Source organism: Streptococcus sp. NLN64 (genome assembly GCF_015831295.1).
Taxonomy (GTDB): Bacteria; Bacillota; Bacilli; order Lactobacillales; family Streptococcaceae; genus Streptococcus.
This window is the reverse complement of record NZ_JADXDQ010000003.1, coordinates 1-57,671: the sequence shown is the minus strand read 5'-3', so window position 1 is coordinate 57,671 and position 57,671 is coordinate 1. Positions and strand designations below refer to the sequence as shown.

The window sequence follows — 57,671 nt, the reverse complement described above, 5'->3', positions numbered from 1 at the left end:
TTGGTTACTACGATCAGAATCAGGAGACCTTAAGTACCCGCAATACTGTTTTAGAGGAACTTTGGAATGATTTTCCGCAGAGTCCTGAGCTGGAGATTCGCAACCGTCTTGGTTCCTTCCTCTTTTCCGGTGATGATGTTCAAAAAACGGTAGGCATGCTTTCAGGTGGAGAACGCTCACGTCTGCTGTTGGCTAAACTCTCCATGGAAAAAAATAATTTCCTAGTCCTGGATGAACCGACCAACCATTTGGACATCGAGAGCAAAGAAGCTTTAGAACAGGCATTGATTGATTTTGAGGGAACCTTGCTCTTCGTGAGTCATGACCGTTACTTCATCAATCGCATTGCTGACCAAGTGCTGGAGTTAAGTCCGGAAGGTTCCCGACTTTTCCTTGGAGATTATGATTACTATCTTGAAAAGAAAAAGGAATTGGAGGAGCTAGCACAAGAAGCGGAGCCGGAATTTGTTGAGGCTAAGGAGGCCAACAATCTCTCCTATGAGGAGCAAAAAGAGAGTCAAAAGGAGATTCGCCGACGCCAGCGGCGCATTGAAGAATTGGAGCGGCGAATGGAAGAGCTGAGCCGTATCCAAGCGGAGATTCAAGCAAGCATGCTGGAGAGCAATGACCCGGACCAGCTCATTCAATTGCAGGCCGAATTAGAACAAGCCCAGGCCGAGGAAGAAGCGGCATTGGAAGAGTGGGCAGAGTTGGGAGAATAAAATGTCAACATCAGAATAGAGCTGATGAATCTATACTCGAAACAGTTCGAAATTTGAAACGGATTGTACTCCAGGAATTGGATTACAATTTATAGGTAATGAAGAGAGTGAGACAGAACGATTTTTACAAATTGGGAAATAAAATCGTTCGTTACAAGTCTTTGTTTCAAGTTGTAAACTGAAACGGTTTCTCCCCAAACCGACCTCGCTCTTTTATTGTTAGGCTCGGGTTCAAACAGTCTCTTCCCAGACTGTTTGAATCCCACCTCCGGTCTAAAGGCATGTTGAATACCTTTAGAGTTTCTAAATGAAATGAACGAAGTTCATGTCAATGTTGATTCGGTTACTTTCGGAGGTCAAAGAGTCAGGAATTGACTCTTTGAGTATCTGGATAAGAGAACATGAAATATTCTCTCAATAAAAGCGAACAATTGGTATTTGCTTCGCTCTCCTATCTGCTACCTCAAACAGCCTTTTAGCTGTTTGACCAATCAACCACCGCGTCAAAGTGAATTCACTAAGTAAAATAGGAAGGTTGAGACTTTTGTCCCAACCTCCATCAATCCGATGAAGATCATTCAATAGGTCTGGGAGACCTGTTGAATATGATCAATAAGGTGTGCAAGGTCTGCGATCAATCAGTTCGGCGAAGAGGCTTGACAAAGTCGGATTTTAGTATAAAGATAAGAAATAAGCCAGTCAATGCGACTGGCTTATTTCTTATCTTCGATTTTTGGAGTTTCTTCTCTGTTTTTCTTCATTTCTTTGGCCGTTTTTTTACTTGGGCGGCTATAAAGCAGGGTGACGAGAGCACCGAGGATGAAGGAGAAGAGGATCACCAAAATCAAGGGGAGTTGGACTTTCGTGATGAGGAAGGAAACTTCCACCTCTTGAATATTACTGATGGAGAGCAGGGCAATCAAGAGGACGGAAAGTAGGGATAGATAGTAACGAAATTTCTGATTCATAAAATCTCCTAGTTGCTAAATTCAGCTTTGGATTTGGTATCGCTGAATTCTTGCGAGACTTCAAGGCCGAGAATGTCTTCAAAGTCGGCCAGTTGAATGTCGGGGTATTTCTGTTTGAGGGCCGTTGTAATCATACGATAAGCTAGATTAGCATTCCGAGAGAGGATAGGGCCATGGAAATAAGAACCGTAGACATTTCGATAGTGGACGCCTTCGCCTTCCTTGGTTTCATTATTGCCATTTCCATAAATGACCTTGCCTAGTGGCTTTTCATCATCTGCCAAGAAGGTTCGTCCCTGATGGTTTTCAAATCCGTAATAGGTTTCATTAAATTCCTCGTTATGGATTTTGATATCTCCGATAAAGCGATTGTTTTCTTGGTTCAAAGTATAATGGCCCATAACTCCGATCCCTTCGATCCGCCGCCCAGAGGCTTCAATGTAATATTGGCCGAGGAGTTGGAAACCGCCACAGATAGCTAAGACCACTCCGTCTTTGTCGTGGATGAAACGGTCAATACCATCTCTCTTGAGGGGGAGATCCTTGGATACAATCGCTTGTTCATAGTCCTGACCGCCTCCAAAGAAGACGATATCGTAGTCTTCAGGATTAAAGGGATCATCCAATGAAACAATTTCTACGGTTGCGGCAGCACCTAATTTTTCTGCCACATACTTAAGCATGAGAACATTGCCGTTATCCCCATAGGTATTCATCAAGTCTCCATAGAGGTGAGCGATGCGAATTTGGTAGGGATAGTCTTGGGGATTGGCACTTTGCAAAGAAACATAGGTCATTAGTTCATCTCCTTGGAAACAAGATGTTGGCTAGCCAAAAGTTCACGCATTTCTAGCATAGCGGTATAGGTTGCAAGAATATAGGCGCGTGGGGCTTCTTGTTGTTTGATAGCTTCTACTAAATCTTTGAGTTGGTCTAGCTCTGTCATCTGACTTTCAGGATAGCCAGCAACCCGAATACGGCGGCTAATCTCAGCGTGGCGGACACCACCCGTGAAGACATGTGGAACATCCATCTCTTGAATCCGTTCGAACTCGGCATCCCAGATCCAGCTAGTATCAATGCCATCAGCGTAGTTGGCATTGAGTAGGAAGGACATGGTGAAGGGCCCCGGTGCTAATTGAATCATTTCCAGAGCTTGTGTCGCACCAACAGGGTTTTTAATCAGCACAAGCGTACATTCCTTGTCCCCAATCTTAAAGGTTTCCTGCCGGCCAAAAACAGCTTTACTCTTGTCGAAACCTGCACGAATGGTGTCTGCAGGAATTTTGTAAAACTCCGCAACGGCTACGGCAGCTAAGGCATTATAAATATTGTAGAGACCACCAATGTTGATGCTGTACTCCTGGTCATCAATTTTAAAGCGGGAAGATTTCTCGCTTAGCTCCACCAACTCTGTCAAACGATAGTCTAAAGGCTTACGCGCAAAGGAACAGTTGGGACAGAAATAGTTACCCAAGTTGGCGTAGGTAATCATCTTGTACTGTAAGATGTGCTGACACTTGGGACAGAGAATTCCTTCCGTATTGTAGTGAGCCAGATGAGCCTCTTCTTCCAAGTGGTCAAAACCAAAAGAGAGAATCGGGTTTGGCAAGTCCACAGATTGAAAAATAGGGCTATCTCCGTTGACTAAGACAGTAGCCTCAGGCGCTTTTTTGATACCATCTAAAATGAATTGGTAAGTGGTGTAGATTTCTCCAAACCGGTCCATCTGATCTCGAAAAATATTACTGAGGACAAACAGGGTCGGTTGGATATAATCACAGATTTTCGGAACACTGGCTTCATCAACTTCCAAAACAGCAATTTTCTTTCCATTTTTCTTAGGACTTTTGAGGAAAGTTGTGGTAATCCCGGTAATCATATTGGCTCCACTGGTGTTGGTCAGCACTTGGCCAAAGGCTTCTGATAGGATTCCAACAATCAGCGAAGTGGTTAGTGTTTTTCCGTTGGTTCCGGTTACCAAGACAATCTCATAGTCCTTGGCTAGTTGGTCCAAAATATGGGGATCAAATTTAAGGGCAAGTTTTCCTGGCAGAGTGGAACCCCGACCAAGCATTTTTAAGGCAGTCGCACTCGTTTTTCCTGCTGCCATTCCAAGTAGTGTATTTAGTTTCATGAGATTATTTTATCATAAAAATCAGGAGATGAAGCGGCTTGCGGTCTTGGTTCGCATGGCAAATCATGGTATAATTGTAAAGTTAATGTCGATCGATGAAAGGGAATGGAGGCTCAGGGCATGAATTTTAGGTATTTGGTAGATCCCCAATATTGGCAAAGCTTTTTCTCCAGCCCGTGGACCATTTTTGTACAACTTCTGGATATTGCTCTGGTGGCAGTGGCTCTCTATTTTGCCATTAAAGCTTTAGCAGGAACCAAAATCATGACCTTGGTTCGGGGGGTGCTTCTCTTTGTGGCCTTGCAGGTCCTAGCCAATTTGGTTGGTTTGACAACAGTTGCTTGGTTGATGAATCAGGTCGTCACTTATGGAGTTATTGCTGCTGTCGTTATTTTTGTTCCTGAAATCCGGACAGGTTTGGAACGTCTAGGGCGCACCTTGGATTTATTCAACATGCGGACCCATACATCGGAGGAAAAAGCGATTGATGCCTTGATGAAGGCGGTAACCTATATGTGCCCTCGGAAGATTGGGGCTTTAATTGCCCTAGAAGGGGCTCAAACCCTACAGGCTTACACGGCAACCGGAATTCCATTGGGGTCGGAAATCAGTGGGGAGCTCCTGATTAACATCTTTATCCCCAATACCCCTTTGCATGATGGAGCCGTTATTATCTCGGAAAATAAAATTGCAGCGGCTTCTGCCTATTTACCTTTGTCCGAATCAGGCAAAATTCCAAAGAACTTTGGAACCCGACATCGGGCAGCCGTGGGGCTTTCAGAGGTAAGCGACGCCTTAACAGTGATTGTATCGGAAGAAACGGGGGAAATTTCTTATACACGGAATGGAACCTTGGTTCATGATGTTAGTCCAGCAGAATTACGAGCGGTCCTGGAAGATTTTTACACTGTAGAGGAAGAAGGGAAGGATGGCCTGTCACAATGGTTAGGGAGGAAAAAAAGATGAAGCTTAATCGATCTTTCTTATATGCCTTACTTGCGACGTTCTTGTCATTGATTCTCTTTTTTTACGCGTCGTCCAGTCAGTATCAGACCCAGGCTAAAACCAGCGGAGATATTGCGACAGAGACCTATACCAATACCATCAAAGGGGTGCCCTTGGTCCTTCGCTATGACTCGGACAAGTACTTTGTATCTGGCTTTGCATCTGAGGTTACAGTGGACTTATCGTCCTCTAACCGGGTGCTCTTATCGACAGAAACACAAGAATCCTCGCGGACCTTCCGGGTAGTGGCTGATCTAACCAATGAGTCGCCTGGTTTGGTTGAAGTCCCTGTTACGATTGAGCACCTGACCAGTGGAGTGACTGCAAAGGTTGAACCAGAATCCATCAGCGGGACTATCGGTTTAAAAAAATCCAAGACTTTTAAGGTGGATTTAGCTAGCTTCTTAAGTCAAATTCCAGGTGGTGCTAGCTTGATGGTTGCAGATGATGACAAAGAAGTATCTGTGACAAGTAATGAAGAGCTATTAGCTCAAATTTCCGCTGTTCAAATGGTATTACCAGAAGACTGGGATCAAACCAAGAACTATAATGGTGAAGTGAGTTTACAAGCGGTAGATGCCAATGGGGAAGTTGTCCCAAGTGTGATTGAGCCAGAGACAATTTCCATTCGCATTCAATTAAAAACTGAGGAGAAAAAATAAATCATGGGAAAATACTTTGGAACAGATGGTGTTCGTGGAGAAGCCAATATTGAACTAACGCCTGAATTAGCCTTTCGCTTAGGCCGCTTTGGTGGTTATGTTTTGAGCCAGCATGAAGAAGCGATCCCTCGTGTCTTTGTGGGACGGGATACTCGCATCTCTGGTGAAATGTTAGAGAATGCTTTAATTGCAGGGCTTCTCTCAGTTGGCATCCAAGTTTATAAACTCGGTGTGATTGCTACACCTGGGATTGCCTACTTGGTTCGGACAGAGAAGGCAAGTGCCGGAGTTATGATTTCTGCTAGCCACAACCCTGCCCAAGACAACGGAATTAAATTCTTTGGGGGCGATGGCTTTAAGTTGGATGATGAACGAGAATTGGAAATCGAGGCTCTCTTGGATGCTCCAGAAGATAAACTTCCACGACCAAGTGCCCAAGGTTTGGGACATGTGATGGATTACCCAGAAGGTCTCCGGAAATACCAAGAGTTTCTCGTTTCCACAGGAACTCAATTGGAGGGTCTGCATGTAGCCTTGGATACCGCTAATGGAGCTGCTTCTACTAGTGCTCGTCAAGTCTTTGCAGATCTTGGAGCCCAACTAAGTGTGATCGGCGAAAAACCAGATGGTCTGAATATCAATGACCAAATTGGTTCTACCCATCCTGAAAAACTGCAAGAACTGGTTGTGGAAAAAGGAGCCGATCTTGGTCTGGCCTTTGATGGTGACTCCGATCGTCTGATTGCCGTTGATGAAAAAGGTCAAATTGTGGATGGTGATAAAATCATGTTTATCCTTGGTCAAGCTCTAGCTCAAGAAGGCAAGTTGGCTAAGAATAACATTGTGACCACTGTTATGTCTAATCTTGGCTTCCACAAGGCTCTTGAAGCCCATGGAATTGACAAGGCTGTGACCGCTGTAGGGGACCGCTATGTCGTTGAAGAAATGCGCCGCTCCGGCTTTAACCTTGGTGGGGAGCAATCAGGGCATGTCATTTTGATGGACTATAACACGACAGGTGATGGCCAATTGACAGGGGTACAATTAACTAAGATTCTCAAAGAATCCGGTAAGACCTTGTCCGAATTAGCTGAACAAGTAACAATCTATCCACAAAAACTAGTGAACATTCGTGTGGATAACAAAATGAAAGATCAGGCTATGGAAGTTCCTGCTATTGCGGCCATTATTGCGAAGATGGAAGAGGAAATGGCTGGCAATGGTCGCATCTTGGTTCGCCCAAGTGGAACAGAGCCACTTCTTCGGGTTATGGCAGAAGCGCCAACGGATGCAGAGGTTGACTATTACGTGGATACCATTGCAGCGGTTGTGCAAGAGGAAATTGGTATAGAAGCCTAGTTTCTCCTTGTTTTGCTAGGGGAAGCGTGATAGAATGAAACTAATAATACTCATTAAATTTTAAATTTTGACGTTGTCGAGCCTCCTTGATGAACTTATTGATTGCGTACTTTGCATGCTTTATCAATAATGTTCAACAGGTCTCCCAGACCTGTTGAACAACCTTCATCGGCTTTCCTAGTCATTTCTTTGAAATTTTTCGAGTATTCTGATTTTGAAGATAGATAAGCAAGTATTTAAGTAGAAGAAGGAGTTATCATGGCGTTTGGTGACACAGGGAAACGGAAAAAATCAGCCTTTGAAAAATTAACCATGCTGGTTGTGATTATTATGGTTCTCGTAACAGTTGGAGCTATATTCATGACGGCTATCTCTGCAATTATCTAGGAGTCAAAGACCGTGGAAGCCTAGGGGCAACCGTGGTCTTTTTTACCATGTAGGAGGAATTGGAAGATGAGTATGTTTTTAGATACTGCCAAAATTAAGGTGAAGGCAGGAAAAGGTGGCGATGGCATGGTAGCCTTCCGTCGCGAAAAATATGTCCCTAATGGAGGTCCTTGGGGCGGCGATGGAGGTCGCGGTGGCGATGTCATCTTTAAAGTAGATGAGGGTCTGCGGACCTTGATGGACTTCCGCTACAATCGTCATTTCAAAGCCCAAGCGGGTGAGAAAGGGATGAACAAAGGGATGCACGGTCGTGGAGCCGAGGACTTGTATGTTGCAGTACCTCCAGGGACAACTGTGCGAGATTTGGAATCTGGAAAGGTTTTGGCGGATTTGATTGAACAAGACCAAGTGTTCATCGTGGCGAAAGGTGGTCGCGGTGGTCGAGGGAATATCCGTTTTGCGACCCCTCGGAATCCAGCTCCAGAAATTTCTGAGAACGGGGAGCCTGGCCAAGAGCGAGAGTTATTGCTGGAATTGAAAATTTTGGCAGATGTCGGTTTGGTCGGTTTTCCATCTGTAGGAAAATCCACCTTGCTCTCAGTCATTACTGCTGCCAAACCTAAGATTGGTGCCTATCACTTTACGACCATTGTTCCAAATCTAGGGATGGTTCAGACCCCAAGTGGGGATTCTTATGCAGTAGCGGATCTTCCTGGATTGATTGAAGGGGCTAGTCAAGGAGTTGGGCTCGGAACCCAGTTCCTGCGTCACATTGAACGGACGCGCGTGATTTGGCATGTCATTGACATGAGTGCGAGCGAAGGACGAGACCCTTACGAAGACTATTTGGCTATCAACAAGGAGTTGGAGTCTTACAATCTTCGTCTGATGGAACGGCCTCAGATTATTGTTGCTAATAAGATGGATATGCCGGACAGTGAGGGAAACCTTAGAGCCTTTAAGAAAAAATTGGCGGCCAACTATGATGAATTTGATGAATTACTAATGATTTTCCCCATTTCCGGAATTAGTAAAAAAGGATTAGGTCCACTATTGGATGCCAGTGCAGATCTCTTGGCTAAAACTCCAGAGTTTCTTCTATATGATAGTAATGACATGTATCAAGAAGAAGCTTATTATGGATTTGACCAAGAAGAAGCGGCCTTTGAAATTTCACGGGATGATGATGCCACATGGGTCTTGTCTGGAGCTAAGTTAGAAAAACTCTTTACCATGACTAACTTTGATCGAGACGAAGCGGTTATGAAGTTTGCTCGTCAATTGCGTGGTATGGGTGTTGATGAGGCCCTTCGCGAACGCGGGGCCCGCGATGGTGACTTGGTCCGCATCGGGAATTTTGAGTTCGAGTTTGTGGACTAGGAGGTACTTGTGGGAGATAAGCCGATATCTTTTAAGGACGCTGATGGGAACTTTGTTTCAGCAGCAGATGTCTGGAACGAAGAGAAGTTGGAAGCTCTTTTTAATACGCTGAATCCCAATCGGAAACTCCGATTGGAGCGACAAGAGAAGAATGAATAATCATTTTGAGACCCGAAAGGGTCTTTTTTTTGAAAAAATATTTCAAAAAACACATAATTAGGTGACAAAATTGTAAAACTTTGTTACAATTAACATACAAGGTAACAAAAATGTAATATTTGTTACAAAAAAAGATTCCTTGAGATCAAGCGGGAGGTTCATAATGAAAGCCAAAGATTTGTGGAACCCAGTTCAACGTTATTCTATTCGTAAATACAGTGTCGGTGTTGCTTCGATTGCGATTGGGACTGTGCTTTTAGGAGCGAGTTCTACAGTCGCGGCTGACCAAGTTTCTGTGGAAGCACCTCTCGCTGTCACTCAGCAAGAGGTAGAGGGGGAACAAACTCAATCTCCAGTAGATGCGGTCTATGCTGCACCAGCTCAGCTTCAACCTCGTGCTATGCTTTTGACTGCGGACCAGGTGCAGGAATTTCCTGAACAGCCAGCTCAAGACTTGGCACCAAGTGGTTCCTATACCTTTGCGGAAACTGTTGGGGTAAAGAATGAATTGTCCGCTAAAGCTGAGACAGAATTTTACTTCCAAGCGGGAGACCAGGTTCGCTATGACCAGTTGCATAACCAAGAAGGCTATCAATGGTTGTCCTATAAATCCTTTAGTGGACAACGGCGCTATGCTCCGATTGGTGTTCTCAATGCAGCACCTGTTACTCCTCAAGTGGAAGAAAAACCACAAGTAGAGGCGACTGCACCTTTGGCTGCTTCTGGTACTTATAAATTTGATGACCGCTATGGTATCAAAAAAGAAGCACGAGTAGCCAGCCCGGATGTTGCCTACTACGACAAAGGTGGCTCAGTAAACTACGACAAGGTCTTGGAAGCGGATGGCCATCGTTGGCTTAGCTATCTCAGCTACAGCGGCAACCGCTATTACATCGCGATTGAAAAGCTAGCGGCAGCACCAAAGGCCGACGTCAAACCAGAAACCAAACCAGAAGAACCAAGCACATCTGCAGTGGGGATCCCCTCTTCTGGAACTTTCCGTTTTGATGGCCGCTATGGTATCAAAAAAGAAGCACGAGTAGCAAGTCCTGATGTTGCCTACTATGACAAAGGTAGCTCAGTAAACTACGACAAGGTCTTAGAAGCAGATGGCCATCGTTGGCTTAGCTACCTCAGCTACAGTGGCAACCGCCATTACATCGCGATTGAAAAGCTAGCTGCAGCACCAAAGGCGGAAGTAAAACCAGAAACCAAGCTAGAAGTACCAAGCACATCTGCAGTGGGTATCCCCTCTTCTGGAACTTTCCGATTCGATGGTCGCTTCGGCATCAAAAAAGAAGCACGAGTAGCGAGCCCGGATGTTGCCTACTACGACAAAGGTGGCTCGGTAAACTATGATAAGGTCTTAGAAGCGGATGGTTACCGTTGGCTCAGCTACCTCAGCTATAGCGGCAATCGCCATTACATCGCAATTGAAAAACTAGCTGCAGCACCAAAAGTAGAAGCTAAACCTCAAGCGAAGCCAGAAGTACCAAGCACATCTGCAGTGGGTATCCCCTCTTCTGGAACTTTCCGTTTTGATGGCCGCTATAGTATCAAAAAAGAAGCACGAGTAGCAAGTCCGGATGTTGCCTACTACGACACAGGTAGCTCGGTAAACTATGACAAGGTCTTAGAAGCGGATGGCCATCGTTGGCTTAGCTATCTCAGCTACAGCGGCAACCGCCATTACATCGCGATTGAAAAGCTAGCGGCTGCACCAAAGGCTGAAGTCAAACCAGAAACCAAACCAGAAGAACCAAGCACATCTCCAGCGGGTATCCCCTCTTCTGGGACTTTCCGTTTCGATGGTCGCTTCGGCATCAAAAAAGAAGCACGAGTAGCCAGCCCGGATGTTGCCTACTACGACAAAGGTAGCTCTGTAAACTACGATAAAGTCTTGGAAGCAGATGGTCACCGTTGGCTTAGCTACCTCAGCTACAGCGGCAACCGCCATTACATCGCGATTGAAAAGCTAGCGGCAGCACCAAAGGCTGAAGTCAAACCAACCCTGCATCAAGGTCTTCCATCAGCCGGTACTTATACCTTTGGAGCAGAAGCATTGGTTAAAAATCAAGCTCAAATGTCTGCCCCAGCCGTAGCTCTTTATGAAAAAGGGATGTCTGTGAACTATGACAAGATTATTCAAGCTGAAGGCCGCAACTGGATCAGCTATATCTCAGGCTCAGGCATTCGTCGCTATGTTGCCCTTCCTTAGTAAAAATTTGATATGCCAAAACCCCCATGGAATTACCGATTCCATGGGGGTTTTGGCATTAATATACTTTGAAAATCAATCTTAAACTCATTACATTTCAAAATCTGAATGTGTTAATCTTCTTCGCCGAACTATAGTTCAGCCTTCATCAGATTGATGGCAAGCGATGCTTGCTTCATTACCTATAAATTTTAATCCAATTCCTGGATTAAAATTCGTTTCAGATTTCGAACTGTTTCGAGTATTAAACGTTCAAGACTTTATCAAGGAAGTCTTTCAAACGTGGGTGTTGTGGGTTATCAAAGATTTCGTCTGGTCGTCCATCTTCGAGGAATTCACCGTCAGCGGTGAAGATAACCCGGTTGGCAACTTGGCGGGCAAATCCCATCTCGTGGGTAACAATGATCATGGTCATTCCTTGCTCTGCCAGGTCTTTCATAACATTCAATACGTCTCCGACCATTTCTGGGTCAAGAGCGGAGGTTGGTTCGTCAAAGAGCATGATTTCTGGTTTCATAGCCAAACCACGCGCAATGGCCACCCGTTGTTTCTGCCCTCCGGAAAGGCTATCTGGCATGGCATCAGCTTTTTCAGCCAAACCAACTTTTTCCAAGAGTTCCATTCCCAAGCTTTTTGCTTCTTCAAGAGACATGCGATTGTGCTCAACAGGTGCAAAGGTAATATTTTCAAGAACAGTCATATGTGGGAAGAGGTTGAAGTGCTGGAAGACCATACCGATGTCTTCCCGGACCTTATCCACATCTGTTGTCGGAAGCGTGAGGTCTTCACCGTTAACAGTGATGTGCCCACTGGTTGCTTCCTCCAGCAGGTTGAGGCTGCGGAGGAAGGTAGACTTACCAGAACCAGAAGGGCCGATGATGCAGACTACATCTCCTTCATAGAATTGAGTGGTGATGCCTTTTAGAACCTCATTTTTTCCGTAGTACTTGTGAAGATCATTTACATCAATTTTCAATTGTTTACTCATTTACTGGTCCTCTTTTCTAGATGTTTCGCTAGGCGAGTGAGAGAAGTAATCAAGATGAGGTAAATCACAGCTAGGATTGCATACATCCGGAAGCTTTGGTAGTTCCGCGCGATGATAATTTTACCTGTTTGGAAGAGCTCAACCAATCCGATTGCGGATACGATGGTTGTATCTTTTAGGGCAATAACAAACTGGTTGATGAAGTTTGGAAGCATAATCTTAGCAGCTTGGGGAAGGATGATTTTCCGCATAGTCTTGCTGTAAGAGATACCCAAACTGCGGCTGGCTTCCATCTGGCCGGCAGGAACGGCTTGAATACCACCCCGTACAATCTCGGCGATATAAGCACCAGAGTTTAGTGACAAAGCAATCACACCGGCTACAAAGTCATTGATGGGTGACTGTTGCCCCGTCATGCTTTCAATCAAGTTGGGGATACCCCAGAAGATGAAAGCAGCAAGGATCATCAATGGAATTCCACGAATCACATCGACAAAAATTGTAGCGGCAGTGCGCAAAGCAGGAACTGGGCTAACACTAAACATTCCGAAGATGATTCCGATGACCATGGCAATGGCAAAGGAAATCAAGGTCAAGGAAATGGTAATCCATAGACCGTTTAGCAATTGCTTGTAGTTGTTTTGAAGCAAGCCCCAGATAGATGTTTCATCAACTGTAGAAGCTTGATTGCTGCTTGCAGTTGACTCACCTAGGTATTTATCGAGGAGTTTTTCATATTCCCCATTTGCTTTCAAGTTGGCCAAACCATTGTTGAACATCTCGATCAATTCAGGGTTGGTTCCTTTTTTAACGGCGAAGCCGTATTGACCAACTGGGATTCCAGCGATTGGAGTAGCCAAGTCTTGGCCTTGGTTGATCGCATATTTGATGATGGGTTCATCATCCATGATGGCATCTACGGAGCCAGCATTTAAACTATCGTACATAGATGCAGCTTCTGAGAAGACTTTAATGTCGTAGTTGTATTTATCTTTGTTTTCGGTCAAGAAGTCGTGAGAAGCGGTACCGTTTTTCACCCCAACGGTTTTTCCTTTGAGGTCTTCATAGGAAGCGATGTCGCTGTTTTTCTTAACCCCGATAATGGCATTGGCAATGTAGTAAGGGTCGGAGAAGTCAAAAGTCTTCTTCCGTTCATCCGTAATGGACATTCCAGCTTCGATTCCGTCTGCTTGTCCTGCTTGAACTGCGTTTACCGCTGCATCAAATCCAGGGTTGGTGACAGAAATAGTGAAGCCTTGATCTTTAGCGATTGCTTGAATCAACTCCATATCGATTCCAGTGTACTCGTTGGAATCATTTTGGAAAACAAATGGCGCGAAGGAAGAGTCGCTGACAATCTTGTATTCGCTCTTGACCGGAGTTGCAGTTTGGCCGGCAGGTGTAGAGGTTTCAGGGATGTTGGCAGCTACAGAGTTGTTTGAACCACCAGTCCATGTGTTGATGATTTGTTCTAGGCTACCATCTTCTTTCATTTCAGCTAGCGCTTCATTGAATTCCTCAACAAGGTATTCCTTATCGCTGCCTTTTTTAACACCGAAGGCAAAGCTTCCAACGGGTTCTCCGTCCATTAGAATTTCCAAGTTTTGACCTTGGTCGATGGCGTATTGGAGAACAGGTTTGTCATCCATGATGGCGTCAACAGCACCAGCCTGGAGGCTGTTGTTCATCAAATCTCCAGTGTCGAAGGTTTTGATTTCGTAGCCATACTTGTCTTTGTTGTCCTCAAGGAAGCGTTGAGCGGCGGTACCGTTTTTGACTCCAACGGTTTTGCCTTTGAGTTGGTTATAGTCTGAAATTCCTTTTCCTTTTAGGGTTGCGATAACCACCTTGGTATCGTAATAGGTGTCAGACATGGTGAACACTTTTTTACGTTCTTCGGTTGCGGTCATCCCTGCCATGATGGCATCGGCTTGACCGGCTTGAACCGCATTAACAGCCGCATCGAAGCCAGGATAACTTTGTTCGTAGTTCCATCCCTTTTTCTCTGCGACTGCCTTGATGATATCGACGTCGATTCCTTTATAGACTTGATCTGAATCTTTAAATTCAAATGGTGCATAAGCGGTATCTGATACAATCTTAATGGTATCAGCTGCCTGCACGCCGCTTGTTACAAATAGTGGAAACAGAAGTAACAAGAGACTTAGAAGTTTTTTCTTCATTTCGGCATCTCCTTTTAGAATATTTTCAAATTATACCAAAAAGGACCAGAGGATGCAAATTGAGCGCGTTTTATGTCAGAAGTTCTGACATATCAAACTCGAGATTTCCCTGCCGAAAGATGGTAAAATAGGAGCTGAGGTGTACTATGATTGAAAGAATAGAAGATAATCAATTTAAGCTGGTATCTAAGTACCAACCGTCTGGGGATCAACCCCAGGCGATCGAAGAACTTGTTGACAACATTGAAGGTGGAGAGAAGGCCCAAATCCTAATGGGAGCCACTGGTACGGGGAAAACCTACACCATGAGTCAGGTAATTGCCAAGGTCAATAAACCGACTCTGGTGATCGCCCACAATAAAACCTTGGCCGGTCAGCTTTATGGGGAGTTCAAGGAATTCTTCCCAGAGAATGCAGTCGAGTACTTTGTTTCTTACTATGATTACTACCAACCTGAAGCCTATGTGCCATCCAGCGATACCTATATCGAGAAAGATAGTTCCGTCAATGATGAGATTGACAAGCTTCGCCACTCAGCTACTTCGGCTCTATTGGAGCGGAACGATGTCATTGTCGTAGCCTCTGTTTCCTGTATCTATGGTTTGGGTTCACCCAAAGAATATGCGGACAAGGTTGTCAGTTTACGGCCAGGTCAACTCATTTCACGAGATCAACTTCTCAATGATTTGGTAGAGATTCAGTTTGAACGCAATGACATTGATTTTCAACGGGGCCGTTTCCGGGTACGGGGGGACGTGGTTGAAGTCTTCCCTGCCAGTCGAGACGAGCATGCCTTTCGGATTGAATTTTTTGGCGATGAAATCGACCGGATTCGTGAAATTGAAGCTCTTACCGGTCAGGTTTTGGGGGAGGTTGAACATCTAGCCATTTATCCCGCGACTCACTTCGTGACCAACGACCAGCATTTGGAGATGGCTATCGCCAAGATTCAGGCAGAGTTAGAAGAGCAGCTAGCCCTATTTGAGAAGGAAGGTAAGCTTCTTGAAGCGCAGCGTTTGAAACAAAGAACGGATTATGACATTGAAATGTTGCGTGAAATGGGCTACACCAATGGGGTGGAGAACTATTCGCGGCATATGGATGGTCGTTCGGAAGGGGAGCCGCCTTATACCCTCTTGGATTTCTTCCCGGAAGACTTCCTGATCATGATTGATGAGTCGCACATGACCATGGGGCAAATTAAGGGGATGTACAATGGGGACCGCTCACGCAAGGAGATGTTGGTGAACCATGGCTTCCGTCTGCCAAGTGCCCTTGATAACCGTCCGCTGCGACGGGAAGAATTTGAGCAGCACGTTCATCAAATTGTCTATGTCTCTGCAACCCCGGGAGATTACGAGATGGAGGAGACTGAAACAATTGTCGAGCAAATCATTCGGCCAACGGGACTATTGGACCCAGAAGTTGAGATGCGTCCAACTCATGGGCAAATGGAGGATCTCCTAGGAGAAATTCATGAACGCGTTGCTAAGAACGAACGGGTCTTCATTACCACACTTACCAAGAAAATGGCGGAAGATTTGACGGACTACCTCAAGGAAATGGGAGTCAAAGTCAAGTATATGCACTCGGATATCAAGACTTTGGAACGGACGGAGATTATCCGCGACCTGCGATTGGGAGTGTTTGATGTTCTGATAGGAATCAACTTGCTTCGGGAAGGGATTGACGTTCCGGAGGTTAGCTTGGTGGCTATTTTGGATGCCGACAAAGAAGGGTTTCTTCGCAATGAACGGGGGCTTATCCAGACTATCGGTCGGGCTGCTCGTAATAGCGAGGGACACGTGATTATGTATGCCGACACCGAAACGGAATCCATGAAAAAAGCCATGAAAGAAACCGCTCGCCGTCGGGCCATCCAGATGGAATACAATGAAAAACATGGCATTGTTCCACAAACCATCAAGAAAGAAATTCGCGATCTGATCAGTGTCACCAGGGCCGCTCTACCAGAGCAAGAGGAGACACCAGATTTCGAAAGCATGAACAAAAAAGAACGCAAAGAAGCGATCAAGAAATTGGAAGAACAGATGCAGGAAGCAGCTGGTATTCTTGATTTCGAGTTGGCGGCACAAATTCGTGATATGATTCTGGAAATCAAGGCTCTGGATTAAGCCGAGTGAAATCTAAGTGTGATAAAACTAGGGATTGTCAATTTTGGAAGATTAGCAGTATCTGAGCTTATTAAATAGGAAGAAAAAGAAAGGGAGGAAGCCGGTGTACCAAGCCCTCTATCGTAAATATCGTAGCCAGACTTTCTCAGAAATGGTGGGACAACCTGTTGTCTCTCAAAGCTTACGGCAGGCAGTGGCAACAGGGAAAATCAGCCATGCCTATCTGTTTTCAGGTCCCAGAGGAACGGGGAAAACCTCTGCTGCCAAGATTTTTGCCAAGGCCATGAATTGTCCCAATCAAACCGATGGGGAACCCTGTAACCATTGTGACATGTGTCAGGCAATTACCCAGGGCAGCTTAGAGGATGTCATTGAAATTGACGCGGCCAGTAATAACGGGGTAGATGAGATTCGGGATATTCGAGACAAGTCTACCTATGCGGCTAGTCTAGCTCAATATAAGGTTTACATTATTGATGAGGTCCACATGCTGTCGACCGGAGCTTTTAATGCTCTCCTCAAGACCTTGGAAGAGCCCAGTCCTGGCTTGGTCTTTATCCTTGCGACGACAGAATTGCATAAAATCCCAGCGACTATCCTCTCTCGGGTTCAGCGTTTTGAATTCAAGGCCATCAAAGAAGCTGATATCGTGGGACACCTTGATTGGATTCTCGATCAAGAAGGTATTGGCGCCGAACAAGGAGCCCTTAGCCTCATTGCGCGCCGAGCTGAGGGAGGAATGCGGGATGCCCTTTCATTATTGGATCAAGCCTTGAGTCTTCTGGATGGTTCGGTCTTGAGTTTAGACTTGGTTGAAGAAGTCACGGGCTCCGTCAGTCTCCGGGCTCTGGATTCTTATGTAGCAGCTCTCCGCCTCCAAAGCCTGGAAGAGGCTATGGATCATTTGAATACCATCCTTGATAGTGGGAAACAGCCAGCTCGCTTCCTCGATGACCTCTTAGCGTATCTGCGCGACCTTCTTTTAAGTCAATCAGGCCTTAGCTTTGCGGATCGCTCTCCCCTGTTTTTGGACAATCAAGAGTTGGAGCGCCCCCGCCTTTTGGATATGCTGGGGACCCTTCTCCAGGCAAACCAGACCTTGCGTCAGCTGAGCCAAGCTCGCTTAGCCCTGGAGATGATCACCGTTCAGTTGATTGACGGTCCAGCGGAAGAAAAGGAAGCCGGTCCCCAAGTGGCTCGGCTCCAAGCAGAGCTCGTGACCCTAAAAGAAGAAGTGATCCAGCTCAAAAGGATGGGAATCAGTCAATCTCAACCAGCAAAGGTTCCTCAAAGCGCGGCCCGCCCAGAAGCCAAGGTGAAAATTGATAAGACTCGCTTCACGAAAATTCTGGAAGAGGCTGTCGAAAATCCAGTTTTGGCTCGTGCCAATCTGACCAAATTGCAAGAGGCCTGGGGAGAAATCATCGAACGTCTATCAGGGGCTGACAAGGCCTTGTTAGAAGGTTCACAGCCTGTGGCAGCCAATGAACATCATGCCATCCTGGCCTTTGAATCGGCCTTCAATGCTGAACAGACCATGAAACGGGATAATCTCAATGTGACCTTCGGCAATATTCTCAGTCAGGCTGCTGGCTTCTCACCAGAAATTCTAGCGATTTCAATGGAAGATTGGCAGCAGCTCCGGCAGGATTTTGCAGCGAAGAACCGCCAACAAAAGCAAGAAGAGAAGGAAGAATCTCCAATTCCGGAACAATTTTCTTTTCTAGCGTCACAAGTTGTGATTAAAGATGATTAATACTCGAAATAGTTCGAAATCTGAAATGAATATTAGACTTCCTGCAAAACAGTGACGGAACTTGAGATTCATCGAAATTATCACTTGAAAAAAGACTGAGTCGCAAGATATTTCAGTGTGGTTATGCGATATTTCCTGCTATGAAATTGGATCAAATACATTAGTTCCGCAAGAAGTCTATGAATCCAGGAATTGGATTCATATTTATAGGGAATAAAGCAAACATCGCTTGCCTTTAATCCGATGAAGATTGTCCAACAGGTCTGGGAGACCTGTTGAATCTTATCAATATAGTCTTTTAGTTTACTTTTAGTACAAGGCAGCGAGTCGTAGACAGTACTGAAGTACGGCAAGACGAGCTAACACAGTAATAAAAGATAAACTAAAAGAGTATAAGGCGAGCAAGGTAGGCAATCAATTAGTTCTCAGTTAATAGAGTCTGAAAGAATAGGTATAAAAATCAAGATAGGCTGGAGCAAAAGTCTCAACCTTTCTATTTTAGTTAGTGGAGTCACTTTGACGCAGTGGAGCATAAATGAGAAAGAAAGCTCCGATGAGCTTGGTCAGTTCTCGGTTTTTGAAGAGTATGCATGGAGGAGTCTATGATCCAGTTAGATACACGATCCGTATATAGTTTTTTAGAAAGTAATCTGACCTTGAGCTCCTATGTAGCCAGAGCTAGGGATTTGGGGTACCAGAGTCTTGGTTTAATGGATCAGGACAATCTGTATGGGGCGTATGCCTTTTTAGAAATTGCTGAGCAAGCTGGCCTTCAAGCCTTAATAGGGATGAGTCTGACGACGCGTGTGACTGAGCAAATGGTAGACTTGCGCCTACTGGCTCTTTCTACACAGGGCTATCAGAATTTGCTCAAATTAGCGACTCAACGGAATCTAGGAAAAACAGCTTGGGAAGACTTGGTGGAGTATACCCAAGATCTTGCCATCATTCGTCCCTACCAGCCAGGTCAAGAGGACCTAGACCTTGGTCTTCCTTACTTTTTAGGTCTAGCTTTGGATAGTCCCCTTCCTGAAAGTGACCGCCCCTTGCTTCCGCTTCCTACCGTTCGGTATTTGGACTCTCAGGATTTGGAAGTTTTGCAGGTTATGGAGGCTATCAAGGCCAATCAAACATTGGTGAGTACCCCAGTTCCCTATCGCGGTCAAGGGTTGCTTCCAGCTCGCGAAGTTAAAGAAGCCTTCCAAACACGTTTTCCTGGTGCCTGGGAGAATCTAGAGCAGCTGGTTGATGGAATCCACTATGATTTGGATCGGAGTCTGAAATTGCCTCGCTTTAATACTCAAAGACCTGCTGTGGAGGAATTGCGAGAGCGAGCGATGGCAGGTTTAGACGCTAAGGGATTAGTGGAAACAGCCTATTTACAACGCTTGGATGAAGAATTAGCCGTTATCCATGAAATGGGCTTTGACGATTATTTCTTGATCGTCTGGGATCTGTTGGCTTTTGGCCGACGGCAAGGCTATTACATGGGGATGGGGCGTGGATCCGCAGTAGGAAGTTTAGTTGCCTATGCCTTGGACATCACGGGAATTGATCCGGTTGCCAAAAACTTGATCTTCGAGCGTTTTTTGAACCGAGAACGTTTCAGTATGCCGGATATTGATATTGATATCCCCGATATTCACCGCCCGGATTTTCTTCGCTATGTGCGGGATCGATACGGAAGCATGCACGCGGCGCAGATTGTGACCTATTCTACCTTCGGAGCCAAGCAGGCCTTACGGGATGTCTTGAAACGAATTGGTGTGCCAGAGTTTGAGATTTCGGGCCTGACCAAGCAAATTCGTTTTGGAGAAAGTTTGCGCCAGGTGTCAGAACGGAGTCTGTCTTTCCGTAGACAATTTCAGGAACGGCTAGAGTTGGGCCGAGCGCTGCAACTGGCTATGCGACTAGAAGGTTTACCTCGGCAGACTTCAGTTCATGCAGCTGGGGTGGTAATGAGTGACGCAGATTTGACGGATTTTATCCCCCTAAAATTTGCGGAGGATATCTACATTACCCAGTATGATGCGGGAGCCATTGAGGATAATGGCTTGCTCAAGATGGATTTCTTGGGTCTACGAAATCTTACTTATGTCGAACGCATGCGGGATTTACTACTCAAGCTAGAGGGAATTGCATTAGAGCCAGCTCAGATTCCACTGGAGGATCCGGAAACCCTCAACTTGTTTGCGGCTGGGCGTACCAAGGGGATTTTCCAGTTTGAACAACCAGGTGCGATAAATCTTTTACGCCGGGTGCAACCTCAATCCTTTGAAGAAGTGGTTGCGACCACCAGCCTGAACCGACCGGGTGCCAGTGATTATATTGATAATTTTGTGGCTCGGAAACATGGTCGGGAAGCGGTGGCCTCGGTGGATCCAGCAGTGGCGGATATTCTGGCCCCGACCTACGGTATTATGCTTTACCAGGAACAGGTGATGCAGGTGGCCCAACGCTTTGCGGGTTTTAGTCTCGGGAAAGCCGATTTGTTGCGGCGGGCCATGGGGAAAAAGAAACCGGAAGAAATGCACGCCATGGAGGCTGATTTTGTTGAAGGCGCCCTGCAGCAAGGCTATGACCGGGAGCGGGCTAAAGCTCTATTTGCGGTTATGGAGAAGTTTGCCGGTTATGGCTTTAACCGCAGTCACGCCTATGCCTACTCCGCCCTGGCCTTTCAGTTGGCCTATTTTAAAACCCATTATCCCCATATCTTTTTCCAGGTTCTTTTAAGTTCTGGCAACCAAACCTATCTGGAGGATGCTTTGGATGCTGGCTTCCAGATGCAGCCCTTAACCATCAATAGCATTTCACGCCGAGATCGGTTCCAGCATGGAGCTATTTACTTGGGGTTGGACCGCATCAAGGGTCTTCCAAGAGATTTCCAGAATTGGATTTTGGAGCAACAACCTTTTGCCGATTTGGAGGACTTCTTCCTTCGTATGCCCCACAATTACCAGAAAACCGATTTTCTCAAGCCTTTAATCCAGATTGGCCTTTTTGATCAGATGGCTCCCAACCGGGCCACCCTCTTGACCAACCTGGATCGCCTACTTTTCTTCTACCAAGAGTTGGGTAGCCTTTTTGCAGATTCTAGCTATTCTTGGGAGGAAGTTGCTGATTTTTCTTCTTTAGAAAAATATCGAATGGAAGTGGAACTGTTAGGCGTGGGTCTGAGCCCTCATCCCTTAAAGGACTATCTTCAGGAAGCGGGGGCCGGGATAGATCGCATCGCCGACCTGCAAGTTGGGCGTACGGTAGAAATTCTGGCGGAGGTTTTGAATATCAGAGTTATTCGCACCAAAAAAGGCGAGCAGATGGCCTTTGTCCAAGTCACTGATACCCGCAATAAAATAGAAGTCATTGTCTTCCCAGAGGCTTTTCGAAAATTCAAGGACCTCTTACAAGAAGGAAACTTGCTAAGGATTCGCGGGAAAGTGCAGGATAAGGATGGACGGAAGCAGATTCTCCTAAATCAGGCTGAAATACTGACCAAGGAGCAATTCTGGATCCTACTCCAAGATCATGAGCTGGATCAAGAAGTTGCCCAAATTTTGAAGGGACACCCAGGACCCATACCGGTTATTTTACGTTATCAGCAAGGGAAGGAAACCTTGCAATTGGAAGGAGGCGTTTCCAAATCAGATCAACTGGTAAATGCCCTCGCTCCCTATGCTCTGAAAACGGTTTTTCTAGAAAAACGCTAGAATTTTAAAGTCCCCTGTGCTATAATGCTTACGAATGTAAATATAAGAGAAGGAGCTCAAGCAGAATGAAACGTATTGCTGTTTTGACCAGTGGTGGTGACGCCCCTGGTATGAATGCTGCTATTCGTGCAGTGGTTCGTCAAGCAATCTCTGAAGGAATGGAAGTTTACGGTATCCAGGAAGGTTATGCTGGAATGGTTGCTGGAAAATTCATCGAATTGGATGCAGCTTCTGTAGGAAACATTGTTGGTCGTGGTGGTACCTTCCTAGGATCAGCTCGTTACCCAGAATTTGCTCAGGTTGAAGGGCAACTAAAAGGAATTGAGCAATTGAAAGCTCATGGAATTGAAGGGGTTGTTGTTATCGGTGGTGACGGTTCCTATCACGGTGCCATGCGTTTGACAGAACATGGCTTCCCAGCTGTTGGTGTACCTGGAACAATCGATAACGATATCGTTGGTACAGATTTCACGATTGGATTTGACACCGCTGTTACAACTGCCATGGATGCGATTGATAAAATCCGTGATACTTCAGCCAGTCACCGTCGTACCTTTGTTGTTGAGGTTATGGGACGAAATGCCGGAGATATCGCTCTTTGGGCTGGTATCGCTTCAGGTGCGGACAACATCGTGATCCCAGAAGAAGATTTTGATATGAAGGCTGTCGCAGCAACAATCAAAGAAAGCTACGAAAGTGGCAAGAAGCACAACATCATTATCCTTGCTGAAGGTGTGATGTCAGCGGATGAGTTTGGTGCTAAATTGCGTGAAGCAGCTGATGAGAAAGACCTGCGTGACCTTCGTGTGACTGAATTGGGACACATTCAACGGGGTGGTGCTCCAACTGCGCGTGACCGTGTCTTAGCTTCTCGTATGGGAGCACACGCGGTGAAACTTCTGAAAGAAGGCCGTGGTGGGCTTGCGGTTGGTATCCGCAATGAACAAATGGTTGAAAGTCCAATCCTTGGAACTGCAGAAGAAGGAGCCCTCTTCAGTCTTGCTGCAGATGGAAAAATCATTGTTAATAATCCACACAAAGCTGACCTTGAGTTGGCAGAATTGAACCGTCATTTGGCGACTTTCTAAGATATTAGCTTTATAAAATAAAAAGGAGTTCACAGATAAAATGAACAAACGTGTTAAAATTGTTGCAACCTTAGGACCAGCGGTTGAAATCCGTGGTGGAAAACGTTTTGGTGAAGATGGCTACTGGGGTGAAAAACTTGACGTTGAAGCATCTGCACAAAACATTGCGAAATTGATCGAAGCTGGAGCAAACACTTTCCGTTTCAACTTCTCACACGGTGACCACCAAGAGCAAGGTGAGCGTATGGCAACTGTTAAACGTGCCGAAGAAATCGCTGGCCAACGTGTTGGTTTCCTTTTGGATACCAAAGGTCCTGAAATCCGTACTGAATTGTTCGAAGGCGATGCTAAAGAATATTCATACGTAACAGGTGAAAAAATCCGTGTTGCAACAAAACAAGGAATCCAATCTACTCGTGAAGTGATTGCCTTGAACGTTGCTGGTGGTTTGGACATTTACGATGACGTTGAAGTTGGTCGCCAAGTCTTGGTTGATGATGGTAAATTGGGACTTCGCGTTGTTGGTAAAGATGACGCTACTCGTGAATTCGAAGTTGAAGTTGAAAACGATGGTATCATCGCTAAACAAAAAGGTGTAAACATCCCTAATACCAAGATTCCTTTCCCTGCCCTAGCAGACCGTGATAACGCAGACATCCGTTTTGGTCTTGAACAAGGAATTAACTTCATCGCTATTTCTTTCGTTCGTACAGCTAAAGACGTGAACGAAGTTCGCGCAATCTGTGAAGAAACTGGAAATAGCCATGTGAAGTTGTTTGCTAAAATCGAAAACCAACAAGGTATCGACAACCTTGATGAAATCATCGAAGCAGCAGACGGTATCATGATTGCTCGTGGTGACATGGGTATCGAAGTACCATTCGAAATGGTTCCAGTTTATCAAAAAATGATCATCACTAAAGTGAACGCTGCTGGTAAAGTGGTTATCACTGCTACAAACATGTTGGAAACCATGACTGAAAAACCACGTGCAACTCGTTCAGAAGTATCTGACGTCTTCAACGCGGTTATCGATGGTACTGACGCAACAATGCTTTCAGGTGAGTCTGCAAACGGTAAATACCCACTTGAGTCTGTAACAGCCATGGCAACAATTGATAAAAACGCTCAAACTCTCTTGAACGAGTATGGTCGTTTGTCAACTGTAAACTTCAGCCGTACTTCTAAGACTGAAGTTGTGGCTTCAGCCGTTAAAGATGCAACCAACTCAATGGACATCAAATTGGTTGTTGCTCTTACTGAATCAGGTAACACAGCTCGTTTGATTTCTAAATACCGTCCAGATGCTGACATCTTGGCTGTTACTTTCGATGAGTTGACACAACGTTCCTTGACCTTGAACTGGGGTGTTATCCCAGTGGTTACTGAAAAACCAGCTTCTACAGACGATATGTTTGAAATTGCTGAAAAAGTTGCCCTTTCAACAGGACTTGTTGAATCAGGCGACAACATCATCATCGTTGCAGGTGTTCCAGTCGGAACAGGTGGAACCAACACTATGCGCATCCGTACTGTACGTTAATCAATTCAATCAAGTCCTTTCCCGGTTGGGAAGGGGCTTTTTTAGAACTTTTTGGTAAAATAAAAAGAAAGGATTTCTAAAGAGGAATCTGTTTTAATAAAGGAGAAAACGATGATTGTTACAACAACCAATGCTATTGAAGGGAAAACGATTCAGGAATACAAAGGAATCGTCTTTGGGGAAGTAATTACGGGTGTCAATATGTTTAAAGATATTGGTGCAGGCTTGCGAAATGTCTTCGGTGGTCGTTCTAAAGGGTATGAAGATGAGCTCAAGTCTGCCCGAGAAGAGGCTATTGAAGAAATGAAGGAACGAGCAGCGCAAATTGGTGCCAATGCCATCATCGGTATGAAAATGGATTATGAAATCCTGGGTGCCGACAATGGAATGATGATGGTAACTTGTTCAGGAACAGCCGTTGTTACTCATTAATGGAATTGAAACAAAAGTCTACAATCAAGTGTGTCAAAAATACTCGGTTGTAGACTTTTTGATTTCCAAGCTGTAATAAGCAACAACAAATATAAAAGGAACATTTGAGGACAGATTGTCTAAAATGTTCGGAGATTACTGGTAAATTCTTGAATTGTGACGCTATATTGTTTATAATATTCAAGAATCGAACAGTTTTAGGAGGTTATCATGGTTCATTCATATTTGAAAAAGTCTGCGATGCTGTTAAGCTTGGCCGCAGCAGTGGCAGTTGCGGAAGAGGTTCAGGCGGATCAAGCAACGAATCCCCAACCTGCAGCAGGGCAAGAAACGGCTAGTCCAGCCTTGCCGCAAGCGGAGACGCCTGTGAGTCCCGATCCACTCTTGCAAGCCCCTGCGGAAGCAGCTCAAGGGCAGGATAATGGTGGATTGACAATCGAGGAGAAAGCCCCTGAGGCTACAGTCTTGTCCAATACTGTTCAGGAAGAACCAGTCAAACCACCCGTGGAAGGTCAACGCGTGGATATGAGGATTTTGGCAACGACGGACCTTCATACCAACTTGGTGAACTATGATTACTACCAAGATATGCAGGTTGAGACACTTGGATTGGCTAAGACAGCTGTCTTGATGGAAGAAGCGATTGCAGAGAATTCCAATGTAGTTATCGTTGATAGTGGGGATACGATTCAAGGAACACCTCTTGGAACTTACAAGGCTATTGTGGATCCGGTTAAAGAAGGTGAAGAGCATCCCATGTTTGCGGCCTTTAAGGAATTGAATTATGATGGAGCCGCATTGGGGAACCATGAATTTAACTATGGACTTGACTACCTACGTCGGGTTGTGGCCTCTTCCAAAGTTCCGCTTTTGAATGCCAATGTGTTGGATGCCCAAACCAAGGAGCATCTCTTTACTCCTTATGTGATTGTCCCTAAAACTTTCAAGGATTCTGAAGGACAGTTGGTAACAGTTCAAGTAGGGCTCACAGGAATTGTACCACCTCAAATTATGAACTGGGATCGTGGTCACCTTGAAGGAAAAGTGATTGCTCTGGATGCCGTTCAAGCTGTAACCGATTTGGTTCCACAAATGCGGAAGGCTGGAGCAGATGTGGTTGTGGTCATGTCTCACTCTGGTATCGGAGATGATACCTATCTTGTTGGGGAAGAGAACATTGGCTACCAACTTGCAGGTATTCCTGGAGTGGATGCCGTTGCGACCGGGCATTCACACGCTAATTTCCCATCTGGAACTGGGACAGGGTTCTACTCAAAAATTAAGGGTGTGGATGATACCAATGGTAAAATCAATGGAATCCCAGTAACCATGGCAGGTAAATACGGGGACCACTTGGGAATCATGGACTTGAAATTGCACTACACGAATGGTGCTTGGCAGGTTGAGGAATCTGGGTCAGTCCTTCGTAAAATTGATACCAAATCCAGCAAGGCAGACGAACGGGTCTTGAATTTGGCCAAAGAAGTACACGAAGCCACCATTCGCTATGTCCGTCAAGAGGTTGGACAGACTCCAAGTCCTATCCATTCTTACTTCTCTCTCGTTCAGGATGATCCTTCTGTTCAAATTGTGAATCAGGCACAACTCTGGTATGCCAAACAGGTTCTTGCGGGGACAGAAGAGGCTAACCTGCCCTTGCTTTCAGCAGCGGCACCTTTTAAAGCTGGGGCACGTAACGATCCTAACTCCTATACCGATATTAAGGCAGGGCCTTTAGCCATTAAAAACGTGGCGGATCTATATGTTTATGACAATGTTGTGGCCTTGCTTAAAATTAATGGTGCTCAGCTGAAGGAGTGGTTGGAAATGGCGGCTGGTCAATTTAATCAAGTTGATCCGACAAAAAAAGAACCACAAAATATGATTAACACCTCCTTTAGAACCTATAACTTTGATGTAATTGACGGTGTTACTTACGAATTGGATATTACCCAACCCAATAAATATTCTATTGGTGCGGAATTGGTCAATCCAACTGCTAGCCGGGTTCGCAACCTTCGCTACCAAGGAAAAGAAGTGACAGATGACCAAATCTTCATGGTTGTTACCAATAACTACCGAGCAAGCGGTCCTTTCCCAGGAGTGAAAGATGCCCAAGAAAGCCGCCTGCTCAACTTGCAAAATCGTCAAGCTTTGATTGATTACATTGTGTCTGAAAAAACGATTGATGCTCGTCCAAATCATAACTGGAGCTTTGCGGATACCATTAAGGATTTAGATCTTCGTTTCTTGACTTCCTTGAAAGCTCAAGAACATTTAGCGAGCAATCCGGCCATTTCTTTTGTGGGAATTTCAGAGACAGTCGAAGGATTTGGTGAATTCCGCTACCAATACAGACCGCTTGCGGAACCAGAGCAACCGGTTCAACCGGAACACCCCACAAAACCAGAACAGCCTAGTCAACCAACTAATCCGGCTAGCCCTAATCAGCCTGCAACTTCGGTTCAACCACTGACTCCAACAAAACCCAATAGGAGTCTAGATAGTCAAGAATCTCAAGTTCTAGCTAATCAACCAAGCTGGGCTTCAAAAGTTCAAGAATCAAACTTGCTTGCAGCTCAAAGTCCGTCTTCGGAAGCGACTCTTCCAAATACTGGAACCAAAGACTCTATCTGGATGAGCTTCGGTTTGGGGCTCCTTGCTTTACTGCCAGCAGGATTTGGGAAACGCAAACAAAAATGAGGAAATTATTGGGTAATTGACAATAAAAGTTCGTTAATTCCGAATAAGAAAGTGCTTATTTCCTGAAAAAAGAGGAGGTTTCTGAAAAGACCTCCTTTTTTTCTCCCTTCTTTCGTGATATAATAGGCGAAAGTAAAAAGGAGAAGACATGGTCAGAAGAGATTTATTTCGGAATATTTTTATTGTCTGTTTAATGGCGGTGGTCTTTGTACTCCTTCGTCTATTTTGGTTTACCCCCCATCACGTGAGTGAAAAAGATGTCCAGAAGGGTTTGGAAGCAGCTGATTATGTATTGGCGTTTAACCAAAATGAAATCCCCAATGAAAGTATCGTCTTATACGAAGTTGATCAAAAAGAATATGTTGGACGTGTCATCGCTCAAGATGGTGAAAGAGCAGTCTATATGGATGATGTTCTATATATCAACCATGAGGTCAAGGATGAGCCCTATATTCGTAGTATGAAAAACACCTATCAAGGAAAAACGAGTAACACTGGAAATCTATTTACAGAAGATTTCACCATTGAGTCCTTGACCCAGTCCAATCAAGATGTTATTGGGCAAGAGGAGTTTTTAATTTTAAATGACAATCGCCTCAACCATGATGACAGTCGTGAATTTGGCCTGATACAAAAAGAGCAAATTAAAGGCGTGATTAGCTTTCGTTTAACCCCCTTGGGGCGTTTCGGTTTTATAGATGTGGAGTAATAAATGGCATACGTTTTAGAAATTTTACCTAGTTTGTTGCAGGGTGCAACTGTCACCCTGCAAGTTTTTAGTTTAGTCTTGATTTTGTCCATTCCCTTAGGGATTTTAGTGGCCTTTATCATGCAAGTGGATTCCAAGCCCTTGCGTTGGTTGTTATCCATTTACATTTGGGTGATGCGGGGAACCCCTTTGCTCTTGCAATTGATCTTTGTTTACTATATTTTACCAAGTATCGGCATTCGAATTGACCGCATGCCAGCAGCGATTATTGCCTTCACCCTTAACTATGCAGCTTATTTTGCGGAGATTTTCCGTGGGGGAATTGATTCCATTCCTCAGGGACAATATGAAGCTGCCAAGGTTCTTAAGTTCAGCCCCCTTCAGACAATCCAGTACATCATTCTTCCCCAAGTAACCAAGATTGTTTTGCCAAGTGTTTTCAATGAGATTATGGCCTTGGTCAAGGATACCTCTTTGGTTTATGCTTTGGGCGTTACGGACCTTATCTTGGTCAGCCGCACCGCAGCCAATCGCGATGCCAGCTTGGCCCCAATGTTCGTTGCTGGAGCCATTTACCTTATTATGATTGGGGTGGTGACACTTGTTTCTCGAAAAGTTGAACAAAAATATGCCTATGATCGCTAAGGAGGCTGCATGCTAGAATTAAAAAATATTAATAAACGTTTCGGGGAGCGGCAAATCCTCAAAGATTTTAACTTAAATGTACCGGAGAAGAAAATCCTAGCCATCGTGGGTCAGTCAGGAGGCGGTAAAACCACCCTCTTGCGGATGTTGGCAGGACTAGAAACCATTGATAGCGGACAGGTGCTCTACAATGGGAAGGAAATCTCAGCCAGTGAGCTGGCGAGTATGAACCTCTTGGGCTTTGTATTTCAGGACTTCCAACTCTTCCCACACATGACCGTCCTCACCAACTTGACCCTGTCCCCAGTAAAAACAATGAACATGGATCCAGCTCAGGCCGAGCAAAAAGCTCGGCAACTTCTTGAGCGCCTTGGTCTGGAAGAACACGCAGACCACTATCCACACGCCCTTTCAGGTGGACAAAAACAACGGGTGGCCTTGGCGCGTGCCATGATGATTGAGCCTGAAATCATCGGTTATGATGAACCAACCAGTGCCCTGGACCCAGGACTCCGTCTAGAAGTTGAAAAACTGCTAATCCAAAACCGGGAAATGGGAATGACTCAAATTGTCGTCACTCACGATATGCAATTTGCTCAAAACATTGCAGACGAAATTCTCGAAGTGATTCCCCAATAGGAGGTTCGCCAATGAAACGTATCATCGGATTCCTGATCCTACTTCCCTTATTATTTTTGACGGCTTGTAGTAGCCGGGTGACCGATCCTAAAACAGATGCTTGGGAAACCTACAAGGAACGAGGAGAGTTGACCATCGGCTTTGATAACACCTTCGTACCCATGGGATTCCAAGAGAAAAATGGAGACAATGTCGGTTTTGACATTGACCTGGCCAACCGTATATTTGAAAACCAAGGCCTTAAAGTCAATTGGCAGCCCATTGACTGGGACATGAAAGAAACCGAACTTAACAACGGTACCATTGACCTTATTTGGAACGGCTACACCCAAACCGAAGAACGAGCAGAAAAAGTAAACTTCAGCCTCCCTTACATGGCCAACGAACAAGTCCTGGTGACCAAAAAAACATCCGGTATCCAGACCCCTGAAGCCATGAAGGACAAAGTCCTCGGTGCCCAAGCAGGTTCCTCTGGCTACCTCAAATTTGAGGAATTTCCAGACCTGCTCAAGCAGTATGTCAAAAACAACCGAGCAACCCAATATCAGAGCTTCAACGAAGCCTTGATTGACTTGGAGAACGACCGCATCGACGGCCTCCTGATCGACCGCGTCTACGCTAACTACTACCTAACCCAAAAAGGAGTCCTTGAAGACTATAACGTCTTCCCAGTCGGCTTCCCAGAAGAAGCCTTCGCAGTTGGCATCCGCAAAACCGATAAAACCCTCCAAGAACACCTCAATCAAGGAATGGTTCAACTCTATCAAAACGGCCAATTCCAAGAAATATCTGATAAATGGTTTGGAGACGACGTCGCCAGCAAGCAGCTAAAAGAAACCGCTAAGAAATGAGAAATAAAAGAATAATAGTGAGAGGGTGAAAACCCTCTTTTTTGACCATTCAGGACGTTTCAATGACCGTTTGGGAAATGGGGGAGGAGTGGGAGGTTTATACGGTATACTAATAGTGTCAAGTTGCAACGGATAAAAAATTAAAGAAGGAGAAAGATCATGATGGCACAAAATGTAAGTAACTATACTAAGATCAACCAAGTGAATTTGAGTCAAATTTATGGAGGAGTGAATAATTGGCAGACTAATGTATTGGAAGGTGGAGGTGCAGCAATTACAGGATGGGGACTAGGCGTAGCTGCTTGTTCTGCTACAGGTGTAGGTGCAGTTTGGGGGCCGGCATGTGGATATATTGGAGCCAAATTTGGTGTCAGCTTGTGGGCTGGTGTAACAGGAGCGACAGGAGGATTCTAAGATGGTAAAACTTATAAAAATCGAAAATTGTGACTTAATAACTATATATGGAGGAAATGCAGCTGGTGCAGCAGTTGTTGCAGGTATGGGCTGTATTAAACCTGGTATTAAACTGGGGGCAAGTGTAGGTGGTTTCTGGGGTGGAGTCATAGGAGGAGTTGGTGGAGCAGGAATATGTGGATATCTTGCATACACTGCTAGTTCTTAAAATGATGTTTGAAGTTTATTTTCTTTCAGCACTAATCTTTTATTGTCAAGGACTTTTATTTTATCGATGGTATAAAAGTCAATACAAATTAGATATATCTGAGTTATCCACGATAAATGTGTTTTTATTACTATATATTAGTAATTCCCAAAAAATATTTCTCATCCTTAGTTATGTGTTCTTTTTAATATTCCTTTTCAAACAGAAGCATTAGTGAAATGTTTAATAGCTAGTTGTAGATAAGCGAAGTGAGTTCCGATGCTTTTAACCTAAATTATTCATAGCTAAGGATAAAAACCGAGCAAGACATTTATTAAATAAAGGCTCTGCTCGGTTTGTTTTTTTCACCCATTGGGTGAAGTTTTAATCTAGATAAAATTGAGTTTCCCAGCTATCAATCATATAAGTGTTCAAACAAAAAGAAAGCAGGAAACCACCTGACAAGGTTATCAAATTATTCACACCAATTCAATTCTAACCTATCCATTTCTTTTGATGGAGGGAATCTAACAAATCTAGCCGGGATGGCTTTCGTTAAAGAATTTTTCATTATCTTGCTAAATTCCTAGAAATCGGGAATTCTGTGGTTCCGACAGCTCTTCTCGTTCTAAGTATTTCTAATGCATTGATTTCAGTTAATGAAATTCTGGCTAAAATTTTTGGAAGTATATCTCTTTTTATCTTTATCGTATATTTGAATATTTATGTATATGTAAAACTCTGTTCTAAATATCAATTTTTAAAAGATCGATTCCGAGATAGCAGACGTTAATTCTATACGCATTGGATTCCAAAAAATCAATTAGACTTAATTCAACTACGGTAAGAACGAAAATAAATCTGAGAATCCTTCAATATATAGTATATTGATTAGAGGCTAGTTAATGTGTTATTGAATTAGACTAAAAGGAGATATTATGAAAAATATTATTCGGTTTTCAATCATCGAATGCATTTCCATGCTTTTACTATATCTACTGGGGATTTCAGTTGGTTTTTCACTTACTAAGATTGCTCTTTTAGCTTTACTTAATTTTTCATATCAACTATTAGCTATGATTATGGTAAGTAGAACTTCAAGTGTTGTTCTTCCTTTAAAACAGGTATTTCAGAATTTAATGAATTATATTAAATATACTATTGTTATTCCGGTTTTAATTGTTTTTCTTCTTATCATACAAATGAAGACGATGTCTATCGAACTTCGATTTATATTTTTAAGTCTACTCATCATGGTCTATACAATCGGCTCTATTTTTTCCCTTAGCCCCACTTTTAAGCGAAAAAAACTTTTAGGCAAATGGTGATTACTTAAACTTGTTTAAAGTGGTCGAGATTTTTGGAGTAAAAAAGATTTGAAGGAGACCTAGGGAATGGAATTTAAATGTTTTATCATAGGCTTTGTGATTTGTTGTTTGTGTACACTATTTGATAACTCCCTTTATCCTGGAAAAACAAGATTAATTGACAAAAATTCATAAATTAGGTTAGGAAAACCTCTGGATGTATCTCAATCCAGAGGTTTTTGAGATGTAACAAGGTTGTTTGTGAAAACGAGATTATTATGATATTATTTGTCTGATATAAAAATTATGATTAGAGGAGGTCTTCCCATATGAATATTTTTATCTTAGAAGATGATTACCAACAACAAGGGCGGATGGAAAATCTCCTTTATCAATTGCAGGAAAAACATGCTTTACCAGTTAAACGGCTAGAGGTATATTCTAAGACAGATTTGCTTCTACAAGCTATTCGGGAAAAAGGGAGTCACCAACTTTTTTTCTTAGATATCGAAATTAAAGGAGATCCTTTAAAAGGAATGGATGTTGCGAATAAAATTCGTCAACAGGATTCTCAAGCGCTGATTGTTTTTGTAACAACGCATTCGGAGTTTATGCCCCTGACGTTTCGATATCAGTTATCTGCCTTGGATTATATTGACAAATCCTTAGATAAGGGAGATTTTGAAGCGCGTGTTGAAGCTGCAGTGCTCTATGCTCACAAACAAGATCGGCAAACTGTTGCAGATACTGCTTTTAATTTTAAGTCCAAATATCAACAATTCCAAATTCCTTTTGAGGATGTTTATTTTTTGGAAACTTCTTCAATTTCTCATCATGTCGTTCTCTACACAAAAACGGAGAGAATCGAGTTTTTCACTAGCATGAATGAAGTATTGAAACAGGAACCTCGACTACATAAATGCCATCGGTCCTATGCTCTAAATCCTAAGAATGTAGTAAAAATAGACAAAAAGGAAAGGATAGCTCATTTTCCTAACAATTTGACTTGTTTTATTGCAAGAACGAAGATGAAGGAGACTTTGGCTAAGGTGGAGAAAGAAGAATGAGGAGGGGTGCTGTTGACTAATATTTCAGGACACTTGATTACAGTTAGTTTATCTTTGATTTTAATGATGTTTCCTCATGTGCTTTCTGTATACATGATGTTAAAAATCAATAAAATTAAGCCTACATTACAGTTGGTTTTGAGGGGATTTTTTTTAAAGATTATGGTGATGCTAATCTTGTCTCTCCTTATCGACAGTTTATCTGGGTATTTTTTATTCATTGATGAACCCTTGTTCTATTTATTGTTCTCTTATTATTTATTTCGAAATAGTCAAAAAAATCTTATCATTTTTTATGGTTTATTACCCGTTACCCTTCATAATATTTTTTATAGGTCTGTCGCATTCTTCATACTTCCCTTTTTTGGAATTGCCGATGGTGTAATAGGAGATGATTTAATCTTTACTCTGATACAGGTCTTATCTGCATTAATAGTCATATTGTTTATTCAGTGGTTAGATTATGATTTTCGAATTTTAAATGAAAGAAAGCTAGAATCTGATGACAGAATAATCATAGTTTTTTTAAACTGGGCTATGGGATTATACTTTCTAATAATGCAAAGTTTATCTTATCTTCAGTATGAAAAAATTTTTAATACCTTTGAACTGAGAAAGTTAATCATCATTATCTATCTCATTCTCTTTATGGGGATGATCAAACAATTAGATTCGCATTTAAAAGTAAAACTACAAGCAGAACTAAGTTTTCAACAGGATTTACATCAACGAAATTTAGAAAACTACAGCCTTCATATGGAGGAGTTGTATCGTGAAGTTAGAGGGTTCCGACATGATTACACAAATCTTCTGACTACCCTAAAAATGGGGATAGAGGCTGGGGATCTTGATCAGATTGAGGAGGTCTATCATTCGGTTTTAAAGGATACTGAGGAACGGATGCGAGATTCTCATTTTGATTTTGGACGTTTGGTCAATATTCAGGAGCCTGCTCTTAAAAGTCTGCTTGCTGCAAAATTTTCAGAGGCGAGTGATAAGGGATTGGAGATGCATTTGGAAATTCCAGCTCCGATTCAACCTAAGAGGATGAAATTGGTAGATTTGATTACAGCAGTTTCAGTCTTGGTTGACAATGCCATTGATGAGTCTGTATCAGAAATCTCCATTGCCTTTTTTGAAAAAGAAAATAGTCATGTTTTGATTGTTGAAAATTCAATTGAAGAAGAAGCGAAAGATTTGAAATCAATTTTTGATTTTGGCTATTCGACAAAAGGTGAAGAAAGAGGTATCGGTCTTTACAACCTTCTTAAAATGATTGAAAAATATCCAAATGTAGCAATCGAAACCCAGAGCAAAGACTATCGATTTACCCAAATTTTAAATATCTTTTAAATAAAAACTAGAAGCCCAGCTTGAACTGAGCTTCTAGTTTTTATTTTTGTTTACCGAGAGTGTATCTCTTTCCTTGTGATTTAAATAAATTATAGAATGAAGAAGGCCAGTCTCCGCCATTAATTAATTTTAATTCTGATTTTTTTAAATTTTGAATTTTTGGATTTGAAACTAAGTTTGACATTTTGTGTCCTCCTCGAAAATTATTATTTTAATTCGGATTACTTATTGAATAACTCATAATAGTAGCCCTTAAGCTGCATTAAGTTCCAATGAGATCCAGACTCGACAATCTTTCCATTTTCTAAGACAACAATTTTTGGTGTTCTCTCTGAAACTGTGAGTCGATGAGCTACGAAAATGATCGTTTTATCTTGTAACGATAAAAGATTATCCAGAACTTTTTTCTCTGTTAAGATATCCAGTCCATTTGTTGCTTCATCGAGAATGAGTACAGGAGCTTTGGTTAATAATGCTCTGGCAATCGCAATTCTTTGTTTTTGGCCTCCGGATAATCCACTATGATCGGTCAATTCTGTTTGATAAGCCATTGGCATTTTCAAAATATCCTGATGGATTTCAGCCAACTTACAAGCATCAATGATCTCTGTTTCATTTACATCTGTTTCGATACCTGAAAGTAAATTATCCAAAATGGTTCCGTTAAATAGAAAAGCTTGCTGCGGAACATAGTGAATATGCTGGCGTAGAATTTTCTTATCTATTTGATTTAACGGATGCTCGTTCATGTAGATGTTTCCGTTATAGGGGGTAAAAAAACCAACTAACATTTTGGCAAGTGTTGTTTTTCCAGAACCACTAACTCCAACTAAGCTTATCTTATCTCCTCTTTGGATTTCTAAATGAATATCGGTTAAGGTATCAGCGCCGAAACCATATCTGAAAGATAAGTTTTCAATTTTAATATTTCCATTAAGTGAACCAGGGATATAAGATGGATATGACGTGAACTCAGGTTTTACTTGATAAACTTCGTTCAATCGATTATTGGCGACTTGAGCTGTTTGTAGTTTTGTTTGTAATCGAATGACGTTTTCTAAAGGTGACGTAAAGTACCCTAATAAAGTATTAAAAGTAATGAGTTGACCTATGGTAATTTTGGAATCAATCACAAATTGAGCTCCTACCCAAAGAATAAGGACACTAAATAATAATTGTGTTCCTTGTTTTAAAACATCCTGTGTTATAGAGAATTTACTCAATCGTAATGATTTACTTAAATAGGTTTCAAAGTCAGTTTCAATTTTTTTGAGTCGCCCCTCTTCATTGGTTAATGCTTTTATCGTTTCAATCCCTGTTAAACTTTCGATAATACTTGAACTGACTTCAGAGTTGCTTTGCATCACTTCTAAATTCATTTTCTCAAAGGGCTTTACAAAGAAAACAATGATGATGGTATAAATTGGGATAGCAAGCATGGAAATCAGAAACAGTTGCAGATTTTGATAAATAAGAGCTCCACCAATTAAGAATAGCATTGTAACATCTAAAAAGAGGGACATCACTGAGGAGGCTAATGCATCAATAATTGAGTTTGCATCTGTAAATCGAGAAATAATGTCACCTGACTGTCTCGTTTCAAAAAAGGACATTGGGAGCTTTAAAACATGCCGGATGTAATTTAGAATGATATCTCTACTTAGTTTTTGATTTAAGTGGGTCAGTAGGTATTCCCGTGAAAAAAGGAATATTTGTTGTAATAAGTAGGATAGTGAGAGTCCGATTGTAATCATGCTAAGAGTTGAGATATTTTGCTGCGGAATAAGTTGATCTAGTATGAATTGCAGGTAGTAAGAACCGCCAATATTAATCATGGTTACTAGAATACTGGTTAAGATAGCCCCGAACACGATTCTTTTTTGTTTATAGATAAGAGGGAGTAATTGCTGAAGTCCCTTTTTTTCATCCTTGTGAGGCTGATAGTTTGTGCCTGGTTTTAAGAAGATAGAGACTCCAGTCCATTCTTTTGCAAAGTCGGACTTTGATTTTTTGGTAATCTTGACAGTCGGATCCGGATCACCGATTATAATATCTCCGTTACTAATCCCGTAAATCACATAGTAATGAAGAAGGGTTCCATTTTTTACGACATGAGCTATGAAAGGATAGGGGGTATCTTCTAAATCGAATAAACTCATATCTGCTTTTACAGCTTGTGTCTCGAAACCTATGGTTTCTGCAGCAGTAACAATTCCGAGTGCTGTAGTTCCATCTTTATTTGTTTTAGCTAGATCTCTTAGATGAGCGATAGAGTAGTCGGAATCATAGAATTTTGCAATTGAAGCTAAAACAGCAACACCGCAATCTCTAGCGTCTATTTGAGCTACAAAAGTTTTGTGAAATTGTTTCAAGCAAATCACTCCCTTAAATTATGGCTAAAATTCCTCGATTCGTTATAGATATAAGATAACATAAAAAGCGTTCGATTTAGGATAATTTCCTAAACGGTAGCTCAAACTTCCTGAACGGTCATTTCTGAAGTTAAAAAAGAGTTTTGAAGAGAATAACGAGATATTTTTACCGTTCAGGAAGTTTCAATGACTGTTCAGGAAATGGAGAAAGTCCAATTTAAAAAAATGATATAGTTATGGTGTCAGGTTGCAACAGGGAAAAATTAAGGATTGCGAGGTGTCTATACATGGATAAAATTATTTTTGAGGTTAAAAATGGAGCTAACAATATTAAGGTGAAATCCATAACTGAAGGCATTTTTGTATTGATATTACTACCTGGACTTATGGAGGGAATGTTTTATGTAGGGCGTTTGACTGGCGAGGCGATTGCAAGTTGGTTTTGAAATTATACTAAGTAAAACTGATTATGTGGAAATGAGGTTAGCACTATGATTGAATTTGAAGTTATTAAAAATAGTAATTCTGTAGAAATTTCTGAAGAGGGACTTCTGAGAGTTGCAGGAGGTGTTGGAAGGATAAGCGGTGGAGTAATTGATCTTGGAATTCGTTTCGGTAGTGGGTTAGTTTTCGGTCTTTTCAACCATTAATATATACTAGAAAAAGAAATTTAGGATCATTTACGTGTAATCTAAGGAGTATAACTTCTGTTGACCATGCCAATGGAATATTTTAAAAGAAATAGGAGGGGTTATTATATGGATAACTCAATTCAAAATCAATTTGAAATTATGAGCATATATGATATTGCAGCTGTTACTGGGGGATATTCTGGTAATGATTGCCTGAGAGATATGGGAGGATTTGTTCTGTCTGGTGCAGGTAGTGGTGCCTTATGGGGTGCTCCTGCAGGGGGTATTGGTGCTATTCCAGGTGCATTTGTGGGTGCTCATGTAGGAGCGATTGCTGGTGGTTTTGCATGTATGGGAGGAATACTAGGAAATTAGTTAATTGAAAGGGATAGTTTTTATGAATATTTATAAAGCCTTTAAGCCTTTGTCAGATATTACTTTATCCGATGTAAAGGGAGGTGACATTAACTGGGGCTCTGTTCTGGGACACTGTGTTGGAGGTGCAATCATTGGTGGCGCATTTTCAGGAGGTCTTGCAGCTGGAGTTGGCTGTGTTGTGGGTGGAGGAAAGGTGATTATAGGTGGACTATAAAAATCTGCTTTTCTTAATACTAATCTTGCCCAGCTTGCTGATAATATTGTATGGTATGAAGAAAAAAGAGCATAAACTAGTTATTGCTGGGCTGATTCCCCTTCTGTCTCTATTATCATCAATTATTGTTGATTGGATTTTTGGGTGAGAAATTATATTTTTAGTGGAACGTATTCAAATTAGTATTTTAAGACTTGAACTCTTTTCAGTTCATTATAATGGCTAAAGTTGAAGGATTAATTGCATATGATCCAAATCGTTCAAGATACTAAAAAAGAAGGAAGGAGAGCTTATGAGTAGAGGTGATATACAATCTTGCTTACTGGTTCTCTATGTAGTCTACCTAGTTTTAAGCATTGCATTTAAGCGTTTTCGTAACAAAAACTATAGAGCTTGTTTGTTTATCTTTATTATTGCAGGATTGAATTTGATTGTAGGAGTAGGTGATGGAATTTCTTGGGTTCATTTTTTAGCCATATTTTTGCCGATTTCAGTTTTGTATGAGATTGAACATAAGTTAAAGAAATAGGTGTTTGTCGTGGTTTGTATGATATACTCTTTGAGATTATAAACTGTATGTGATATACTATTTTTATGGCATACGGAATTGATTTTAGAAAACGTGTCCTTGAATATGTTAAAGAGGGACATACACGTAAAGAAACAGCAGCTTTATTTAATATTAGCACCAACACTTTATACAGTTGGGAAAAGCAGGAGAGAGAACTCGGTCACTTAGAACGTAAAAAGCGTGTTGCTAAATCCAGAAAAATACCTTTAGATAAATTACAAGAATTTGTAGAAGAACATCCAGACGCTTTTTTAAGGGAAATTGCAGAACATTTTTCTTGCAGTATTCCTTCTGTTTGGTCTGCCTTAAAGCAAATAAACATCACTTTAAAAAAAGACAACTAGTTACAAAGAACAAAATGCAAAGAAGGTGCAACAATATCTTGAATCACTAGCCGTTTTGAAAGACTTTCCAATTGTCTATATTGACGAAACAGGTATTGATACTTATCTATATCGTAAAAATGCCCGTGCACCCAGAGGTGAAAAGATTCACTCTAAAATTAGTGGTCGTCGTTTTGAACGCACTTCTATTGTATCAGGACAAGTTGGTCAGACTTTTATAGCTCCAATGATTTACAAAGAGAGTATGACTAGCGATTTCTTTGTAGAGTGGTTTAAACAAGAGCTTCTACCATCTTTAAAGACTCCTCATGTTATTGTTATGGACAATGCAAGTTTTCACCCTAAGAAAATACTAGATGAACTTTCTATCTATGCTGGTCACTTCTTTTTACCTCTACCACCGTATTCTCCAGAATTAGATCCCATTGAGAAAAGTTGGGCTATTTTAAAAAAATCAGTTACAGAATTACTTCGCAAAATGGACTCTATAACTGATGCAATAACATACTATTTAAAAACTAAATGACTATAAAAACTGAGACTAAAAAATTTCATTAGTACATGAGACTGAGACTTAAACAATCGGAGAATAGATATGTGAAAAACTTTAAAAATAACTCAGTCCTCATTTAAAGTACAGTCCTATACTCAAATTTTCAAGAAACCATACACATTCAACTGTTTTTAAAGTATTAGACTTTAATTAGTAATCCATTTCCAATATTTCCTTCACTAAATCTGGTGAATCTAGCCTTAGAACAGAAAAATCTTCTACCTTCGTAAATAATGGTAATTCTCCATACCAGATCAAATAATCATCAATAATGAGCATCGGTGTTAAAGACTTTGATGAATCATACACCACAGTAAGATTTTCAGTAGTCTTTTCAAACCCAAATATATTTTTAAATTTTTCTGGTAACAATAGAATCTTTTGAAGACTATTATATCTCTCGACAAATTGGGTTAGTTTTCTTTTCTGGATAAAAGGCAAAATTAGGTGTATTTTCTTAGCATTCAATAGATCTTTATCTAAGTCTACTTCATAGTCAGCTGTACTGTAATAGCTCTTTTGATTTTTATCTTTCTCGATTATTTCATACCCCATTTGTTTATATGCCACTTGTCTTCTCTGAAACATTCGTTCTAGATACGGAACATGAATATCCAAATAGTCAAAAATACGAACTTCTCGTTTTTCTTCGTGAGAACGATGCAAGCGACCAGCATATTGAATCAAATTATTTTTCCACGACAGGGGACCGACTAAAAACAATGTATCCAACTGCGGTAAGTCAAATCCTTCACCAATGAATTTTCCTGTAGAAATAAGAATAAAGCCGTGCTTCTCTTTATCAATCTCCTCTAGTACTCGTTTTCTAATTGAACTTTTCGTATTACCACTTAAGGTAAAAATACAATCACATCCTTTTGATAACAATAGTTCACTCAAAATTTCGATGTGCTCTATTCTATTCACGATAACAAGACAATTACGTTGTTGCCTAATTTGGTCTAGCACATCTCCCACAATAAGTTGATTTCTGGATTCATCTCTTGAAAGCCAATCATTTAACAAATCAAATCTCCTGCTCGAAGCCTTCTCGGAATCAAATCTTCCAAAAGAAGTTAAACATATGAAAAACTTCTTATGAAAATGATGTTTTGGAGCATCAGTTTTATGTAGTATATCTCCAATTCGTTGAAAGATAATAGGATGATGACCATTTTTTCTCTCAGGTGTAGCAGTCAGACCATACATATACTTACCTTTAAATTCTTTAACAACTTTTTCGAACATCAAAGCTGTCACATGATGACACTCATCAATTATCATCATTGTGTACTCATTCAATAAATCAGAAATGGAATCTAAATTAAACATAGATTGAATCATCACAACATCAACTAGCTTACTTCTCCACTTTTTTGATCCAGTATACTGACCAACGTAACCTATTTCTTTTTCTCTACCCTTTGGAGTGTATCTTACGGGAATATCTTCTTCAAATTCAAGAAAAAGGCTAAGTTTTTGAATCCATTGCTCTAACAATTGTCTGTTGTGAACAAGAATAATCGTCCGAGCTTGATGTTTAGCAATTAATGCCGCTCCTAAAACAGTCTTTCCAAATCCTGTCTCAGCTTGCAATATACCATTATCTCTAGATGTGACATCCGCCAAGGCAACTTCCTGTTCAAACCTAAGTTCTCCTACAAATTTTACCGAAATAGGTGAATGTACAATTCGATTATCTTCAATGGAAATTTGATTGAAAAGATTTGTTAATTTTTGCAACAACCCCCTCGGTAGGATAAGATATCTATCCGTTTCTTCAAACAAACAAATCCGCTCTGGTATTTGATATGTAGGTTGACGCATGATTTGTTTTAAATAAAATTCTGGGTTCGAAAAAGAAGCCATTCTTTTCAAAGAAAACATAGTTTGACTTGAAAGTACATGTTTTTCAAGCATCAACACATTACTAAATTTAAGTGAAATACTTTGTTCTAAATTCGGACTTTCCGAATCTATGCCCACTATAAAATCAACCTTTTTAGTCTCTATCCTTTCAATACTTTGAAGGAATTCCCATTGATTAGGATAGGGGTTGAATTCATTATCTACAAACAAGGTATTCCCATTTTCATAGGCCTTTCCTTGCAAGGGTAAAGCTATTAAGTTTCCAAGTCCTCCTTTTGGAAGGATATCCTGATTCGGAAACATCCTGTCGTAAGCTTCAAACGAAATTGATTCTGATTCTAACATCGAAAGTTCAAGAAGTTTTCTACCAAAATTTCTAGCATCACGCGCTGGAATAGCATTTTCAAAAAAATACCAAACGTGTGCGCCATTACCCGACCTTGAAATCTCGACAGCAGGTATTACCCCTCTTTCACAGCTTACGTTCCTCAATACTTCAACGGATAACTTCCAATCTTTTTTATCGAAATCCAACACCAAAAACCAACAAGTTTCATCCTTCAACATTGGAAATATCCCAATTGCTGTTTCCCCCTTCAAATGTGACTTCAAAACATCAACTGTTAGCGGATGAAATTCTCTCTTCTCTGGCGCCAAAGCCTTCCACCCATATTTATAGGACGGTGAATATTGAAGTTTGCCCTCCCCGTTTAAATAACTTCTAGCATAAACATCGAATCTCCCCTTAAAGACCGAAAAAAATAATTCCAACTTTTCCTGTGTAGTTAGACGTGATTCGTACATCACAAAACTCTTTTCGAAATCCTCTTTCTGAATCACAAAAATCTCTTGGTTTCTTTTTTTACAGATGTAATACTCATTCGTTCCTTGATATGAGGGATAAGAAGCCAACAACTCAACAAATACACCCGACTCATCGACAAACCATCGCATAACGCCACCTCATCACTTCTTGCCAAGATTGTATCAAGAAGTTCTATGTTTGTACACAGCATACCAAAGGTTTCTTTAACAGCCCATTACTCTCACCAGATCTTCATCCCCTCTCCTTTAAAGTTGCTGCGCGTACTTGCTGCTCAATTTCCTGATACAAGGCAGACAGTTCCGATCCTCTATGGTTCTTTATTTCCAATTTGTCGAAAAAGATAGGAACTGATGCCCTTTCAACCTGGAGCAGATTGCCTTGAAAAAAGGTTCGTCCTGTTTTCCGATCCACGGCAACCAATGATGACCGCCAACGAGCACCAGTCCTGTCTGGTCGCCAAGAGATCTTTAGCTGAGGTCCATGATAATACCAACCCATTAGCAACAAGTCTGCGCCGACACCTGTCAAATGACAAACCAAGGGCTCAGACTCCCTTTGAGGCCAAAAAGGGCGAAAATCTTGAATTCCTTCATAATCTTTGTATTCAAAATCAGCTTGGCTAACATCTCCTCCATCCCAAGTTCGGGCATCACGGAAGGGATTGTAACTATTTACAGGAATTTCCTGGCCCCCTACTAAAACTACTAGCTCTTGAGGCTGGTAGTAGCGAATCCAATCACGATAGCCTTTTTCCTTCCCAGGAACCTGTAAAACTTGAGCAGATTCACGCGCCACCGTTGGTACTAAATTCAGCCCCGCCTGTATGGATTTTTCATCAAAAAAACGAATCCTCTCCAAACGAGAGGAATAGCCATTCTCGGATCGATTCAGAATCTGAACTGAGTCTGCCAGTTGAAACACAATCACAAACGTCAGCCCCTTGCGCTTCTTGTCATAGCGCAAAATCGGCACCTGATTCAGAGGATCATTCTTGAGAAAATTCAAATACCGCCCTGCCTTGACAATGCGGTTGTGGGGATACGTGAGCATACGAGCACCTTTCGAATGTTATTGTTACTTCGGTAAAAAATGTCCGCCCTGTACTTCAAAGAGTTGTGGGCGGTTCTATAACTATTATTGTACTAGAGATTTGAAAAAAACAAAATCTAGTTGAAATGGCATTGTTTAAAACTACCAAACGTTGACAAGCCACTAAGATATCACCTAAGAAAAAGAAATTGAGACTTAATTACTCTCATGTTAAGAAAAATTTCATTTTTCTTCCCTACCTGGCCTTTCTTTTCTTAGGAAAGAATTAGAAAACTTGCTCTCATAACTTGAGTACTAATTTATCAAATAATTTCTCTAGTTTTTTCTTATCACTGTATACTGTACCATCCATGTACAAGTTATAAACGTCATCATCCACACCAATTGAAATTTCGCATTCGTATCCCTTCATTAAAGCCAATGAACGAATCACTTCACGTTGCGTTCGACCATTTCCTTCACGAAAAGGGTGGAAATAATTAAGATTATCTAATATTTCCACAAGATTTCTACAAATAACTTCTCTGCTACCTGAATTATTCAAATAATTCGTAATTAGACGATTTAAAAACTTTTCTGCCATATCGAACGATTGAATAGGTAGAAAAGCTTTACCACTCTTTGAAATATTAACGCAACGGTATTGACCAGCCCACTCATACATTTCACCGAAAAGAAATTGATGAATCGCCAAAATATCTGATACACTATGCACTTCTATAGGGTTTCCAAATAATTTTATAGTTTTACTTGCGACCAAACGAAATTCAAGTTCCTGGGCTTTTGCTTTATCTTGTTCATGAAACTTATTACGAAGAACCGATGAGTTTGGATAAACATAGTAGTTATCCAAATCAATATAGCTATACTCTTCATAAATTTTCCGAGCCATCAAGCCACTCCCAATGCTATCGCTTCATCTCTTAAAAGTTCAACATCCTCAACAGTTGGCTGCCAGCCTTCAATCATATTTGTACTTAGAGCGTACCAAACACTCTTGAAAATCAATCGATTTTCAAAAACTACTCCCATAATCGTCATATTTTCTTGGTTAACATCTAAAGTCATATGCTCCACCCCCTACTACTCTAATATACCATAAAAACATTAAAAAGGGTGTATGTATCTGAAACAGTATACAACTTGAAACTTGAAATTTCAAATTTCGACTACAGATATCTAAAGCCATTTCGTTGAAAAACTGCTTTCTCTTGTGGATATGTCATGCAAATCCTCTCCTAAAAAAGAAAAGGAAGCGGGAGCCTCCTTCTCTTACACGTATTGAGTTTCACCTCACGCTAGATATGCCCTATCTATTCCTCAAGGGTCGGCAGTCCTGCTATTCTTTTTCTCAACAAACAGTTCGTACTGAGTATGGGCCCACAGGCGGTTGCAGACCATATCCACTAGCCCACAAATAGTTTTTTATTTATACTTTAAAATGACTGTGCTTTTTAACTCTCTATTTGTCTACAGTTAATCGCGGTACACAACCCGTCTTATGATCTATTCTTACCTAACTCTTCCGCACCAAACGACGAAAATCACGTGCACTTCTCTTGAGCAAACTTGCCAAAGAGTGACCGGATTGGGCATAAGGGCCATGGGAAGACCAAAATGACCTGTCATCAGGACTCCACCTCGCTTTCGTAGGTGAGCGGAAGCCTTTTAGTTTTTTTCGTCGAAAGCGAGGATCATGTCGACCAATCGGGGCGATATCCAAATCCCTGTGTCGGAAAAAGCCACCGTAATTAAAACTAGCTCCATTGATAGTCCCAGCCTCCGACATTCCTTCTAGATCCAGGATATTCAGGAACCGTCCTTGGCTGTCTAATATAAGCTCAACCCGTTGATGGTAGAGAACCTTTAGATTCACACTTGCCTGATTGTCAGGATAAACCCTTCTACCTTCAACCAAAGAAAGCTTCTGATGCAAACGACCACGGTCCCACAAGGTGTAGTACCGGCCCTTTAGATAACGCGCCAAAGCCTCCCGGTCCGTCATCCCCGACTCACGAAAATGATTCCGAATATACTGCGCTTGCTGAATCGAAATCAGATAGCGGAGCTGGTGAACCTGCCGATTGAGAAGCCCCGGCTGATCCAAAGTATTTTTAGGAAACGCTTGCTGCACCAGCTTGACTAGGTCCTTCCAAAATCGATCATGTGGTGCTAGATCTGGGTCAAAACAAGCCAGTAAGCGCTGCAATTCTAGCGGATCTTCCGTAAGGTCCGCAGGCATTTGGAGGAGAGACATAATCCAAGTCAGCAGCTCCAGAGGAGTCAGGAGTTGTCGTTTTTGAGTCCATTCAGCACGGAAATGAGGACTGCCGATAAATCCATTAAGGAACTGATTCATGTTACAATACCTTTGTCTTTTTAAGATTTAGTTCACAATTAAAACAAACTTCTATCCTTAAAATTTCTAACAATCGTGAAATATATTAAATAAAATGAGAACAATTATGTTCTCACTTTATTTCATTCGAATATACAGGCCATCTTCCATTTGATATATCTCATAATGTGGGCTATCTTCAACAGGGGTTAAACCTTCAAAATTTAACGACATTGTATCCACATGATCAATTTTGACATCGTAGTGACTGATGTTTTGATACCACATAACATTTGGCCAATAAAGATTAGCATTATCAGGAACTAAGTTATCCAAAATAGGGTAATTTTGTAAACTATTATAATATACGGTTGAATTTGTAAATAATCTATTCATTACTAAACGAGTTTGTCCATCCGTTTTAAGATATGGTCGAATAACCTGACTAAACTGTCCTGCTTGAAATTCAAATTCGTCCTTTTGAACTCCTAAAACATTCGCATATACAAAACTAAATACAAGGAATCCATATGTAATAAAAATAATAGTTGTTGACTTAACAATCTTAAGTAACTTATTGCTATTTAACTGTGCTAGTATAATACTAATTATCGCAACACAAACGAATAAGCCATACACATAACGGGGATGGTCAGTTGCAAGATTACCTGTAATTGCTAGGTTCACACCAAAACTTAACGGGAACGATAAACCAAGAGCAAAAATACTAATTGGTAATACCCATAAACTTCTTCTGCCCACTTTAAATAATAATGATATTAAAAACAGTATAATAATGATTAGAATTAAAATTTTCCAATATTTATTTATTTCATTCCGAACAACAGCATACAATAATTCTGTATTTTTTTGAATAGTGGGAATCAGGTTATCTAATTCAGCAATTGTGGTATTCGTTCCTCTATCTAATAACTGTGGATTAAAATTCATTTCTAAACGATATACCAATAGTCCTGATATATAAGCCATCGCAGAAATAACTATAAATCTAAGTGAATGTAGTATACTTGTTTCTTCAATTATTAGATAGAGAAATAAGAATATTGTCAATATAATGTGAATACCTGATGAACTCTGATATAAATTACACATCAAAAACACACATATTAGGGAAATGAAAAAGAATAAAATTGAATTAAATTTTCTATATAGGAAAAAAGGTAATATAGATACCAAAATCGAAAATGCAATATAAGGATTATCAAACCTAAAACTCAATACCTCTAAAAAGAACGGATTGACAAACAGTATTGTTGAAGCTAATACTGTTTGCCACTTTATAGCATCTTTTGGAAAAAATGTCCTAATTAACAAGACACTCGAAAGAGCTAAGATACCTGATGTAAGAAAAGGAAACAATATTCCGACATCAACAAGATGAGAATTGTTATTAAGAATCCAAGATAAGTATTCAGATGCATACCTAGCATAATCATGTGCAAAACTTGCCACACCGGTAGAACGTCTATACACATCATCAATGTATGGATAATTTGAAAGATTGATTGCAAGTGCTGGTATAAGATAAAAAAGCCATAGCCAAGCAATATATTTATTTTTAGTTAGAAAAGAATAAAATATTTTTTTCATAAAAACTCCCTAAGGTATATCAAAGAATGCAGTATCCATAAGACTGTACCCTTGTCCAGATGTAATATCAAACTGTAAAAGTCTTAAATCCTCATCAAACTCAGACACGGTTTCAAATTGCCCATCTGTATTCACTTTTCTATTCTTTAAGACCTCTTCTAATAAAGCAAAGTAAGGTGAGACCTTAGAATTAGTTTGTAAAAACACGCTTGCTGAAAAATCACTTGAATTAACGATTGGATAATTTTGCTTCGGAGTTTCAAAGTTAGTCCAAATAAAATAGTCGGTTTGAAATTGCAATGCCGTATTTTCTTTGAAAATTGAGGGAGGATAAAAGCCAGGCAAATGATCACCATAAAAAACAACTGTTATATCTTTTTCTACTTTTTCTAACTCTGACAGGAATTCACGAGTAGATTGATCTGTAAAATGAAGAAGTCTTGTATAACTGGTCAGATGGCCATTCTGTTTCTCATCAAGTATCTCGTTATTAGATGTAAGGTCAGTAGGTTTGTCCATAGACCAAGGCACATGATTTTGCATGGTTATCAAAGAGAAGAACTGACTTTGATTTCTATCAAGATTATCCAGCAGGTTTTCATATACTGTTTTATCACTCACACTAACACCTTGATACTCTATATTTTGAAGATTCTCATCACTATCTACTAAAAAAATCAAATGTTTAAAACCTAAATCCTTGTAAATATTAACTCGATTATAATTATTAGCACCAGAGGGATGAATCACATAGCTATTTTCTCCTTCAAATGCTCTACTAATTGATGGTAGGAATTTCATCTGCGGAACAACTTCTACATAAATATTTGAAGTCGATCTCGAGTAGTTATAGAACGGCAAACCTGTTAAAGTTTGAAATTCCATATTAGCAGTTCCACCACCATAGCCATCACTATGCATAAGACCGCTAGTTGTTTTTTCTTTAATCGAATCTATTTCAGGAATTGGATTTCTAGACAAAACATTTGAAGAAATTCTTTTCGGATCAGAAAAACTTTCACTTAAAATATAGATAACTGTTTGATTTTTTAATGATCTTGCTCTAGATTTATTTTTTTCCTCTGCTAGCTGTTCATACTTGCTTAAAATCTCTTCAATCTTCTCTTTGCTATATTGTTCTGGAGTTTCCATTACTTGTTGTGTTAGCTGTCGAGCCCAAACATATGCAAGTGATTTATAGCTAGCATTAGTAGATAATCCCATCCATGTCACATCATACCAATTATTTAACAAACTGATTATTGGAATATCACTTTTGATTTTTCCTTTTACTTCAGATCTAAATGCAGTCATTGTTCCTTGAAATAAACCAAGAAAAATAATCACGATTCCAAGACGACTGTATATACTACTGAAAATTCGCTTAGAGGGCATTAGTATTTGAATATTCCATGCAATATAGAAAAGCATTAAAATAATAACTAATAAACTAATGAAAAGATTAATATCGACAAAAGAAACAAATAATTCTGGCTGTTTAATCCAAATGAAATCAGTTGGAATCAACGGTTCTTGCCGAAAACTAAACTTAATAGCATTCGCAATCGCAAACACAATTCCAGTAAGTGTGATAAGTAGAGTTGAATATAAAAATCTATTGATAATTGAATAAATCAGTAAGCATGTAAAAAAGATCGTAGTAATTTGAAACATTGTTGCTTGTGGAAAAATAAATTTCCCAAGCAAATCCGACCCTAAGACCACTCCCGCCTGAAATAGCAAATTAAAAACTACAGCAAAAACAAAGCTTGAAAAAATTGCATTTGCTATTCCAAAGTGGTGCAAACCTATTTCTCTTAGACTATTGTAAAGACTTGCAAAAAGAATAAAACCTATTGAAAACCAAATCAGAGTTTGACCAGTAATATACCCAAGATAAAGATCCAGTTGATTATTCTCAGCAAATTCAGCTACCTTACCTGACACAAACTCAAGAAATAAAGGATTTGTCACCATCAATGGAGCCATGGAAGCCTTGGTCCAAACAGAACGGCGGGTACGATACAATCCTGTAGTCTCAAATTGTTTAAAAAATAAAAATTCCTTCTTGAGTAGGTTTAGTAAAAAAGCAATGACAAGGACAATCGCTACACTATAAAAATGTACCTGTGTTAAGGGATGAACTTCATAGAGTTGTTCAAGTTTAAAGTCCGGATTATTTAGCTGTCGAGACCATTCTAATAGAAATAGTAATGGAAAATAAAGGATATACCCTATGAGGATAGGGAAAATCGTCTTAAGCTTCGCAAAAGGAAGTGTGAGAATTCCAGCAAAAAGAACAATGAAAAGATAGATCCACATGATTCCTTCGGTTGTTAAACCTAAGAAATTTGGAAATTGACCCAGAAAATAATTGGATAGTAAAAGAATTGTCAAAGCAAACATGAGCAAAGAGTAGCAAAACTCAAAAACTCTTGCTGACCAATCGAGATTATCCACCCAATCTATAGCTGAATCATATTTTTCCTCCAAATAATCTCGGATATGATCTCTGATATTTACAGGAAAGTCACTGATGAGCTCTCGACTATCTTCTAAAAAAATTGTACTCTTAGCAACAACAAGATTTTTACATTCTAACCAATAACAGCTTAAGGATTCTAGAATCTTATTCATGAATGTTTAGCCACCAATCGTTTAAAGATGTATCTCACTGCCCTTGCAGGACCAATTACAATATACTTCAAGGCTCCCCGAATGCCACCCATATAGTTAAAATCAACAAATGTAGGGGGATGAAGATCTCCATTTAAATTTAATTGTTTATTGTCTACAAAGGGTGTTATCAAACTTGGACTAGGTGCAATTCGAAAATCATAGCCCTGGTTCCATGCAATATAAACTAGTAGACGTTCCATTGCATGTAAAATAGAGTTCTGTGGAAGTGGTTCTTCCGGAACTGCCTCCACAGGAAGGTTTAGCTCAAATAAAGGTTTTAAGGCATCATAACGGAACCAAGCAAAACTTCCATAACTCATAACAAAAGTATCCATTTTAGTGAAATCAATTGACTTGGTTAAGCCCATATCTTCCCATAGTCCATTCATCGCATCGGCCATTTGGTGTTCATTCCAGGCTGTGACGATTCGGTTATAGCGGAAAAAGGTTGGAATATCCGCAATAAGCAGACCTAAATTTGGATTATTTTCAAACTGATTCAATATTGATGCAGAGGGCTCTACTAACATCTGAATGAGTTCACGACGCCACGATTCACCCGCCCAGAAATCCGCTTCTTTAGATTTTTTTGTATGGAAATGACCAACGTAATCGTACTTAGCCAATTGTTCTTTTAATAAGAGCATTGGTAAAAGATCACGTCCTCTATTTCCTGTTACAAATACTTCTAGATTATTTTTCTGGCCAGAAATCATCAAAATCTCTGCTTTCTTATCGGCAGTATCTGTTGTTAGATAAAGATCACAGTCAAAAGGAAATTTTTCGAATACTTCTAAAAATTCATGTAACAAATCCGTATAAAACACATGGAGATGGATCGCTACTGTTCCCTTCAGAGGTTGAAATTCAGTTTCTACTCTTAGCAGATATTTTTGGCCTAGAAGGTAAGGACTATCCGGTAAATTAATCATAGACATATGATAGACCATCAACTCAATTGGATAGTCACTATTGGATTTAATAGTATCTAAAAGGTAAGGAGCAATCGACTGATTAGCATCCAAGGCTTTGACCTTTAAAAAAGGTAATCTAACTTCAAGAATTCGGCGAGGGTTATAATAAGTAAAATCAGGGTGTAACATCCCTTCAGTCGATTCCTGAGTCGTATCAAATATTGCATTGTATTGAAAACCCTTCTCAAGGAAAAATGTCGTAACACGTGATTCATAGTTATCAATCACGTCTTGAACCTTTTCATAATCTTGAATATTTTTCCAGAAATCAAAAAAACTATTATCAGATAAAACGGATTTTTTAAAGGTTAGAAAATAACTTTGAAGATGTTCAGGAAATTCCTTTGTAGCCCGAAAATTTGTCAAGCCCCAAAAATCAACTTGATCATCTAGTTCCATTTTTAAAAAGGAAGGTTGGAAATCCCAGATAGGCCCAAAACAAGTATCATTCATTAAAGTAACAGAATCAAACTCTGCTAGATTAGACCAACCAATTTCTTGCATGCCATCACGCCAAGCCGCAAAATCAAAGCCTCTATTTTCCCGACTAACTACGTCATCCACGAGTCCGGACATTTCTAATTGCACTTGATAATTATCGGGTAAGGAACTATTAGAAATAAATAAGACCTTAGAATATAAGGGGCGCATCTGTTCTAATTGAAATAAGACATGGGGACTGATATGTCCGAATTTATTAAAATGGACATAAAGTAAGAGTCGATTCATTTCTTTCTCCTGAAAAAGTTTATCACAGCAGTTGAAATTTTCCATCGCCATGAATTCTTAATGATTGTATTCTCGGTCTCAATTTTGTTGAGCGTTTCTTTTACAAGCCTCAACTCATTTTGACACTCCAAAAAATTTACTAGTAATTTTTTCACTAAATAATCTGGTGTTTCGACATTGTTAATCTGACTCCCCTTGTAATAAAGTTTAAAATAACGGTAGTCTTCCTGACTGGGCAAGTCATAAATGAGCTGTGGATCTGAATTTATAAAAAAGTAACCACCCTCATAGGCAATCCCATTCGTCCAACTTGGTTCAATCGTTAGTTCATCTGACAATTCTACAGATACTTTATCATAAAAACTAGGTCGTTCTGAGAGATCAATCCGTATCCGTCGACAACCTACTGGTAAATCTATTTCTAAAGAAGCCTCTGCCTTCAGCGCAAAAGACTGACTATTCACTTCCGAAAAACCCGAAGAGTCGTCTGAAAAATATACCTTTACCGATTCAAAGCCAATACCTTCAAGTCCTGCTGAAGCACGACTTAAAGCCAACTCAAATTCATTATTTCTTTCCAAAAGAAGATCCACGAAATTTTTAGTGATATTTTCGGGATATTTTCTCACAAACTCCTTTTGCGTTTCAAGTAATTTCTCAAATCTTACTCTTTGACTTTCAAATGATATTGGTCTGGAATCCGATCCTGTATTGATAACATAAGCTACAGTTGATTCAGGTAAATAGCTAAGTTTCGTCCGCTTAAATAATTCAAGTTGCAGATTAAAGGTATCATCCGCAGTGGTTAAATCTAAACCTTCGTTGATTTCCAATATTAAATCACGCTCAACTAGCCAGGTTGAAGCCATTGTAAATCCCCGAGTAGTTAGCATTTTTTCATAGGTATCTGCTAGTGGGATAACACCTGATTCGAATCCTGCAGAACTCACAAATTTACCTTTGTCGTCATAGATATCAAAATCAGTATTTGACCAAGCAGAATCCGAATTACTCTCTAATAAATCTACTTGTTTCTGTAACTTATAGGGGTCCAACCAAAAATCATCACCATCACACCGTGCAATGTATTTACCATTTGCTTTAGAACAAATTTCAACCCAAGTTCTGGCAATCCCTTGATTTACGGAGTTAGAAAAAATGCGAATATTTTTTTTATTCTGGAATTGGAATTTTTGAATCAATTCCCATGAAGAATCTGTGGAAGCATCATCTATTACTAAGACTTCAAAAGTAAAACTTGTTTTTTGCTCCAAAAAACTTGTTAATGTTTTTTCAATCCAAGGGGCCTTGTTATAAACTGTACATATAATTGAAACAACTGGCTGTGTCATAGCTAACTCCATTAATGGAAGGTCCAGGTACCATTTCGTTGAATTAAGCCACTAGCCGAATCTAGGGCAGAAAAATCATCCGCTGCAATATCTGTACGCTGGACCATGATAATCGGCGTCTGAGTAGCATCAGAAAACGCAAGCATTTTACCATCTGCATCTCTAACCGTGACTTCTAACTTCAACTTCAAATTATTAACAGATGGTAACGAACAGCGATAGTGAATTTCTTGATGCCCTGATGAAACTTTTTTTAGATCCATGGAATTATCATTATAAATCCAAATATTTCTGTCTATATCTGTCAAAGAAAGAGCCAAGTAGGTCTCCATTTCTTGCTTGATATCGTATTGAATCCGGAAATGAATTTCATCCGATGGACATATCTGAGTTGGACTAAGCAAATCAAGCTGAAAATTTTCAACTACTAGTTCCTCTTCATGAACTTGTTTTTCAACATTCTCTTGATGTAAGGGTGCAGTATTATCATAACTATACTGATTTGCAACATTCTCTGGATTCCCAAAAGCTTTCACAAGACCATCCTCGATGAGTACGGCTTTGTTACAGAATTTCTTGACTGCTCCCATATCGTGGGTAACTAGTATGGTTGTTTTTCCAGATTGCTTACGTTCCATGAAATAGTCATTACATTTACGTTGAAAGGCCTCATCTCCAACCGCCAAAACCTCATCAAGAATGAGGATATCACTATCCGCTTTGATGGCGACCGAAAAGGCTAAGCGTACTTGCATTCCACTCGAATAGTTTTTGAGTTTCTGATTCATAAAGTCTCGGAGTTCCGCAAAATCAACAATCTCATCGTACATGTCATCAATTTGATTTTGGGTGAAACCGAGAAGTGCGCCGTTCAAGTAGACATTTTCACGTCCAGTTAATTCAGGATTAAAACCTACCCCTAGTTCAATGAAGGAAACCAGTTTTCCATCGATGACAACCTGACCTTGCTCGGGCTGATAGATTTCAGAAATGATTTTTAACAGTGTCGATTTACCAGATCCATTACGACCTAGAATTCCAAAGAAATCACCTTTCTCAACTTCGAAATTGATATCTTTGAGGACATGTTGCTCTGTGTAGCCTTTGATTCCACGTAAACGATTAATCAAACTCATTCTTAAGCTGTTGGTTGCTTCTGTTGGTAGTTGGAAATATTTACTGACATGTTGAACAGAAACAGCAATTTTGTTCTCTTTCACTATAAAATCTCCGCAAACTTCTTAGCATTTTTCTTAAAAATTCCATAGCCGAAAATAAAAATCAGAATAGGTAAGCAATATGGAATAAGAATTAAAAATGGATTTGTGACCAGTTGCCACACGGTCGTGTTAGCCGTATCAATCAAAAGATAGCGTGTATCTTGAATCATCTGCGCCATAGGGTTCATCATCATAATTTTAGCAGCTAATTCATTTTGGTTGGCCACAAAACTAATCGGATAAATAATCGGTGTAGCATAGAGTCCAGCTTGTAGAACAACCTCCCAAATTTGAAGAGAGTCCCGAAAACGTACAAAAATTGTTGACAAAAGGAAAGCCAAGCCAGACGCGAACAGCCCCAATTCAAGAAAAATCGGTATAACCAAGATAACTTGCCAAGAAATCCCAACTCCGTTAATCAAGGCAAAAACAAAAACAACCGCTAAATTAATCAGGAAATTAATTCCCGCTCCTGCAACTGCAGATAAAACAATAATTTCTTTTGAGAAATTTAATTTACGAATCAAATCTCCACGGGAAACAATGGACACCATTCCCATAGAGGTTGCTTCTGAGAAGAAGGACCAAATCACATTTGCGAGTAAGAGAGCGACCGCAAAATGAGGGACATCTCCTCCTAATCGTAAAAAGCGGATAAATACCAGATACATAATGGTAAACATCATGAAGGGCTTTAAGATGGACCAAAGGTAACCAATGGCAGACCCCTGATACCGTAATTTAAAGTCCGTCTTGATGAGTTCTTTCATCAAGATCCAGTTTTTCTGCTGAAACAGATTCATGGATTGCTCCTTTTGTAAAATAATTTTGTAATAATGAGTGTCCGAAAGACGAGGGTATGGAACCAACGGTTTTTTCGGAGACCTCTTCCAAAAATCCTTCGGATTCGTTCGATCATTCCTTGATCTAGAATCGTAACAAAGTCCTCGACCAATTCTCTATCTTGAGGCTCGAGCGGCAATACGAGTAGGTTGCGAGCCTGTTCTTGACTAGCATGGATTAACTTCCAGTACTTTTGGAAGAGGAGTTGTGGTCGAATCCAGTTGGCCATTCGTTTTCGAAGGGTTCGAGCGCCTAGAACATTTTGGTCATGTTGGCGATAGAGTTGGGTGACGAGGTCCACGTAAGCCAACTGGCCTTGGCTGGCAGCTAAGAGTCCCAGATACCAGTCGTGCATGAGCAGTTCATGCTCTTCCTTGCCCGTCCACATTTGGGCAAGGGGGTGATTGATCAAAGTGACTCCGCCTGTAACAGTGTTTTCCGTCAATTCAGCCAAGAGTGTTGTGTTGGCGTGATCAGACTGGGATTTGATCATACTAGGAGCAATCAGCTCGAGCTCCTGATCCACCACACTTAAATCTGTATAGACCAGGGCTCCTCGACTGGGATCCAAGGCTCCCATGGCGTCCAGCTGAATTTGAAGTTTCTGAGGAAGCCAGACATCGTCTTGGTCAGAGAAGGCATAGTACTCTGCTTTTTCTGCCTGTAAAAGAGTCCAAAAGCTCCTAATCACACCTAAATTTTCTTGCTCATTTGGGTTAATCCAGCGAATCCGTTCATCACGCGCCTGATAGCGACGGATAATCTCATGGGTGCCATCACTAGAACCATCATCTCGGATCAAAAGACGCCAATCTTGCACGGTCTGTGCTAGAATCGAATCCAGCATTTCAGCAAGGTAACGCTCTCCATTGTAGGTAGAAAGTAAGATTGCGACTGTCATGAGCGGAACACCTCCTCATAGTCGCCCACAATCTTCTCCCATGAGTAGAACTCACGCATTCTTTTTTTTGCACCCTCACCAAGTTGACTCGGACGGTTCTTTTCAATTTTTTCAAGAAGAGAAGATAAGTCACCCGACTCCTTAGACCAGTAAAGAGCTGTCTCCTCTGCCACGACTTGGTTAAAATCAACGCCCAAAACAAGGTTGACATCACTGTGAGCCAGGGCTTCTAAGAGGCCCGGATTGGTTCCACCAACTTCGTGCCCATGGATATAGGCATAGGCTTCTTGGCGAATTTTTTTCAAGAGTTCGCTGTCATAGACAGTCCCCACAAAACGAATCCGGGAATCCTGGTCAAAACCGGTCTTTTGTCGCAAGGTCTCAAAGTAGGCGGAACCTTGGTAATTGCAGACCAAAACGAGCGGACGCTGGGTCTTGCTCTGCATAAATTCGCGAATCATGGTCTCGTAATTGTTTTCCGCAACGAAGCGACCTACAATCAAATAATAGTCCCCCGCCAGAAGATTCCAGTCTTGGAGAAAACTCTGAAACTCAGGTGACTCTGTCGCTAAATGGGAGGGTTCCAAATCCGTACCATAGGCAATGGTGGTTACTGGAAGCTGACCATAAGCTTCTTCCAAATAGGAAGCAATTCCGGGATTGTCCGCCACTACCAAATCGGCATTTCTGGTCATGGACCGCTCTGCCAACTTCAGGTAAGCTCGAACTGGCTTCGGCCACTTGGTGCGCCGCCACTCCAAACCATCAGGGTTGATCAACAAACGTCCACCCAGACGATGGATACGGTTTGTAAAGAACCGAACCAAAGGCCCCATGGTGTTCCCTAAAATGTAGAAGACTGGCTTCTCACTCCCACTCTTTTCTGCCAACTTCAGGGCATAGTTCAAGGCCATGGTATCATAAACAATCACCCGAGCAGGCCCTAACTGAGGAGAACAAATGGTAAAACAGTCAGTCCCTTGAAAATCAAAATGCTGGTAAGACTCTTCATCCGACAAACAAGCAACATGATAAGCCATACGAGAATCTTGCTTGCGTGTAACCAATTCTTGCACAAAGGTCTCAAATCCACCATATTTGGCCGGCAATCCACGACTGCCAATAATATAGACATCCTGCATACAGACACTCCTTCCCCTAGTTTACATTGCTACATTATACCATGTTTCCCAACTTCCCGCGACTAAAAAGAGGAAAAGCCCTCAAACTGAGACAATGTCATTAAGTTAAGACCTAGAATTTAGAATAAGACCACATTTGAAAGCTCATAATTACATCAGACTTTCAAATGTGGTCTTTTTGTGCACGCCAAATAAAGGTTTTTGTGACCTTTTTTAAAAATTATGATACTCTATAGGTGAAACTTACTACTGATTGATTTTTCAGTCGCCTTTCAAACGTCCGACCTGGACGAATGATTGATAAATGTCTTTCTATGTAAGTTTTCAACTTAGAAGAAGTGAGCCTGTTTTTCAGAAATTGTTTACAGG

At 41.0% G+C, this 57,671-nt stretch carries 51 protein-coding genes and 1 pseudogene (1 of these 52 running past the window's edge); 31 read left to right on the top strand and 21 right to left on the bottom strand.

What is annotated here, in order from left to right; genetic code table 11:
* On the top strand, nt 1-722 hold the final stretch of the coding sequence (locus I2503_RS01150) for an ABC-F family ATP-binding cassette domain-containing protein (RefSeq protein WP_196966773.1). Its footprint begins 1,171 nt before the window's first position; only the last 722 of its 1,893 coding nucleotides appear in the window; its start codon lies off the left edge, out of view; it ends in the stop codon at nt 720-722.
* Between the two features lie 713 nt (nt 723-1,435).
* Here the strand turns inward: I2503_RS01150 and I2503_RS01145 are convergent.
* The 3 genes from I2503_RS01145 to I2503_RS01135 are packed head-to-tail and all read right to left on the bottom strand — an operon-like array spanning nt 1,436 to nt 3,827.
* Nucleotides 1,436-1,690, bottom strand: coding sequence for a LapA family protein (locus tag I2503_RS01145; RefSeq protein WP_196966772.1), 255 nt, complete (start codon nt 1,688-1,690; stop codon nt 1,436-1,438).
* A gap of 8 nt (nt 1,691-1,698) precedes the next feature.
* Nucleotides 1,699-2,487, bottom strand: coding sequence for a lipid II isoglutaminyl synthase subunit GatD (gene gatD / locus I2503_RS01140; protein ID WP_196966771.1), 789 nt, complete (start codon nt 2,485-2,487; stop codon nt 1,699-1,701).
* On the bottom strand, nt 2,487-3,827 hold the full coding sequence (locus I2503_RS01135; RefSeq protein ID WP_196966770.1) for a Mur ligase family protein: 1,341 nt from the start codon (nt 3,825-3,827) through the stop codon (nt 2,487-2,489). The genes gatD and I2503_RS01135 overlap by 1 nt, the downstream gene beginning before the upstream one ends.
* A 120-nt stretch (nt 3,828-3,947) precedes the next feature.
* Between I2503_RS01135 and cdaA the strand changes: the two genes are divergently transcribed.
* The 7 genes from cdaA (at nt 3,948) to I2503_RS01100 (ending at nt 10,997) form a co-directional block, all read left to right on the top strand.
* Entirely contained in the window at nt 3,948-4,793 is an 846-nt protein-coding gene (cdaA, locus tag I2503_RS01130) for a diadenylate cyclase CdaA (protein WP_196091236.1), read from the top strand.
* Entirely contained in the window at nt 4,790-5,494 is a 705-nt protein-coding gene (locus I2503_RS01125; protein ID WP_196966769.1) for a CdaR family protein, read from the top strand. The genes cdaA and I2503_RS01125 overlap by 4 nt, the downstream gene beginning before the upstream one ends.
* A gap of 3 nt (nt 5,495-5,497) precedes the next feature.
* Nucleotides 5,498-6,853, top strand: coding sequence for a phosphoglucosamine mutase (gene glmM, locus I2503_RS01120; protein WP_196966768.1), 1,356 nt, complete (start codon nt 5,498-5,500; stop codon nt 6,851-6,853).
* Nucleotides 6,854-7,111: 258 nt separating this feature from the next.
* Complete coding sequence (locus tag I2503_RS01115; RefSeq protein ID WP_196091233.1) at nt 7,112-7,240, top strand: DUF4044 domain-containing protein; 129 nt, start codon at nt 7,112-7,114, stop codon at nt 7,238-7,240.
* Between the two features lie 66 nt (nt 7,241-7,306).
* Nucleotides 7,307-8,620 (top strand): GTPase ObgE, encoded by a 1,314-nt coding sequence (obgE, locus tag I2503_RS01110; protein WP_196966767.1) that lies wholly within the window; start codon nt 7,307-7,309, stop codon nt 8,618-8,620.
* 9 nt (nt 8,621-8,629) lie between these two features.
* Nucleotides 8,630-8,779, top strand: a complete 150-nt coding sequence (locus I2503_RS01105; RefSeq protein ID WP_196966766.1) for a hypothetical protein — start codon at nt 8,630-8,632, stop codon at nt 8,777-8,779.
* Nucleotides 8,780-8,942: 163 nt separating this feature from the next.
* Nucleotides 8,943-10,997: an SH3 domain-containing protein gene (locus I2503_RS01100; RefSeq protein ID WP_196966765.1), complete on the top strand. Its 2,055-nt coding sequence runs from the start codon at nt 8,943-8,945 to the stop codon at nt 10,995-10,997.
* 244 nt (nt 10,998-11,241) lie between these two features.
* On the opposite strand, the gene I2503_RS01095 is transcribed toward I2503_RS01100, so the two are convergent.
* Together I2503_RS01095 and I2503_RS01090 are read right to left on the bottom strand one after the other, a co-directional pair.
* Nucleotides 11,242-11,985 (bottom strand): amino acid ABC transporter ATP-binding protein, encoded by a 744-nt coding sequence (locus tag I2503_RS01095; RefSeq protein ID WP_135035604.1) that lies wholly within the window; start codon nt 11,983-11,985, stop codon nt 11,242-11,244.
* Nucleotides 11,982-14,168 carry an ABC transporter substrate-binding protein/permease gene (locus tag I2503_RS01090; protein WP_196966764.1) on the bottom strand — a complete coding sequence of 729 codons (2,187 nt, stop codon included), beginning with the start codon at nt 14,166-14,168 and terminating at the stop codon, nt 11,982-11,984. The genes I2503_RS01095 and I2503_RS01090 overlap by 4 nt, the downstream gene beginning before the upstream one ends.
* A 146-nt stretch (nt 14,169-14,314) precedes the next feature.
* Here I2503_RS01090 and uvrB point away from each other — a divergent pair, with 146 nt between their 5' ends.
* The 16 genes from uvrB to I2503_RS01010 all read left to right on the top strand — a co-directional run bounded on the left by uvrB (nt 14,315) and on the right by I2503_RS01010 (nt 34,704).
* The gene (uvrB, locus tag I2503_RS01085) at nt 14,315-16,303 is read left to right on the top strand and encodes an excinuclease ABC subunit UvrB (RefSeq protein WP_196966763.1); all 1,989 of its coding nucleotides are present in this window, start codon (nt 14,315-14,317) and stop codon (nt 16,301-16,303) included.
* 103 nt (nt 16,304-16,406) lie between these two features.
* A complete protein-coding gene (dnaX, locus tag I2503_RS01080; RefSeq protein ID WP_196966762.1) occupies nt 16,407-18,059 on the top strand; it encodes a DNA polymerase III subunit gamma/tau in 1,653 nt (550 codons plus the stop codon).
* 602 nt (nt 18,060-18,661) lie between these two features.
* Nucleotides 18,662-21,766 carry a DNA polymerase III subunit alpha gene (locus tag I2503_RS01075; protein WP_196966761.1) on the top strand — a complete coding sequence of 1,035 codons (3,105 nt, stop codon included), beginning with the start codon at nt 18,662-18,664 and terminating at the stop codon, nt 21,764-21,766.
* Nucleotides 21,767-21,831: 65 nt separating this feature from the next.
* Nucleotides 21,832-22,854, top strand: a complete 1,023-nt coding sequence (pfkA, locus tag I2503_RS01070; protein ID WP_196966760.1) for a 6-phosphofructokinase — start codon at nt 21,832-21,834, stop codon at nt 22,852-22,854.
* Nucleotides 22,855-22,894: 40 nt separating this feature from the next.
* Nucleotides 22,895-24,397, top strand: coding sequence for a pyruvate kinase (pyk, locus tag I2503_RS01065; protein WP_196091223.1), 1,503 nt, complete (start codon nt 22,895-22,897; stop codon nt 24,395-24,397).
* A 111-nt stretch (nt 24,398-24,508) separates the two neighbouring features.
* Nucleotides 24,509-24,829, top strand: coding sequence for a putative heavy metal-binding protein (locus I2503_RS01060; protein WP_196966759.1), 321 nt, complete (start codon nt 24,509-24,511; stop codon nt 24,827-24,829).
* 210 nt (nt 24,830-25,039) lie between these two features.
* The gene (locus tag I2503_RS01055; RefSeq protein WP_196966758.1) at nt 25,040-27,532 is read left to right on the top strand and encodes a bifunctional 2',3'-cyclic-nucleotide 2'-phosphodiesterase/3'-nucleotidase; all 2,493 of its coding nucleotides are present in this window, start codon (nt 25,040-25,042) and stop codon (nt 27,530-27,532) included.
* Between the two features lie 148 nt (nt 27,533-27,680).
* Nucleotides 27,681-28,241: a signal peptidase I gene (gene lepB, locus I2503_RS01050; RefSeq protein WP_196091218.1), complete on the top strand. Its 561-nt coding sequence runs from the start codon at nt 27,681-27,683 to the stop codon at nt 28,239-28,241.
* Nucleotides 28,242-28,244: 3 nt separating this feature from the next.
* Nucleotides 28,245-28,886, top strand: a complete 642-nt coding sequence (locus I2503_RS01045) for an amino acid ABC transporter permease (RefSeq protein ID WP_196091217.1) — start codon at nt 28,245-28,247, stop codon at nt 28,884-28,886.
* Between the two features lie 9 nt (nt 28,887-28,895).
* Nucleotides 28,896-29,525, top strand: coding sequence for an amino acid ABC transporter ATP-binding protein (locus tag I2503_RS01040; RefSeq protein WP_196091216.1), 630 nt, complete (start codon nt 28,896-28,898; stop codon nt 29,523-29,525).
* 11 nt (nt 29,526-29,536) lie between these two features.
* Nucleotides 29,537-30,376 carry an amino acid ABC transporter substrate-binding protein gene (locus I2503_RS01035; protein WP_196966757.1) on the top strand — a complete coding sequence of 280 codons (840 nt, stop codon included), beginning with the start codon at nt 29,537-29,539 and terminating at the stop codon, nt 30,374-30,376.
* 159 nt (nt 30,377-30,535) lie between these two features.
* Entirely contained in the window at nt 30,536-30,790 is a 255-nt protein-coding gene (locus I2503_RS01030) for a bacteriocin (protein ID WP_196091214.1), read from the top strand.
* Between the two features lies 1 nt (nt 30,791).
* Complete coding sequence (locus I2503_RS01025; RefSeq protein WP_196091213.1) at nt 30,792-30,998, top strand: bacteriocin BlpN; 207 nt, start codon at nt 30,792-30,794, stop codon at nt 30,996-30,998.
* Nucleotides 30,999-31,915: 917 nt separating this feature from the next.
* On the top strand, nt 31,916-32,305 hold the full coding sequence (locus I2503_RS01020; protein ID WP_196091212.1) for a hypothetical protein: 390 nt from the start codon (nt 31,916-31,918) through the stop codon (nt 32,303-32,305).
* A 308-nt stretch (nt 32,306-32,613) separates the two neighbouring features.
* A complete protein-coding gene (locus I2503_RS01015) occupies nt 32,614-33,351 on the top strand; it encodes a response regulator transcription factor (RefSeq protein ID WP_196091211.1) in 738 nt (245 codons plus the stop codon).
* Nucleotides 33,352-33,363: 12 nt separating this feature from the next.
* Complete coding sequence (locus I2503_RS01010) at nt 33,364-34,704, top strand: GHKL domain-containing protein (protein ID WP_196966756.1); 1,341 nt, start codon at nt 33,364-33,366, stop codon at nt 34,702-34,704.
* A gap of 40 nt (nt 34,705-34,744) precedes the next feature.
* Here the strand turns inward: I2503_RS01010 and I2503_RS01005 are convergent, their stop codons facing one another.
* A complete protein-coding gene (locus I2503_RS01005) occupies nt 34,745-34,888 on the bottom strand; it encodes a hypothetical protein (protein ID WP_196091209.1) in 144 nt (47 codons plus the stop codon).
* A 37-nt stretch (nt 34,889-34,925) separates the two neighbouring features.
* A complete protein-coding gene (locus I2503_RS01000; RefSeq protein WP_196091208.1) occupies nt 34,926-37,076 on the bottom strand; it encodes a peptide cleavage/export ABC transporter in 2,151 nt (716 codons plus the stop codon).
* Between the two features lie 287 nt (nt 37,077-37,363).
* Between I2503_RS01000 and I2503_RS00995 the strand changes: the two genes are divergently transcribed.
* From I2503_RS00995 to I2503_RS09745, 7 genes are all read left to right on the top strand, one after another.
* Nucleotides 37,364-37,522, top strand: a complete 159-nt coding sequence (locus tag I2503_RS00995; protein ID WP_196091207.1) for a hypothetical protein — start codon at nt 37,364-37,366, stop codon at nt 37,520-37,522.
* Nucleotides 37,523-37,567: 45 nt separating this feature from the next.
* Nucleotides 37,568-37,726: a hypothetical protein gene (locus tag I2503_RS00990; protein WP_196091206.1), complete on the top strand. Its 159-nt coding sequence runs from the start codon at nt 37,568-37,570 to the stop codon at nt 37,724-37,726.
* Nucleotides 37,727-37,834: 108 nt separating this feature from the next.
* Nucleotides 37,835-38,083, top strand: a complete 249-nt coding sequence (locus tag I2503_RS00985; protein ID WP_196966755.1) for a Blp family class II bacteriocin — start codon at nt 37,835-37,837, stop codon at nt 38,081-38,083.
* 4 nt (nt 38,084-38,087) lie between these two features.
* Nucleotides 38,088-38,300 (top strand): TmhB bacteriocin enhancer peptide, encoded by a 213-nt coding sequence (locus I2503_RS00980; protein WP_247644653.1) that lies wholly within the window; start codon nt 38,088-38,090, stop codon nt 38,298-38,300.
* 292 nt (nt 38,301-38,592) lie between these two features.
* Nucleotides 38,593-38,829, top strand: coding sequence for a hypothetical protein (locus I2503_RS00975; protein ID WP_196966754.1), 237 nt, complete (start codon nt 38,593-38,595; stop codon nt 38,827-38,829).
* A 65-nt stretch (nt 38,830-38,894) separates the two neighbouring features.
* Complete coding sequence (locus tag I2503_RS09750) at nt 38,895-39,215, top strand: IS630 transposase-related protein (protein ID WP_196966753.1); 321 nt, start codon at nt 38,895-38,897, stop codon at nt 39,213-39,215.
* A gap of 25 nt (nt 39,216-39,240) precedes the next feature.
* The gene (locus I2503_RS09745; RefSeq protein WP_196966752.1) at nt 39,241-39,741 is read left to right on the top strand and encodes a transposase; all 501 of its coding nucleotides are present in this window, start codon (nt 39,241-39,243) and stop codon (nt 39,739-39,741) included.
* Between the two features lie 177 nt (nt 39,742-39,918).
* Here the strand turns inward: I2503_RS09745 and I2503_RS00960 are convergent, their stop codons facing one another.
* From I2503_RS00960 to I2503_RS09535, 14 genes and pseudogenes are all read right to left on the bottom strand, one after another.
* Entirely contained in the window at nt 39,919-42,591 is a 2,673-nt protein-coding gene (locus I2503_RS00960) for a DEAD/DEAH box helicase family protein (RefSeq protein ID WP_196966750.1), read from the bottom strand.
* A 103-nt stretch (nt 42,592-42,694) separates the two neighbouring features.
* The gene (locus I2503_RS00955) at nt 42,695-43,513 is read right to left on the bottom strand and encodes a hypothetical protein (protein ID WP_196966749.1); all 819 of its coding nucleotides are present in this window, start codon (nt 43,511-43,513) and stop codon (nt 42,695-42,697) included.
* A 280-nt stretch (nt 43,514-43,793) separates the two neighbouring features.
* Nucleotides 43,794-44,405, bottom strand: coding sequence for a Fic family protein (locus I2503_RS00950; protein WP_196966747.1), 612 nt, complete (start codon nt 44,403-44,405; stop codon nt 43,794-43,796).
* Nucleotides 44,405-44,581: a hypothetical protein gene (locus I2503_RS00945; protein WP_196090883.1), complete on the bottom strand. Its 177-nt coding sequence runs from the start codon at nt 44,579-44,581 to the stop codon at nt 44,405-44,407. Before I2503_RS00945 ends, I2503_RS00950 begins: the two co-directional genes overlap by 1 nt.
* 448 nt (nt 44,582-45,029) lie before the next feature.
* The gene (locus tag I2503_RS00940; RefSeq protein ID WP_196966746.1) at nt 45,030-45,872 is read right to left on the bottom strand and encodes a DUF3114 domain-containing protein; all 843 of its coding nucleotides are present in this window, start codon (nt 45,870-45,872) and stop codon (nt 45,030-45,032) included.
* Nucleotides 45,873-45,989: 117 nt separating this feature from the next.
* Nucleotides 45,990-47,462 carry a glucosyltransferase domain-containing protein gene (locus tag I2503_RS00935; protein WP_196966744.1) on the bottom strand — a complete coding sequence of 491 codons (1,473 nt, stop codon included), beginning with the start codon at nt 47,460-47,462 and terminating at the stop codon, nt 45,990-45,992.
* Nucleotides 47,463-47,471: 9 nt separating this feature from the next.
* Nucleotides 47,472-50,099 carry an alkaline phosphatase family protein gene (locus I2503_RS00930; protein ID WP_196966743.1) on the bottom strand — a complete coding sequence of 876 codons (2,628 nt, stop codon included), beginning with the start codon at nt 50,097-50,099 and terminating at the stop codon, nt 47,472-47,474.
* The gene (locus I2503_RS00925; RefSeq protein WP_196966741.1) at nt 50,096-51,844 is read right to left on the bottom strand and encodes a rhamnan synthesis F family protein; all 1,749 of its coding nucleotides are present in this window, start codon (nt 51,842-51,844) and stop codon (nt 50,096-50,098) included. The genes I2503_RS00930 and I2503_RS00925 overlap by 4 nt, the downstream gene beginning before the upstream one ends.
* Nucleotides 51,841-53,196: a glycosyltransferase family 2 protein gene (locus tag I2503_RS00920; RefSeq protein WP_196966740.1), complete on the bottom strand. Its 1,356-nt coding sequence runs from the start codon at nt 53,194-53,196 to the stop codon at nt 51,841-51,843. Before I2503_RS00920 ends, I2503_RS00925 begins: the two co-directional genes overlap by 4 nt.
* An 11-nt stretch (nt 53,197-53,207) precedes the next feature.
* Entirely contained in the window at nt 53,208-54,416 is a 1,209-nt protein-coding gene (locus I2503_RS00915) for an ABC transporter ATP-binding protein (RefSeq protein WP_196966738.1), read from the bottom strand.
* Entirely contained in the window at nt 54,416-55,219 is an 804-nt protein-coding gene (locus I2503_RS00910) for an ABC transporter permease (RefSeq protein WP_196966737.1), read from the bottom strand. The genes I2503_RS00915 and I2503_RS00910 overlap by 1 nt, the downstream gene beginning before the upstream one ends.
* Nucleotides 55,216-56,160 carry a glycosyltransferase family 2 protein gene (locus tag I2503_RS00905; RefSeq protein ID WP_196966735.1) on the bottom strand — a complete coding sequence of 315 codons (945 nt, stop codon included), beginning with the start codon at nt 56,158-56,160 and terminating at the stop codon, nt 55,216-55,218. Before I2503_RS00905 ends, I2503_RS00910 begins: the two co-directional genes overlap by 4 nt.
* Nucleotides 56,157-57,302 carry a DUF1972 domain-containing protein gene (locus I2503_RS00900; protein ID WP_196090874.1) on the bottom strand — a complete coding sequence of 382 codons (1,146 nt, stop codon included), beginning with the start codon at nt 57,300-57,302 and terminating at the stop codon, nt 56,157-56,159. Before I2503_RS00900 ends, I2503_RS00905 begins: the two co-directional genes overlap by 4 nt.
* 220 nt (nt 57,303-57,522) lie before the next feature.
* Nucleotides 57,523-57,671, bottom strand: a pseudogene (locus I2503_RS09535) (IS4 family transposase); the annotation flags it as partial.

Excerpts from the sequence above, each read along its gene's own strand:
- I2503_RS00960 (WP_196966750.1), bottom strand. The coding sequence starts at position 42,591 with ATGCGATGGTTTGTCGATGAGTCGGGTGTATTTGTTGAGTTGTTGGCT.
- I2503_RS01135 (WP_196966770.1), bottom strand. The coding sequence starts at position 3,827 with ATGAAACTAAATACACTACTTGGAATGGCAGCAGGAAAAACGAGTGCG.
- I2503_RS01020 (WP_196091212.1), top strand. The coding sequence starts at position 31,916 with ATGAAAAATATTATTCGGTTTTCAATCATCGAATGCATTTCCATGCTT.
- I2503_RS09750 (WP_196966753.1), top strand. The coding sequence starts at position 38,895 with ATGGCATACGGAATTGATTTTAGAAAACGTGTCCTTGAATATGTTAAA.
- I2503_RS01145 (WP_196966772.1), bottom strand. The coding sequence starts at position 1,690 with ATGAATCAGAAATTTCGTTACTATCTATCCCTACTTTCCGTCCTCTTG.
- I2503_RS01095 (WP_135035604.1), bottom strand. The coding sequence starts at position 11,985 with ATGAGTAAACAATTGAAAATTGATGTAAATGATCTTCACAAGTACTAC.
- I2503_RS00950 (WP_196966747.1), bottom strand. The coding sequence starts at position 44,405 with ATGGCTCGGAAAATTTATGAAGAGTATAGCTATATTGATTTGGATAAC.
- gatD (WP_196966771.1), bottom strand. The coding sequence starts at position 2,487 with ATGACCTATGTTTCTTTGCAAAGTGCCAATCCCCAAGACTATCCCTAC.
- pfkA (WP_196966760.1), top strand. The coding sequence starts at position 21,832 with ATGAAACGTATTGCTGTTTTGACCAGTGGTGGTGACGCCCCTGGTATG.
- I2503_RS01040 (WP_196091216.1), top strand. The coding sequence starts at position 28,896 with ATGCTAGAATTAAAAAATATTAATAAACGTTTCGGGGAGCGGCAAATC.
- glmM (WP_196966768.1), top strand. The coding sequence starts at position 5,498 with ATGGGAAAATACTTTGGAACAGATGGTGTTCGTGGAGAAGCCAATATT.
- I2503_RS00985 (WP_196966755.1), top strand. The coding sequence starts at position 37,835 with ATGGATAACTCAATTCAAAATCAATTTGAAATTATGAGCATATATGAT.
- I2503_RS00945 (WP_196090883.1), bottom strand. The coding sequence starts at position 44,581 with ATGACTTTAGATGTTAACCAAGAAAATATGACGATTATGGGAGTAGTT.
- I2503_RS01125 (WP_196966769.1), top strand. The coding sequence starts at position 4,790 with ATGAAGCTTAATCGATCTTTCTTATATGCCTTACTTGCGACGTTCTTG.
- I2503_RS01060 (WP_196966759.1), top strand. The coding sequence starts at position 24,509 with ATGATTGTTACAACAACCAATGCTATTGAAGGGAAAACGATTCAGGAA.
- I2503_RS00955 (WP_196966749.1), bottom strand. The coding sequence starts at position 43,513 with ATGCTCACGTATCCCCACAACCGCATTGTCAAGGCAGGGCGGTATTTG.
- I2503_RS00930 (WP_196966743.1), bottom strand. The coding sequence starts at position 50,099 with ATGAATAAGATTCTAGAATCCTTAAGCTGTTATTGGTTAGAATGTAAA.
- I2503_RS00935 (WP_196966744.1), bottom strand. The coding sequence starts at position 47,462 with ATGAAAAAAATATTTTATTCTTTTCTAACTAAAAATAAATATATTGCT.
- I2503_RS00990 (WP_196091206.1), top strand. The coding sequence starts at position 37,568 with ATGATTGAATTTGAAGTTATTAAAAATAGTAATTCTGTAGAAATTTCT.
- uvrB (WP_196966763.1), top strand. The coding sequence starts at position 14,315 with ATGATTGAAAGAATAGAAGATAATCAATTTAAGCTGGTATCTAAGTAC.
- I2503_RS01030 (WP_196091214.1), top strand. The coding sequence starts at position 30,536 with ATGATGGCACAAAATGTAAGTAACTATACTAAGATCAACCAAGTGAAT.
- I2503_RS00910 (WP_196966737.1), bottom strand. The coding sequence starts at position 55,219 with ATGAATCTGTTTCAGCAGAAAAACTGGATCTTGATGAAAGAACTCATC.
- I2503_RS01005 (WP_196091209.1), bottom strand. The coding sequence starts at position 34,888 with ATGTCAAACTTAGTTTCAAATCCAAAAATTCAAAATTTAAAAAAATCA.
- I2503_RS00975 (WP_196966754.1), top strand. The coding sequence starts at position 38,593 with ATGAGTAGAGGTGATATACAATCTTGCTTACTGGTTCTCTATGTAGTC.
- I2503_RS00900 (WP_196090874.1), bottom strand. The coding sequence starts at position 57,302 with ATGCAGGATGTCTATATTATTGGCAGTCGTGGATTGCCGGCCAAATAT.
- I2503_RS00940 (WP_196966746.1), bottom strand. The coding sequence starts at position 45,872 with ATGAATCAGTTCCTTAATGGATTTATCGGCAGTCCTCATTTCCGTGCT.
- I2503_RS01090 (WP_196966764.1), bottom strand. The coding sequence starts at position 14,168 with ATGAAGAAAAAACTTCTAAGTCTCTTGTTACTTCTGTTTCCACTATTT.
- I2503_RS01075 (WP_196966761.1), top strand. The coding sequence starts at position 18,662 with ATGATCCAGTTAGATACACGATCCGTATATAGTTTTTTAGAAAGTAAT.
- I2503_RS00925 (WP_196966741.1), bottom strand. The coding sequence starts at position 51,844 with ATGAATCGACTCTTACTTTATGTCCATTTTAATAAATTCGGACATATC.
- I2503_RS01015 (WP_196091211.1), top strand. The coding sequence starts at position 32,614 with ATGAATATTTTTATCTTAGAAGATGATTACCAACAACAAGGGCGGATG.
- I2503_RS00995 (WP_196091207.1), top strand. The coding sequence starts at position 37,364 with ATGGATAAAATTATTTTTGAGGTTAAAAATGGAGCTAACAATATTAAG.
- lepB (WP_196091218.1), top strand. The coding sequence starts at position 27,681 with ATGGTCAGAAGAGATTTATTTCGGAATATTTTTATTGTCTGTTTAATG.
- obgE (WP_196966767.1), top strand. The coding sequence starts at position 7,307 with ATGAGTATGTTTTTAGATACTGCCAAAATTAAGGTGAAGGCAGGAAAA.
- cdaA (WP_196091236.1), top strand. The coding sequence starts at position 3,948 with ATGAATTTTAGGTATTTGGTAGATCCCCAATATTGGCAAAGCTTTTTC.
- I2503_RS01045 (WP_196091217.1), top strand. The coding sequence starts at position 28,245 with ATGGCATACGTTTTAGAAATTTTACCTAGTTTGTTGCAGGGTGCAACT.
- I2503_RS00905 (WP_196966735.1), bottom strand. The coding sequence starts at position 56,160 with ATGACAGTCGCAATCTTACTTTCTACCTACAATGGAGAGCGTTACCTT.
- I2503_RS01035 (WP_196966757.1), top strand. The coding sequence starts at position 29,537 with ATGAAACGTATCATCGGATTCCTGATCCTACTTCCCTTATTATTTTTG.
- pyk (WP_196091223.1), top strand. The coding sequence starts at position 22,895 with ATGAACAAACGTGTTAAAATTGTTGCAACCTTAGGACCAGCGGTTGAA.
- I2503_RS01115 (WP_196091233.1), top strand. The coding sequence starts at position 7,112 with ATGGCGTTTGGTGACACAGGGAAACGGAAAAAATCAGCCTTTGAAAAA.
- I2503_RS01055 (WP_196966758.1), top strand. The coding sequence starts at position 25,040 with ATGGTTCATTCATATTTGAAAAAGTCTGCGATGCTGTTAAGCTTGGCC.
- I2503_RS01025 (WP_196091213.1), top strand. The coding sequence starts at position 30,792 with ATGGTAAAACTTATAAAAATCGAAAATTGTGACTTAATAACTATATAT.
- I2503_RS00920 (WP_196966740.1), bottom strand. The coding sequence starts at position 53,196 with ATGACACAGCCAGTTGTTTCAATTATATGTACAGTTTATAACAAGGCC.
- I2503_RS01100 (WP_196966765.1), top strand. The coding sequence starts at position 8,943 with ATGAAAGCCAAAGATTTGTGGAACCCAGTTCAACGTTATTCTATTCGT.